Raw genomic sequence first — 57671 nt, forward strand, 5'->3', positions numbered from 1 at the left:
CTCCCCAACCCCTCTCCCGGTGGGAGAGGGGCTTCAAGCGCTAGGAGTCCGCGCCACGGCTATTGGAAGCTGCATCCCGGCGAGGCGGAGTGAGCCGCCCTTCTCCCCTTGGGAGAAGGTGCCCAACGGGCGGATAAGGGTGCGGGCGAAGCGCTTGCATGCTTGATTGCAAGTGACATCACGCCCGACCCTCTCCCCAACCCCTCTCCCGGTGAGAGGGGCTTCAAGCGTTACAGCCCTGCGCCGAAGCGGTATGTCACGCCCAGCATCGGGCCCGACATGGCAAGGTCCAAACGCTTGCCACGGTCGCGGTAATCCACGCGCAAGTGGCGGTAGCCCATCGACAGGAACAGCTGGTCGCTGGCCTGGTAATTGGCCAGCGCCAATACCTGCCAGGTGGCATCAGATCCCACGCCAAAACCGCCGACATCCACATACGCCACGCTGCTCCAGCGCGGCGCAAGGCTCTGCCGCCAACGCACGGCGGCAATCGGGTCAACGAATGACGAATCCGAACGCGCTGACACCACGCCCGCTACATTCACCGCCGCGTTGATGTCCCAGTAACGCAGGCCGCCCATCAAATCGATGCCGGTACGTTCGGTTGTCATCCACGCATAACCGGCAGTGACGGTCGCCGAGGTCTGCCGCACGTTCACGTTGGCTGCGATGCCCATCGGCAGCGGCGTTGAATCCGACGTGGAAGCGTGGCTGACGTCGGCCTGCAACACGAAGTTGCCACGGCGCGCGGTACCGGTGATGAACGCGGCTGCGTCCAAGCTGTCCATCAGCTCGGAGAACGACTTGTCCACGTTAGCCATCGGTGCATTGCGGAACGGCCGCACCTGCCCGTCCATGCCGCTCATCCACACGTACGGCGTAGCCTGAAAACGCCAGCCATCTGCGTCGCCGCCATCGGATGGCTGTGCCTGTGCGAGTGGAACGCTGCCCACAACCAACAGCAACATCGCCAACGACACGCGCTTGGTTTGGAATCGGGTGCTCATTGAAACTCCGGATGACGCGCGCCCGGCGAACCGGGCACGCGATGTGCGCGTTGTGCGCTTAGACGCCAAGGAAACGGAACGGTTTGGTTTCCTTGAACTGCGCGTTGGCTTCACCCGAATAGATGGTGCGCTGGTTCTGGCCAAGGTCCAGCCGTTTGACCTTGCCGCCGCGCTCGCTGAAGTCGATCTTCTGCAGATCCACCCAGAACACATTGGTGCTCAGCGCCGACTCGAAGTAGTAACGCTTGCGCGACTGGTCCGACACCGTGCGCCAGCGCGTGGACGAAATGTTCGGCTCGCCCGGCGTGGTGATGCCGTACGGCACCGACACGTTGCGGATCACGCCGAATACGCTGGCGGTGGACTCGACCGGATCGGTGGATTTCGGAATGGCTTCGATATAGAACGCCGCGCGCGCGAAGCGATCCGCTGCGCGGTTGGTTCCCGGCAACATCACCGTGCCGCCGATCTGCCGCCAGTAACTTTCCAGTGCCAGCTGTTCCTCGAAGATCGGCGAGTTGGTCATCACCTTGTAGTCGCGGCTGTGATGGATGACCTGCTTGCCCTTGATGTACTCGATGATGGCGCTGTCGCCGCTGGCATCGGACAGCGACAAATGCAGCGTTGCCAGCCGTTGCTCGCCCGGAGCGGCATCGGTGACCAGAGTGAAAGGCTCGTCGGTCAAAGCCTTCACCGCTTCATCGACGGTGGCGAAGTTGTCGAGCATGTACTGCGTCCACAGCGAGATGCTCAGGCCGGGTTTTCCGCTGTTGCGATCGGGGTATTCCGATTCGGCCAGCCACAACAGGTTGGCGACCAGGCCGGTTTCATTCATGCCGTCGGTAGTGGCGATGTCGTACGCGCTGGCGATGACGCTGCCGTAGCGCGAGGTCCACGTCAGCGACTCCGGGCCCACTTCACCGGTGCGCTGCATGCCACGCGGGAACATCCACAAATGCGTGCCGGTGTCGATCTTGTAATCCATCGAGCGGCCGGTAAACACGTCATTGCCGGCACCGTGATAAACGAAACGCGTGCAGGCATCTGCGGTGTACGGCAAGCTCAATGCCCCGAACAGGAAGGTGGCACACGCGGCCACGATGGATCGCCGAACTGGTTTCATGGATGAGGCCCCTTTGGATTGATCAGTTGGATCAGCTAAACGGCATGAATCTATCAAGCCGATTGTCCTTCAACAGTGAAATCGAAACAGGCGCCACATCACGCACTGCAATCATCAGTGAGCAAGCAACAGGGAAACAAAAAAAGCCCGCAGTGCTGCGGGCTTCTTCTCTATTCAAACGCTGTGATTACACCGCGACAGGCGTTACCTGCCGGCACCAGCCGAAGTAATGCGACAGTGCAATTTCCAGCAACACCAGCGCCAGTCCAATCAACGCCGGCAGTAACAGCCCCAGATACACGCTGGGCATCATCGCGCTCAGCTGGGTTTTCAACAGTCGGATGGCGCCTTGCGAATGCACCAGCTCGTTCATGCGCATGCCGAGCGCTTCGTTGTAAACCGCCTGGCTCACACCGGTGTAGTTGGCCAATTCTTCAGACAGACTTTCTTCCACCCATTGCGTCATCAGCCGTGCCCGCAGCTGTGCCAGCCCACGGGAGGCCATGCGCGCAGCCCAGTTATCGCCCTGTAACAACGCGGCGCCGGGCAACGGATAGTCCACCAGGTACGCGCCCACCACATTGCGCGTGATTTCATGCACGGAGGCATCGCTGCGCATCAACGCGGCAAGGGATTCATTGTCCAGTGACTTCTCGAAATCCATCTGCCAGGTACTGACCAGCGTCTGCAGATGCGGTTGGAAATGATCCATCTGCTTGTACAAGGCGCGTTGCGCACCGGCCGCCGCACCTACCTGCAGGCCGGAGAACGCAAACAGCAGCGGCAGCACCACCACATGGCAGGCGATCAACGCGTGATGCCAACGGCGCTGGCGGAGCAACCAGTTGCAGCGACGCAACACCATCCACGTCGCGATGCCCAACGCCAAGCCCAGCAACGTGCCCAACAGCGCGCCGCCCAGCAGATCGATCAGGCTCAAGCCTGCCCAGAATTCCTGCATCCAATACTGTGCGTCTTGCACATCCCGCTCCTTGCTCAACGAACGCGGGAGAGTAAGCGCTCCGCAGCGAAAAATGCGGCTTTACTGGCTGCGTAGCATGGACAAAGACGTGGTCAGCCGTGTTTCGATGGCACGGCACGGTCTCCACACAGGGCGACCACTGCCCGCTGCTATGCTTCGCCCAGCCAAACCCGGCCGTAACCTCCGTGTCTTCGCATGCGCACTTCCTTCGCCAACCTCCGCAAATTCTGTGTTCCCGCTGCTGCTGTCATCGTCGCCGCGAGCCTGAGCGGCTGCCTGACCACCCCCGGCCCGACCGTTGCGGGCGACGGCCACTGCGATGCCACAAAATCGCAATGGGCAGTGGGTCAGCCGGGTAACGAAGCGAACATCCGCCGTCTCAAGAGCGAAAGCGGCGCGGGGCTACTGAATCCGATTGGCCCGTCCACCATCGTTTCGATGGACATCCGCCAGGATCGTCTGCGCGTGTTCCTGGATGCGGCCAATGTGATTACCGCGGTGCGTTGTGAGTGATTGATAGGGTTGGGGGCTGTTTTTTCCCCATCCGCAGAAAGAAGGAGCGACCAGATCCCTTCCCCCGTTTACGGGGTGAAGGCATGCGGCTTACGAGCCACCGGCTCGTGCATGACTGAACGCCACGCACGTTGTGCGTGGCCGGGGCGCGGAGCGAGGTGCCCCGTAGGGGCGGATGAGGGCGTTTCTGATTTCGGATACTTCGGATCCGCCAGCGACGGCTTCATTCAAGCTGACCCCGATCTGCCGTCACCCCAACCCCTCTCCCGCCTGCGGGAGAGGGGCTTAAGCGGGGCAATGCGCGGCTCCACTCAGCCAGTCTTGTCCTTGATGGTGGTGCTCGGGCCGTTGGCCTTGACGCTGGTGATGCCGGCTTCGCGAGCGGCTTGTGACGAGTACAACTGGCTGGTGCCGATCACCTGGTGATTGGCCGCTTTCAGATTGAAGTGCTCACGCCCATCACTGCTGGTCTTGCGCTCGTAGCGTGCTTCGTCCGGGCTGTTTTTCTGTACCGAAGCGATGCCGTTTTCCGCGGCTGCGCGTGTGCTGTAACGCTCACTGGTGAGGATCACCTCGGCATTGCCTGCCTTGAGCACAAAATAAAACTGGCCATCACTGCTGTTGTCCAACTCGTACCAACCCGCCATCACGATTCCCCTTGTGAGGATGATGCCGGCATGCGGCCATGCTGGTAGCACAACCACATGCAAGGCTGTGAGCCCGGATACCCGGACAGTTGAGGCCACATGGGCGCGGCCACGAGTGGGACTTTACCTCAATCTTCCTGCCGTTCCAGCCAGGCCAGCTTGCGGCCACGCGGCAGCTGTTTCAGCTCCCATTCGGCGCGCGAGGCACCGGAACGGTCGGCATAGGCCCGCTGGGCCAGGATGCGCAATGGCGGGTGCGCCCGCGTGTAGCGCGCACCCTTGCCACTGAGGTGAACCCGGAACCGCGCTTCCACATCGGTGCTGATGCCTGCGTAGTAACTGCCATCACGGCATTCGAGCAGGTACAAGAACCAACGTGCGGCGGTCATGCAGGCTCCGGGTGACCCGTCGTTACAGGCTGGCGGCGTCGGCGATCTTGCACAAGCCCTCGCCCACGGCCTTGTTGGACGTCATCTGCCCGCCCTTGATGCTGAAACGCACTTCGACGCGGACGGCACCGTCGTCCTGGCGACGCACCGTGGTACGCAGCGGAACGGTCGCACCGCCACCGCCGCGCACCGGGTTTTCCGCTGCGATATAGCCGGTCTGCTGATTCGGATAGACCCCGACCATGCCCTCGGCTTCAATCGCCGCCAAGGTCTTGGCGAACGCATCTTCGTAGCTGACGCCTTCGTGGTCGGTCGAAGCCAGGAACTGCTTGCCGCTGGTGAAACCGCCGGCAACGGACAGGTTCTGCAGGCAACCGCTGCCCGAATCCACTACCGGCTTTTTGGCGGCCACTGCCATCGTCGGGGCCAGCATCAGTGCCAACGCCATCGTGCAAATACGGGTACGCATCACTTCCTTCTCCTTGGTACGGTGATTTGATTGGCTTCCTGCCGGGTGAGGCGCGATCCCCTGTCGCCACAGCAGGCGGGGCCTTTGCCCCGCCGCGTAAGCTACTGGCACATGCCTTTTCACGCCAGTGAAACTGTCATGAATTGACTCAGGCAGCGGCTTCCAACTGGGTCCGGCGACGCGCACGCACGGCCTCGGCCAACCGCTCAAGCACCTGCACGGTGCTGTCCCAATCGATGCAGCCGTCGGTGATGCTCTGGCCGTAGACCAGCGGCTGGCCTTCGACCAGTTCCTGACGGCCGGCCACCAGGTGGCTTTCGATCATCACCCCGACCACACGCTGCTCACCGCCACGCAACTGGGCAGCGATGTCGTCGATCACCTTGGGCTGGTTTTCCGGATTCTTGCTGCTGTTGGCGTGGCTGGCGTCGATCATCAAGCGGGCCGGCAGCTGCGACTTGGCCAGCACTTCGCTGGCGGCCTGCACGCTGGCGGCATCGAAGTTCGGGGTCTTGCCGCCGCGCAGGATCACATGGCAATCCGGGTTGCCTTGAGTCGCAACAATGGCGGTGCCGCCTTCCTTGGTCACCGACAGGAAATGATGCGGATGCGACGCGGCGCCCACCGCATCGGCGGCGATCTTCACATCGCCGGTGGTGCCGTTCTTGAAGCCCACCGGGCACGACAGGCCGGATGCGAGTTCGCGGTGCACCTGGCTCTCGGTGGTACGCGCGCCGATGGCGCCCCAGGCAACCAGATCAGCGATGTACTGTGGCGAGATCACATCCAGAAATTCCACACCGGCCGGCAGGCCAAGGCGGTTGATGTCACGCAACAGGCCGCGCGCCACGCGCAGGCCCTTGTTGATGTTGAAGCTGCCGTCCATGTCCGGATCGTTGATCAGGCCCTTCCAGCCAACCGTGGTACGCGGCTTCTCGAAGTACACGCGCATGACGATTTCCAGCTCGCCACCGAGTGCATCACGCAACGGGCGCAGACGCTGGGCGTAATCCATTGCGGCGACCGGATCGTGGATGGAACACGGGCCCACCACGACGGCAAGGCGATCATCCTGACCGTGCAGGATGCGGTGCAATGAAGCGCGGGCATCGGCGACGGTCTGCGAGGTTTCATCATCACAAGGCAGCAGCGACAGCAGCTGTGCGGGCGGGGTCAACGGTTCAAGCTTGCGGATACGAAGATCATCGGTGTGGGGGGGCATTGCGGGGACTCCAGGTCAAAACGTGAAGGGGTTGCCCCAGCGAGGCGGCATAAAAAAAGCCGCCAGGTGTGCTGGCGGCTTTTCGGGAATGCTTCTGAAAGTTTCTTCAGGGTGAACGCAGTCCTTCCTCCGCCAGCGGTTTCGGAAAGTAATACCAAAAGTAAAAGCTGGCGCGGGCTGCGTTCATGGGGAGCATTGATAACACGGTTTTTTGTGCGATGCGACAGTTTCAGAGGCAACAGACACTGCGTGTGGCGCGTTCAGGTTCATTGAGCCGCGCCGGAGCCGGCGCGCTTTCTGTCGTCCACAGCATGCACGTGTCGCCGCACGCAGCGCTATCGCCATGCAGCTGTATTGCGTCGCGCCTTGCACCTTGGTTCCATCATTGAAGGACATACTTCCTTTCCACGAACACCCACGCACGGCCCAGACATGAACACTGCTCTCCACGATCCGCTGCAGATCGCCTGCCCGCATTGCAACGCGATCAACCGCGTACCGGCCGCCCGCCTGACGCAGTCGCCGTCCTGTGGCCGTTGCCACCAGGCCTTGTTCACGGCCGCGCCCATCGCATTGAACGCTGCCAACTTCGACGCACACGCCAGTCGCTCGCAGATTCCGTTGCTGGTGGATTTCTGGGCGTCCTGGTGTGGCCCTTGCCTGCAGATGGCGCCGGAGTTCACCAAGGCCGCCGTGCAACTGGAGCCGCAACTGCGGTTGGGCAAAGTGGACACCGAAGCCGAGCCAGCCTTGGCCTCCCGCTTTGGCATCCGCAGCATTCCCACGCTGGTGTTGATCCAGGATGGACGCGAGATCGCTCGCCAGTCCGGCGCGATGCCGGCCAGCAGCATCGTGCAATGGGCGCGGCGCTGAGCCGACACTTGCAGTGCCGAGCCATGCTCGGCAGTGGCATCGCTACTGAAGCGCAGCCTGGCGGCGCTCTCCAACGTTTCCATCATGTCGGGTGGCACGCAGCGATCAACGAATCGCGCACGCCATCCATGCACATCCCGGATGTGCCAACGCTTACCTGGGCTACCGGACACACGCGTACCCGCGCGACTGTGCCCATGAATCGTGTTTCCGCTGACGGATACGTTGTGCGCGTTGCCTGTTTCATTCCGGAACACAACCTCGATTCGCGCTCATCGGTGCCTCGGTGAAAACGCGCGTAACTGCAGGTTCTTGCCACACGTCTGCGAATCACCGCGATACGTCATCACAAAAAAAACGCTGCGGCATGCGCGCGAGCCAAGCTGTTTCATTCGATAACCCAGCGCTATCGCCGCGCAATTCCCGATCATACTGACCTCGCCACTTCGGGCAGCATTGCCCACCCCCACCAAGTGAGCGTGCGCCATGCGTACCGATTCCCGCCTCATCCAGATGTTCGTCGCGGTCGCCGACAGCCTGTCTTTTACCCGCGCAGCCGAGACGTTGCACGTTGCGCAACCGTGGCTGTCCTCGCAGATCCGCAAGCTGGAATCCCAACTGGGCTTTGATCTATTCATCCGCGACAGCCGCCGCGTGGCCTTGAGCGAACAAGGCAAAGCCTTGCGCGGCCCGGCGCGCGCGGTGATGCGGTCGCTGGATGAATTCAGCATCTGCGCCAGCATGCTGCGCATCCGCGAAGAGCGGCCACTGCTGCGTATCGGCTTGCCGCCCTACTCTCACCTGTTCGCAAAGCGCGTCGCACTGCTTGAACGCTTTGCGCAGTTGCAACCAAAAATCCAGATTGAAATCGTACTCGGCTGGAGCCCGGAGCTGGTGGAACGCGTGACCGCCGGCAGCCTGGACATGGCCTTCGTGGTGGGCGACGTCATCGATCCCGCGCTGGAATACCAGCTCATCAGTCACGCGCCCTGCACGCTTTGCTTCCGCAGCGATGATCCGCTGGCCGCGCTGGACATCGTACGCAGCAGTGACCTGCGTGGCAGAACCATCCTGGCGTTTGAGCGCGGGCTGAATCCGCCCGTGCATGAGCAGCTGTTCGGTGCCGCGCAGCGAGCCGGCGCGGTGCTGCAGGTAGATCACGAAATGATGAGCGACGTCTGGTTGCAACACATTCTTTCCGGCGATGTGATCGGCCTCAACTTCGTCCGCAAGCCGCCCGCGCAACTGCGTGACCGCCTGTGCTCGCGTCCATTCGCCGATGCCACCGACATTGCATTGCGATTGGTGCGCCGGCGCAGCGCGCAGCAACCGGCGGCTGAATTGTGCTGGCAAGTCGCTCGCGGTGCGGGCGCGGCCAACGATTCGGCGAAATCCGCAAGCTGAGGCCGTCAACATTCAGACGAATTTGCTATGGATATTCAGCGTTTTCGTATTGGACGCCACAGGCACTGCTTCGGATAGTGCATCGCACGGATCGCGCCGCCTTCAACCTGTTCACGCCCCACCGCCATGCTGCATTCCGAACAACGGGCCGGATGCGGTATAGCCCGCGGGGCGTGAGCAGGTTCAAGCAGACGCAGGATGCACGTCCGCTGGATTGCAGGCAGCTGCATGCCGCCATCACCGCCGACGTACCCGCATCCACGCACCACGGAATGAAGGTGCAACCGGACCCACCCGCAGCGACCCCACATCACATGCGCACGCTCTTCAATTCCCTGCTTGCCACCCCCGGCAATGCCACCGCATGTGCGCGGGCCGTTCACCGGTAACGGACAGCAAGAGACACTTCTGATGAATGCACAATTGAAGGCGCAGGCCGGCCCCCATGCCCGTCTCGATGGACTGCTGCGCGCACGCTCCATCGCGCTGGTTGGCGCGACCGAGCGCTCGACGTGGTCCAACGGCGCGTTCGCCAACTTCGGCCGGCTCGGCTATGAAGGCAACATCCACGTCGTCAACCACAACGGTGGACGTGTACACGGCATCAACGCAGCCACGTCCTGCCGCGCACTCGGCGAGCAGGTGGATGCCGCCTTGCTGATGGTGCCGATACGTGCCATTGAAGCGAGCCTGCAGGACTTGCATGAAGCCGGTATCGACCATGCCGTGATCCTCACCTCAGGCTTCGCCGAAATGGGTGGCGAGGGCGTTGCACGCCAGGCGTCACTGGCCGCATTGGCTCACGAAAAAGGCATTCATCTGCTCGGCCCGAACTGCCTCGGCTTCATCAACTTCATCGACCGCGTGCCGATCTGGACAATCAACCTGCCCACGCGCTTGACCGGCAATGTGGCATTGATCTCGCAGAGCGGTGCCACCGCCAGCTATATCGCCGAATTCGCCGGGCGCCAGGGCGTTGGCTTGAGCTACATCGTCTCCACCGGCAACGAGGCCGACCTCAATGTGGCGCGCATCGTTGAGTACATGGTCGATGACGAAGCGACGCGAGTGATCTGTTTGTTCCTGGAAACCTCGCGCGATGCGCAGACGTTGGCCGCCGCCGCGCAGCGCGCGTTGAGCGCCGGCAAGCCGATCATCGCCTTGAAAATCGGCACCAGCGAAATCACCGCCAACTCCGCGCTGGCGCATACCGGTTCACTGGTGGGTGACGACCATGTGTTTGAAGCGGCGTGCCGGCAACTGGGCATCATCCGCGTGCATTCGGTGGACGATCTGGTCGCCACCGCCGGCTTGTTGTCGCAGGTGCAGCCGCGCAGTGGCGGCGTCGGCATGTTGGCCATCTCCGGCGGCATCTGCGAGGTGGCTGCTGATCGTGCGGAAGTGATCGGGCTGCAGCTGGCCGAGTTGTCGCCGCCCACCCACGAAGCCTTGAAGTACCTGATGCCCGATTTCGGTACACCGCACAATCCGCTGGATGTGACCGGCGCGGCGGTGCTTGAGCCGTCGCTGTTCGCCACCAGCATCCGCGCTTTGGCCGACGACCCCGCCGTGGAGTTGGTGGCGTGCCTGTACGACGTGCCCTCGGCACCGCTGCAAAGCTATTCCGAGCAGGTCATCACCGAAGTGGGCGCCGGTTTCGCGGCCATCGGCAAACAAGGCGTGCTGCTGAGTGTGACCCCACGCCCGGTGGTGGATTACAGCCGCCTGCTCGCCGAACACCACGGCATTCCGTATATCGCCGCCGGCATTGATCGCGGCCTGTCGGCGATTGCTGGCGCGCAATGGTGGGCGCGAAAGCGTGCCGAGCAACGTGTGCCGCTTGCCGCCAATGACGCCCTGCAAAGCGACGCCCGGCCTTCCACCGAACGGGAAACGCTGGACTATCTCGCCAGCCAGGGCATACCGGTGATTCCCGCCGGCATCGCTGCCGATGCCGTGCAGGCGCGCGTCATCGCCCATGAAATCGGCGGGCCCGTCGCCTTGAAGATCGCCTCACCGGATATCGCCCACAAAAGCGACGTCGGTGGCGTTCAACTGAATATCTCACCGGCCAACGCGGCCGATGCGTACCGGCAGATTCGTGTCGCGGTGGCCGCCTCGCGCCCGGAAGCACGCATTGATGGCGTGCTCGTTTCGCCGATGCGCCGCAAGGGCATCGAGCTGCTGGTCGGCGCGTTCCGCGATCCGCAATGGGGCTTGGTGCTTGCGGTCGGCCTGGGTGGCGTCTGGGTGGAACTGATCAAGGACACCAGCCTGCGCCTGTTACCGGTGACCCCCGATGACGTGCTGGCGATGCTCAGTGAACTGCGCGCTTCGCCGTTGCTGGACGGCTACCGCGGCGGTCCGCGCGTGGACCGCAACGAAGTGGCCGATGTCATCACCCGCATCGGCAATGCTGCGTTGGCGCTGGGTCCACAATTGCAGTCATTGGAAGTCAATCCGCTGCTGGCCACACCCGGTCACGTCGAAGCACTGGATGGATTGACGCGGTGGATCGAGGAGGCCGCGCCATGATGCTGCCTTCCAATATTCCGGTGATTGTCGGCGTCGGCGAATCGGTTGATCGCCCGTTGAATCCCGCCCACGGGCTGGAGCCGATGGACTTGATGCTGCGCGCCGCGCACGCCGCCGAAACCGACGCGAATGCAGCGCTGCTGTCGCAGGTGGATTCGATGGCGGTGGTCAACATCAGCAGTTGGCCCTACCTCGACGCGCCCGGCCATCTTGCACAGTGTCTTGATATCCATCCCCGTCACACGACCTACGGTTCGGCTGGTGGACAGACTCCGCTGGGGTTTCTGCAGGATGCCGCGCTACGCATCGCCAGCGGACAAAGCCAGGTTGCATTGATCTGTGGTGCCGAGGCGCAGCACACCGTCACCCGTGCGTTGCGGCAAGGGTTGGAGCTGCCGTGGACGGCACCCCGCACCGCTCCGCACGCACCCCAACGCGGGGCAGATACCGTGCATCCGCTGGCCGCGCGCTTGGGCTGCAACCAGCCGCTATCGGTCTACCCGTTCTACGAAACCGCCAGCGCCGCGCATTGGCGACAATCGCCGAGCATGGCGCAGCGCGAATCCGGCGAGCTGTGGAACCGCTACTCGCAGCACGCCGCCAACAACAGCAACGCGTGGCTGCGCGAGCCGCACAGCAGCGCCGACATCGTCACCGCATCTGCCGACAACCGGATGATCGCGTGGCCGTATACCAAGCTGATGGTCGCCAACCCGCAGGTCAATCAAGGTGCTGCGGTGCTGCTGACCAGCCTGGAATATGCACGCCGTGCGGGCATTCCGGAGCACCAGTTGGTGTATCCGTGGGGTGGCACGCAGGCGCAGGAGCCACGTGACTTTCTGGCGCGCGATCACTATTGGGAAAGCCATGCACAGAACGCGGTGCTGGCCACCTGCGTCAATCTGGCCGGCGGTGCCTTTGAAGCCTTGGAGCTGTACAGCTGCTTCCCCTGTGTGCCAAAGATGGCGCGCCGCATGCTGGGTCTTCCGGAAAAATTCGAACCCACCGTCACCGGCGGCCTGACCTTCTTCGGCGCGCCGTTAAGCAACTACATGACGCATGCGATCTGCGCGATGGTGCGACGACTGCGCAACTCGCTGTCCGTATCGCGCGGCCTGCTTTACGGGCAGGGCGAGTTCGTCACCCAACATCGCGGTCTAGTGCTCGGGCGACGCCCGTACCCCGGGCATCCCGCGCTGGCGTACAGCAACGTGCAACAGATTGCCGACAGCCACCGCCGCGCCGTACCGAGCATCGAGACCGAACCGCTCGGCGCAGGCAAACTCGAAGCCTTCACCCTGCTCTACCAGCGCAACGGCGACCTGCAGCATGGCGTGGCAATGGTGCGCACACCGCACAACACCCGCACGCTCGCGCGGGTTGCACCGGATGACAAATGGACGCTGCTCGCGCTCACCGACCGCGACATCTCGCCGGTCGGCCGCAGCGGTGTACTGCGACCGACACAGCACGGCTACTCGGAGTGGAGCCTGGTGATATGAACCATCGCAACCTGCCATGCAACGTCGCAGCGGATCCGTGCGCATGCGCTGTGGATCGCGGCCAACCGCAACCATTTCAAGAACGGCACGCGTGCGCTTATGGAAAAGCGTGCGCCGTACTGGAGCGGAATTAACCGCTTCCGCACGCTGAGCGCAGTGCATCCGGGGCAACGTTCCTGTCGTCTTATTCGCCGCTGCGTATGGCGTCCCCCCACCACGCAGTTGGCCCAGAGAGGCGATCAGGGCCCCCCGACGGTGTTCCCGGATGCACTGCGCTGAGCGTGTCGCCACGCGGGCAAGCACAGCCGTGCAGGGCTGCGTTTACCCGGCCACGTCCCTCTGCCGAACGTGGCCCGGCACTGCGGCTGGCGACCTCTGGCAACGACAGCAGCCGCGTATCCGGCGCTGCTGCAGTTCGTCCCCGGCCAGACCGGGGCACCCTGGAGATGGGAATACGGCGACAAGGCGTTCGTGTATTGATCGCCAACGGATGACGCACCGCTTTACATGACACCGCCATAAAAAAACCCCGCCTTTCGGCGGGGTTCTTCAATGCAATTGCACGACAGGTGCCGTGCGGCGGACTTAGAAGTCCATGCCGCCCATGCCACCCATACCGCCCATGCCACCTGCGCCGCCCATGGCCGGCTCGTCCTTCTTCGGAGCTTCGGCGACCATGGCTTCGGTGGTGATCATCAGGCCAGCGATCGAGGCTGCGTTCTGCAGCGCCGAACGGGTCACCTTGGTCGGGTCCAGGATGCCGAACTGCAGCATGTCGCCGAACTCGCCAGTCGCAGCGTTGTAGCCGAAGCTGCCGGTGCCTTCCTTGACCTTGTTGATGATGACCGACGGCTCTTCACCGGCGTTGGCAACGATTTCGCGCAGCGGGGCTTCCATCGCGCGCAGGGCGATCTGGATGCCGTGGTTCTGGTCTTCGTTGTTGCCCTTCAGGCCAGACAGTGCGGTGATCGCGCGCACCAGGGCGACGCCGCCGCCCGGGACAACGCCTTCTTCCACTGCAGCGCGGGTTGCGTGCAGGGCGTCATCGACGCGGTCCTTCTTTTCCTTCATTTCGATTTCGGTCGATGCACCGACCTTGATCACGGCAACGCCGCCGGCCAGCTTGGCCACGCGTTCCTGCAGCTTCTCGCGGTCGTAGTCCGAAGAGGTCTCTTCGATCTGCGTCTTGATCTGCTTGACGCGCGATTCGATGGCAGCGGTATCGCCGGCGCCGTCGATCACGGTGGTGTTTTCCTTGGAAACCTGCACCTTCTTGGCGCGGCCCAGATCCTTGATGGTGGCCTTTTCCAGCGACAGGCCCACTTCTTCGGAAATCACGGTGCCGCCGGTCAGCACGGCCATGTCTTCCAGCATTGCCTTGCGACGGTCGCCGAAGCCCGGTGCCTTGACGGCCACGACCTTGACGATGCCACGGATGGTGTTGACCACCAGGGTCGCCAGCGCTTCGCCTTCGATGTCTTCAGCGATGATCAGCAGCGGCTTGCCTGCCTTGGCGACGCCTTCCAGCACCGGCAGCAGCTCACGCACGTTGGAGATCTTCTTGTCGTGCAGCAGGATGAACGGGTCATCCAGATCAGCGGTCTGCGACTGCTGGTTGTTGATGAAGTACGGGGACAGGTAGCCGCGGTCGAACTGCATGCCTTCGACGACGTCCAGCTCGTTTTCCAGGCCCGAGCCTTCCTCAACGGTGATCACGCCTTCCTTGCCGACCTTCTGCATCGCTTCGGCAATGATGTTGCCGATCGACTCGTCCGAGTTGGCCGAGATGGTGCCGACCTGGGCGATTGCCTTGTCGTCGGTGGTGGGCTTGGAGATGTTCTTCAGCTCGGCGACGGCGGCAACCACGGCCTTGTCGATACCGCGCTTCAGGTCCATCGGGTTCATGCCGGCGGCCACAGCCTTGGCGCCTTCGCGGATCAGGGCCTGGGCCAGCACGGTGGCGGTGGTGGTGCCGTCGCCTGCGTCGTCATTGGTACGCGAGGCAACTTCCTTCACCATCTGCGCGCCCATGTTCTCGAACTTGTCAGCCAGTTCGATTTCCTTGGCGACGGAGACGCCGTCCTTGGTGATGGTCGGCGCGCCGAAGCTCTTCTCGAGCACGACGTTGCGGCCCTTCGGGCCCAGAGTAGCCTTGACGGCATTGGCGAGAACGTTGACGCCGCGCACCATGCGCGAACGGGCGTCTTCACCGAAACGAATATCCTTGGCAGCCATTGCTTGAAACCTCGGGAAAGGGGAAATAGGGGATTGGAATAGGGGTGAATCAACAGCGGGGCCGTTGTGGACCGTGGAGAGATGGCGGCGGCTCAGCCGCTGCGACCATGTCCTGCTCCCCGGTCCCGGTTCCCGCTGTCAGAGGCAATCAGCCGATGATGGCGAGGACGTCGTCTTCGCGCAGCACCTTGTACTCGACGCCTTCGGCCTTGTAGGACGAACCGGCGTACTGACCGTAGATGACCTTGTCACCGACCTTCAGCGACGGCGCACGCACCGAACCATTGTCCAGCGGCTTGCCCGGGCCCACGGCCACGACTTCGCCCTTGGTCGACTTTTCCTTGGCCGAATCAGGGATCAGGATGCCGCCGGCGGAGATTTCGTCGGCTTCGATCGGCTTGACTACAACGCGGTCGTGAAGCGGCTTGATGCTCATGAAGGACCTCTTAAGTATTTGAATGGTCTGAAGTTCCGGCAGTTTCCCCCAGCCAGGGCAGACGCTGGAGGCACCGCGCGTAAAAACGCCCGTCGAACGGGCTTGAAAGGGAGATGGGGCCCGAGCAGGGGCTTTCAAGGGCCCGGCGAAAAAAGGTTCCCCCGGAAGCCTGCGGCGGGGCGGAACCCCGCTCTGTTGCGGCTCAGCGGGAAAAGCCCCTGCCGAGCATGGCTCGGCACTATAGGCATAGCCGAAGCCCCCTCCCCTGTAGAGCGGAGCCATGCTCCGCTGAGGCCATACCGGAGAGCCCCTGCCGTGCAGGTATCAGCACTGCGCCCCTTCTTGTTCAAACCGGCACGCGCCACAGGCAAAAAAATGGCGCGCCGGGGGGACAACCGGACGCGCCATGCAGAGAGAGCCGCCCGAGCTGCGGGCTGAAGTGCTGTTTTTATGAAATCTCAGAGATAACGCGACCACAGCACCGAGGCGCTGGCCGGGGCCGAGGGGATGGCGCTGCTGCCGCCACCGCAGACCGGCAGCAGATTCAGACCGCTGCCATTGGGCACTTCCAACGAGATGCCGCCGGCCGTGATCGTGGTGTCGGCGCGCTGATTGCTGCCTACGGTGAGGCTGCCGTGGATGGTGACGATGGCGCCGCTGGTGGCCAGCTGCTTGCCCAGCATGACGCTGCCGCGAATGGTCCAACCGGCCATCGTTGCGCCTTCTTCGGCAATGATCGCGGTGTTGCCGATCGGCAAGCCGGTGTAGGTGACCGGCTTGCCCTGGCTGTCGCTGCCTTCCCAGGTGACGAACTCGGAACGGCTGGCGCACAGATTGGACGGATAGAACGCGCCGCCGCAGACCTTGCTCGCACCGGCAAAATTCGGCGCCACCAGATCACGGTGACCGGAGCTGTCCAGCGCCACATCGCCGCCCTTGTTCACGATGGTATTGAGCAGGTCCATCGTGGTGCCTCGGACGGCTACCGCCGCATCAAACCAGAGCACGCCCGCCGGCATCTTCTGGACGCCATCCAGCACCCAATTGCCGTTGCCCTGGCGGATGTTCAAGCAGCCCTGGTCGTTGCCGTTGGTGCAGGTCATCAGCTCCTGCAACACGCCGAGCTGGACGGCCGAAGGATTCCGCAACGGATACACGCCGTCGATGGACGAGCCATCGGCGCGTTTGACGTGCTGGACGGTCAGCTGCGGCAGGCCATTGACCGACTCGAAAATGTAGTTGGCCACACCCTTGTAATTACCGGCGTCCACCGCCTTGACCCGCGCGTCGCACCACGGCAGACCGGGCAGGCCCGGACTCGTCCCCGCCTGCTCGCTCAGCACATTGGCCAGCGGCGTACTCAGGCTGCCCGCCAAACGACCGCTACCGGTCACCCGCGCCTCCCGAACCGTCATGTTGCCGCCGCCGACCAGGTTTCCGATGGTGCCGGACACCATATCGATATGGCCACCGGCCCACAGCGTGTTGTAGCCACCGTTCCAGCCCAGCACCGACACCTTCTGCCCCCACAGCTGGCCGGCGATCACCGTATGGACGCTGGCGTCGCCACCCGCGACCGACAGCGAGGTGAACAGCAACGCATCCGGCAACACCGCATTGTCCGGGCCCTTGTCCCTGTCATCCCGCAGGCGCTCGGACGCCGCAGCGCCCGTCACCGCGCCACTGCTGGCATCAATGGTCACCTTGCTCAGATCAAGCAGGAAACGGCTCTGGTCGCTCAAGGTGATGACCAAGCGACCACTGTTGAACGGCACCACGTTGCCCTGGGTCCACGGAATGCCGCCGGTGACGGTAGTGGCGACCAGCTTGCCGCCCACTTCGGCGGTACCGATGGCACGGCCGCCGCTGTAAACCACCGCGCTGTACGTGCCGGCCTTGATCGCGGTGTAGTTGCCGCCGCTGACACCATTGCCAACCGACACGTTCCTACCCCACAGCGTGGTGCCGCTGGGGTTGCCCATCTGATTGATGGTGATGTCGCCTTCGGAATGAAGGTGGCCGTTGTTGGTAATGCCACCGCCACTGAGCGACACATTGCCTTTCACGCAGCCGGAGATGCGCGCCGACGAGCCGCCACCGATGGTCAGGTCGCCGGCCACCACCACGTTTTCGTAATCGACCGGATTGACCACCTCCAGCGAGCCGCCGCTGTAGTTGAGGTTGCCGTTGAACACCATCGGCGCGTTGGGCAGCGAGTGGCAGACTTCCGGCGTCCCCGGCGTGCCGCTGCCGGGCACCACGTCGTACACCACTTCCACGGTGGCGGTGGTCAGCGCCGAACCGACGCCGGCTTCACCGGTGACACGCGCGGTCACTTTGTACAGATCGGTGCCGGCGGTCTGCACCGACGACACCACCGCCGACCGCACGCCCAGCGCACCCAGTCCCGACACCAGCTTGGCGTCGTCACCCACCCAACCTGGCCACACGGTCTTTTCGACCTGCAGCAGATACAGCCGCAGCGCTTCCACACCGCGCCATGCCGCAGCCTGCGCGGCCGTGGCCGAATGCGTGGTCAGCTGCTGTGACTGAGTACCGCGCAAGGAATAAATCGTCGCGGCAACAGTGACCGATACCGCCAGGCCCACCATCAGCACGATCAGGATAGTGGTGATGCCACGCTGCTTCCGTGGCGAGGAAAAGCGACTCTTGTCCATGCGCGTACGCTCCTGGTCCATCAGCTTGAAACCGCAAGATTGGGCAGGCAGGCCTGAAACAGATGGCTGGCACCGTCGGCCTGTTCCATCACCACCTGCTGCCCCGGCAACACCATCGGCGAGGTGCTGAAATCCTGCTGCATGAAAGGCAGACATTGGCGTTCGGCCTTCAGCGCGAACACATAACCGGCGGCCAGGCTCATCGCGCCAACTTCACCTTCACCGCTGGCGTAAGCGCTGCCGTCTTTCTGCGCAGGTGTGAAAAATGCAGCACTGCCGGCCAACAGCTCGCGCTCGTTGGCCGACCAGTCAACGGCCGCCACATCGCTGCAGGCTTTGGGCGTGAAACGGTACAGGCCTTCGTTGTCCACCAAGCGCAGCCCGGAGCAGACAAAGCCGGTATCGGTGAGTTGTGCCTTGTAGCGCCACACCACTTCTTTGCCGGATGCACGCACGCCGAGCTTGCTGCTCAAGGCGTCCGCCGCCGGCACGCCGAAACCGGCTGATTGCATGTCCATCTGTGCGGCCAGCAACGCCGCCGATACCTGGCCGTCACGCAATGCCGAACGCGAGGCATTGGCGGACACTTCAATCATGGTTTTGTAGAGCACCAGCATCGCTGAGATGGTGATCAGCGAAATCACCAGGCCGATCATCATGCTGATCAGGCTCTGCCCGGTTTGATGACGGCGAACGCGAACAACGCGACGACGGCTGTGCATGGTCATTGCCTCGTGGATACGAGCAGGTCGGGATCGTCCTTGCTGCCACGGCGACCGCCCAAGTCAGCCGCCGACACGGTCAGATCCACCCGCTGCGGTGCAACGACCGTACGGGTGACGCCGGCCATGGACACGTTGGCCGATGCCGCTTCGCAGCTGATGTTGGCGTTCTTGTTGCCGGTGGGCAGCGCGATCTCGACCGTGCTGCCGCTGCACAGGCCAACGCCTTTGCTGTGCAGGTTGTCGCGCAGGCGCTCGACCACCAGGTTTTCCACCTTGGCGTCGCGCTGGTTGTTCATCATGTTGGCCGCGACATGCGCCAAGCCCGCACCAATCAAGCTGGTGATCAGCACGCCGACCAGGGCTTCGAGCATCATGTCGCCGCGCTGGCGACGGGGCGAATCAAAGCAGATCGACATAAAGCGGGTCCTGATTGTTCAGGCCAATGGCCAGACGCTGATGCGTACCGCCGCTGAGGCAGCTGCTGGCCGCCGGCAGACGCTGGCCACGATTGCCAAACGCGACGCAGGCCAGGTCGTCGGCAGCGGCGCTCAAGGCATCGGCATCGGCGAAGTCCGCTGCACCGGTCAACTTGATCTCCACGTTGCGCGGGAGCTCCCCACTCCACAGCACCTCGGTGCTATCGGCACGCAGCACCTGCAGTGCGCGGCCGTCACGCTGCAGCCGCGACGAGGTGCCTTGGCTGGTGGCCTGCGACGGGTTACGCAGCGCCAGCGAGCGCGCCTGCGACACCGCTTCCCACATCACATTGCGCGCCTGCATCTGGCGATTGCTGTCGATCCACTCCAGCGCGAATGGCGTGCCGGCGGCGGCCAATACCGCCATCACCGCCAACGTCACCATCAATTCGACCAGCGAAAATCCGGCAGCCCGCCGGCTCACGGCCAATCACTCACGCCGACGCAGTTGCCGCTGACCGCGCGGGTATTGCCCGCATCCACGCTCAAGGTGCAGCCGCTGGCCTTGCCCATCGAAGCGCTGGCAACGGCCTTGAGCTGGTAGCCGCCGCTGCTTGCTGAATAGGTGTAGGTGAAGTTGCCGGCCTTGGTCCCCGCGCTCCAGCCCTTCTTGGCGGCGCTGTCGCTGGCCGGGTAGCCCAGCGTGCGTTGGCGGAAATTCTCGACATTGCTCGACAGGGCGAGCAGGTCGCTCTGGGCCACGCGGATTTTGCTGCGCAGTGCGTAATCGGCGTAGGCCGGCAATGCGATGGCCGCGAGGATGGCAATGATGGCCACCACGATCATCAGTTCGATCAGCGTGAAACCACGAGTAGTGCGTCGTTCCATCAGGGCCTCCCTGCGGGCGCTGCGCGCCTCGTCCCCGTGTGTCTTGAGCTCTGGACGCTGCGTCCAGCACTCCCCCGTCAAGCAAACAGCTCACAAAAACAGTGACGAGCGGCAATATACATTTGATGACAACGATGTCAATACTTCCACCTGAAAGCGCCGCATTCGCATCTGCGACAATCCCCCGGATGGACGTAAGACTTGTCTTCTGCACCTGCCCGGATTCGGACAGCGCCCAGGTACTGGCCCACTTGTTGGTGGAGCGGCGCCTGGCGGCGTGTGTGAACTTGTTGCCGCCAATGCGGTCTGTGTACCGCTGGCAAGGCCAAGTTGAACAGGCACAGGAAGTGCAGTTGTTGATCAAGACCTGCGCTGATCGGCTGGATGCGCTCACCAGCGCCATCCAGCAGGAACATCCCTACGAATTACCGGAGATCATTGCGATCTCCCCCAGCGCTGGCTTGCCGGCGTATCTGGAATGGATCCGGGCACAGACCCGGGAGGAAACCTGAGTCGATGATGCTGTTGCGACGTTTCACCGCCCTTTGCCTGCTGTCGTTGTGCGCCCTGCCTGCCTGGGCCGTCAGCGAAAAAGACCTGCTCCCGGTAGACCAGGCCTTTGCCCTGCAAGCCACCGCGCCAAGCCGCGACCGCATTGAGCTGCGCTGGGCCATCGCCCCCGGCTATTACCTCTACCGCCACCGCACCAGCGTCAAGGCTGGCCCCGGCTTCAATGCGGGCGCCATCCAGTTCCCGCGCGGCGAGCAGAAAACCGACGAGTTCTTCGGCGATGTGGAGACGTACCACAGCCAACTGCGCGCCACCTTGCCCGGCAGTGCCGAGGCCGGCGTGGAAACGGTGAGCCTGGAAGTCCGCTATCAGGGCTGTGCCGATGCCGGCGTGTGTTACCCGCCGCAGAAGCGCACCATCGAAGTCCGCTTGCCCGGTGCCGGTACTGCCGCCGCATCGGCACCGTCACCGGCTCCGTCCGCCGCACCGATGTTCAACCCGCTGGCGGCGGCCAATGGCGGTGGTCTGAAGCTGCCGGGCGCCAATGCCGGCGCCGTGGCGGTGCAGAACCTGCCGCTGCCGCCGGACAAGGCATTTGGCTTCGAGGCCATCGTTGACGACGGCAACCGCCTGTTGCTGCGTTTCTCGCCGGCGCCGGGCTATTACCTGTACCGCGACCGCACCTCGCTGGCATTGGAAGGGGCCGCCGGCATCCGTACCGGTCGCCCGCAGTGGCCGGCAGGTCAGCCCTACCGCGATGAGCATTTCGGCAACGTGGTGGTGTACTTCGACCAGGTTGAAGTGCCGGTGCCGTTGCGCCGTGACCGTGCCGAAGCCACGCCGGCCACCTTGGTCGCCACGTTCCAGGGCTGCCAGACCGACGGCATCTGCTACCCGCCGATGACCCGCCGGGTGAAGCTGTCGCTGCCGGCCGGCAAGGTGTCGCCCAGCGAAGAAGCCATCGTCGCGCCGCTGGTGATCCCGCCGCTGCCCAGCGGCAAGAAGGATGACGTGCGCGTGTTGCCGGCGATCAACCCGAGCAACCTGCCGGCACCGCAGCCGCTGGTGGTTCGCCCCGATCCGGGCGCCCCCGATCTCACCCAGGCCGCGCCCGATGCGTCGGCCGAAAACAGCCAGCGCAGTCAGCCGCCCGCCACGCCCGTCGAGAAAAAGACCAACCGCTCGTTGTTCTGGGCGCTGCTGCTGGCGCTGGCCGGCGGTCTGATTCTGAATCTGATGCCGTGCGTGTTGCCGGTGTTGTCACTGAAGGTGCTGGGTCTGGCGCAAAGCGGTGAAAGCCGCCAGCACGCCCGTCGTCATGCGCTGTGGTACACGGCCGGTGTGCTGGTCGCGTTCTCGGTGATCGGCGGTCTGGTGTTGGCGTTGCGTGCCGCCGGGCAGGCCGCAGGCTGGGGCTTCCAGCTGCAGCATCCGTGGTTCATCGCGGCGCTTATCTATTTGATGTTCGTGGTCGGCCTGAGCCTGACCGGCGTACTGACACTGGGCAGCAATCTTGGCGGTGTCGGCCAGTCGCTGGCCCGTCGCAATGGCCCGATGGGCGACTTCTTCACCGGCGTGTTGGCTTGCGTGGTGGCCAGCCCGTGCATCGCACCGTTCATGGGCCCGGCCTTGGCCTACGCCTTTACCGCGCCGCCGGTGCTGGCCTTCCTGGTATTCCTGTTCCTTGGCGTGGGCTTGGCACTGCCGTTCCTGTTGATCGGCTTCGTGCCGGCACTGGCGCGCCGCCTGCCCAAACCGGGCGCGTGGATGGAAACCTTCAAGCAGGTGATGGCGTTCCCGATGTACCTCACCGCTATCTGGCTGCTGTGGGTGCTGGGCAAGCAGCGCGGCATCGACGCGATGGCATTGCTGCTGGCGGGCATGACGCTGCTGGCGCTGGGCCTGTGGTGGTTTGAACGCAGCCGCTGGCACAGCCGCAAGACCGGCATGGTGCTGGGCCTGGTGATCGCGGTGCTGGCGCTTGTGCCGGTGTGGGGCGTGACCCAGCTGGAAGCGCCGTCTGCAAATCGCCATGAAGAAGGCACCGTTGCCTACTCACCGGAAATGCTCGACCGCCTGCGCGCCAGCAACCGCGTGGTGTTCGTCAACATGACCGCCGACTGGTGCGTGACCTGCAAGGCCAACGAGCGTGGCGTGCTCAGCCGCGATGCCTTCCGCGACACGCTCAAGCGCGTGGATGCGGTGTACATGCGCGGCGACTGGACCAATGTTGATCCGCAGATCAGCGCATTCCTCGACCAGCACCAAGCGGTCGGCGTGCCGCTGTATGTGGTGTACGGCCCGGGCGCGCCGCCGCGCGTGCTGCCGACCGTGCTCACCCAGACCATCGTCGAAGACGCGCTGCTGCGCGCGGCGCGCTGAGATGCGCAGCGCGTTGTGGTGGGTGGTGGGTATTGCCGCAGCGGCCGGGTTGTCGGCCGGTGCCTGGTTGAGCCGCCCCACCACAGCGCCGCTGCCGTCGATGAGCACACCCTCGGCACCATTGAAATCGGCGACGCCGGTGCAGGGTGTGCGTGTTGGTGAGCTGATGCCTTCGTTCACCCTGCCCGACCTGGATGGCATGCCGGTGAGGTTCCCGGATCAGTTCAAGGGCAAGCCGCTGTTGATCAATGTGTGGGCGAGCTGGTGTGCACCGTGCATCGAGGAGATGCCGGAGCTGGCGCGGTTCGCCGCGCGTCATGCTGACACCGGACCGCAGGTGGTTGGTTTGGCGCTGGATACACCCGAAGCGGTACTGAACTTCCTCGGCAACGTGCCGGTGTATTACCCGATCGTGATCGAGACGCCGGGGCCAAACGATGCCAGCGTCAAGCTTGGGAACGCGCAGGGGCTACTGCCTTACAGCGTGTTGATTGACGCGCAGGGGCGCGTGCTCAAGCAGAAGCTTGGGCCGTTCAAGGCGGGTGAGATTGATGCTTGGGTTGCGGGTGTTGAGCCTGCAGCTACGCAGTGACCCTGCAAGTATTGGATTGATGGTTGCAGTTTTGATTGATGGCACGGGTAAGTACTGCGCAGCCGGGGTGTGGTCGGCGCCAAGAGCCAAGAGCTCCCCTCATCCGCCCCTTTGGGGCACCTTCTCCCGCTTGCGGGAGAAGGGAATGCACTCCGCTCGTGGTCAACTGCAACTGACGCATTTCCAGCTCGGCCCTGCTTTGCTTTGCCCTGCTTTGCTTTGCTTTGCTTTGCCCTGCTTTGCCCTGCTTTGCCCTGCTCTGCTTTGCCCTGCTTTGCCCTGCTCTGCTTTGCTTTTCATCCCTTCTCCCGCCTGCGGGAGAAGGTGCCCCGAAGGGGCGGATGAGGGGAAGCTTTGCTTTGAGCTTTTGCCTTTGAGCTTTTGCCTCTGGTTTCTGCTTGCTTCTGGCTTCTACAAGGTGCTTCGCACCTCACCCTCTCCCAACCCCTCTCCCGGAGGGAGAGGGGCTCAAGCTCAGATCACCAGAACACCGCATACAGCGCGATCAGGATGGCGATAACCGCCACCGCGCCGACGTTGAACACACCACCCGTGCGGTAATCCACATCGCGGGTAGTGATGATGTCCTTCTCCGGTGCCGCCGGTGTCAACAGTGAAACACCCACGGCCAAAGCCAGCGCCAGCAGGAACACCAATCCAACACGGTCGATGAAGGGCAACGCCGGCCAAGCCAGCTTCAACACGATCGACAACACGAACGAACCAATCGCCGCCGACAAGGCACCAGCCTCGTTGGCACGTTTCCAGAACAGGCCCAGCATGAAGATCACCACGATGCCCGGGGTGAAAAAGCCGGTGTATTCCTGGATGTACTGGAACGCTTGGTCGAAGCTGCCCAGCAAGGGCTTGGCGGTGAGAATACCCAGCACCACCGCCACTACCGCAGCGATGCGACCAACACGCACCAGCTTGGTCTGATCCGCTTCGGGGTTGCGCTTGGCGTAGAAATCCAAGGTGAAAATCGTCGCCACCGAATTGATCTTCGATGCCAGCGAGGCAACGATGGCCGCCACCAGCGCGGCAAACACCAGGCCAAGCGCACCGGTCGGCAGCATCCGCATCATCGTCGGATATGCCTGATCGGGTTTGTCCAGGTTCGGTGCCAGCATCACCGCGGCGATACCCGGCAATACCACGATCACCGGCATCAACAGTTTCAGGAACGCAGCAAACAACACGCCCTTCTGTGCTTCACCGATGCTCTTGGCCGCCAGCGCACGCTGGATGATGTACTGGTTGAAGCCCCAGTAGCTGATGTTCATGATCCACAGGCCGCCGAGCAGCACGCTCAGGCCGGGCAGGTCCTTGTAGAAGGGATTGTCCTTGCTGAGGATCATTTCGAAATGACCCGGCTGCGCCTGCCAAAGTTTGTTGAAGCCGGCGATGATTCCGGCGCCATCGCCGAGCTGGTTCAAGGTCAGCCCGGCAACGAACAGGCCGCCCAGCACCAGCAGGGTGACCTGTACGATGTCGGTCAGTGCCACTGCCTTGAGCCCGCCGTACAGCTGGTACAGCAGCGCGAACACGCCGATCAGCACCACCGCGGTCATCTGGTCGATGCCGGTGACCTGGTTGACCGCTACTGCACCCAGCCACAGGATCGAGGTGACGTTGACGAACACGTACAGGCCCAGCCAGAACACCGCCATCACCGTGCGGATGCGCGCGCCGTAACGCTGCTCCAGGAACTGCGGCATGGTGTAGATGCCGTTGCGTAGGAACACCGGCAGGAACCACTTGCCGACGATCAACAAGGTCAGTGCGGCCATCCACTCATACGAGGCCACCGCCAGACCGATCGCATAACCCGAACCGGACATGCCGATGATCTGCTCGGCGGAAATATTCGCCGCGATCAACGAGGCACCAATCGCCCACCACGGCAATGACTTGCTGGCCAGGAAGTAGTCCTTGGCGTCCTTGCTGTGCCCGGCTTTCTCCCGCGACACCCATTGCGCAAGGACGAAGATACCGGCCAGGTAGACCAGTACGATCGCGATATCCAACGTACCCAAACCCATCTCATCACTCCCTGTTGTGCACCGACCGGGCTGTCATCCCTGCGCCCTTTCGCTACCGACCCATCACAGGCCAAATCATCAGGTGCGCCGGTACCCTCCCGTACCGGCGCTTTCGCTGTTTCAGCGTGTTGCGCAGTCTACGTTTACCTCAGCCTCACCAGCAGCGCCAAGAGCGATCCGTGATACCGAGATATCCGCAACGGCAGCGGTTTCCAGTTCGGTCGTACGTTGGATCCTGGATAGATCCGCACCCGCGGCGGCGAAGCATTTGAGGGGCACGCCAACGCTGACCCACTTGCCGGCCGGAATGGCCGACAAGGTGGCTTGCAGGTCGACCTTGGCCGCACAACCCGCACCGCAACCCACGCCCACCGTCAACGGTGCCGATACCGCGCTGTCGCGACGTAACGTCAACTGCAACTGCACGTCGCCATTGCTCTCGCGGGTGACATCGATCGGTGTGGCTGCAATCAGCGCGAACTTTGCCAGCGCCGTGCCCGACCACTGCAGGCGGCGTGCATCTTCCTGCGCCTTGTGATCAACCGCGGTCATCTTCAAGGTGCCGTCGGCCAGCACGGTCGGCACGGTGGTGGCCGGCATGTCCGGCTGCGATGCACTGGACAGCTGCAGCGACAGGCCCAGCGACGGGCGGCCCTTCACGAAGTACACGCCGCTGCCGGCCTGCTCACCGGTCACGCCGGAGTCTTCCGGCAGCGCTGCCACATCTCCCTTGTCGGCGTAGCTCAGGCCGTGGCCGAACTTGTACAGCGGGTTGTGACCCGGCTTGTTGACCGCCGAGTCGATCGCGGTGCGCGGCCAGGAGAAGCTGAGCTTGCCCTTGAAGTCGTGGTTGACGCTGCCATCGGCCTTGCGCAGCAGCACATCGGCGATACCCGCGCCTTCCGAACCCGGCAACCAGGCCGCGACGAAGGCGTCGGAGGCATTGATCTCGCGGTTCATCCACAGCGGACGACCGCTGATGAACACCGCCACCACCGGAATGCCTTCGCTCTTCAGGCGTTTGAGCAGTTCCAGGTCGGCATCGTTGCCCGGCTTGTACAGCAGGTTGGGGATGTCACCCTGGAATTCGGCATAAGGCTCTTCGCCGAACACCACCACCGCGACATCCGGCTTGGCCTTGTACTTGCCATCGACCGCCAGCTCGGCGCTGCCACCAGCAGCACTGACTTCACGCTGCAGGCCTTCCCAGATGGTGTCGGCGTTGGGGAAGTCGGCACGAGTGGTGCCGGTGCCCTGCCAGTTCAAGGTCCAGCCACCGGCCTGCTTGCCGATGTTGTTGGCACCGTCACCGGCCACCAGCACCTTCTGATCGGCGCGCAGCGGCAGGATGCCGTTGTTGTTCTTCAGCAGCACCAGCGATTCGCGCACGGCCTGACGGGCGACCTCACGGTGCTCGGGGGCGCCCAGCAATTCAAACTTGCCGCCCAACGCACGCGCCGAAGGCTTGGGTGCATCGAACAGGTTCATGCGGAACTTCACCCGCAGCACGCGACGCACGGCATCATCCAGGCGCTCGGTCGAGAGCTTGCCCGACTTAACCGCGGCAACGGTGGACTCGTACATGCCCTTCCAGCTGTCGGTGGCCATCGCCATGTCCAGGCCAGCGTCATAGGTGGCCGGGCAATCCGTGGTGCTGCAACCGGGAATCTGGCCGTGGCCATTCCAGTCGCCGACCACGAAACCGCCGTAGTTCATGCGGCCCTTCAGCACGTCGGTCAGCAGCGGCTTGTGGCCGTGCATCTTGACCCCGTGGAAGCTGTTGAACGAAGCCATCACCGATTGTGCGCCGGCCTTGATGGCGGTGACGTAACCGGCGCTGTGGACATCGCGCAGCTCGGCCTCGCTGACCGCGGTATCGCCCTGGTCCTTGCCATCGGTGGTGCCGCCGTCGCCGACGAAGTGCTTGACCGACACCATCACATGCTTGTCGTCGAGGAAGTCCGGCGCGCCGACCTTGCCCTGCAGGCCTTCGACCATCGCTGCGGCGAACTCGGCCACCAGCTGCGGGTTCTCCGAATAGCCTTCGTAGGCGCGGCCCCAGCGCACGTCCTGCGGTACCGCCACGGTCGGCGCGAACGCCCACTCCATGCCGGTGGCGCGGGTTTCGGCGGCGGTGATCTGACCGATCCGGCGCTGCAGTTCAACGTTGCGCGTCGCACCCAGGCCAACGTTGTGCGGGAACAGCGTCGCGCCCACCACATTGCTCTGGCCGTGCATCGCATCGATACCGAACAGCAGCGGAATCGCCTTGCCGCCGGTCGAGGTATCCATCGACGCGGCCCAGAAATCATCGGCCACCTGCAGCCAATCCTTTGCCGGTGCGTTGTACTTGCCTCCCGGGTCGGAGCTGCCACCGGCCAGGATCGAGCCCAGCCGGTACTTGCGCACGTCATCCGGGGTGATGCTGGCCAGGTCGCCCTGCACCAGCTGGCCAACCTTCTCCTCCAGCGTCATCGTCGCCAGCAGATCATTGACGCGCTTTTCCAGCGCCGGATCTTCCGCCAGCGGCCATTCCACCGCCGGCCACTGTTCCGGATGGATCGTGCCGTCATACGCGGCATCGGCCGTAGCCGCCTGCGGTGCAGCCTTGTCGCCGCTGTTGCAGCCGGCCAGCACCGCGATACCCACTGCCAGCGCGCCAACCAGGGCAGCGCGGCGTGTCGAAAACGTCATCATCCTCAACCCTCCATCTGCTCGAGCGAACGACCCTTGGTCTCACGCACGAACTTGATAACAAAGAACACCGAGATCACCGCCGACACCAGATAGATGCTGTACGTCGATGCCAGACCAATGCCGGCCAGCAGCATCGGGAAGGTCACCGTGACGATGAAGTTCGCCGTCCACTGCGCCGCACCGGCAACCGCCAGCGCCGAGCCACGGATCTGGTTGGGGAACATCTCGCCCAGCATCACCCACATCACCGGACCCCAGGACACATTGAAGAACACCACGTAGGCATTGGCTGCGACCAGCGCCAGCGTGCCCATGCCGCCGGACAGCTGCAGGTGACCGTCCACCATCGAACCACTGGCGAAGGCGTAGACCACCAGTCCCAGCGATACCGCCATGCCGCTGGAGCCGATCCACAGCAGCGGCTTGCGGCCGATCTTGTCGATCAACAGCACGGTGACGATGCAGGCACCGATGCTGAGCGCGCCGGACAACACATTGATCAGCAGCGCATCGCTCTCGGAGAAGCCCACCGCCTGCCACAGCACCGCGCCGTAATAGAAAACCACGTTGATGCCGACCAGCTGCTGGAACACCGCAAGGCCAATGCCCACCCAGACGATCGGGCGGATCTTGCGGGTGGCCTTGTCGACCAGATCCGACAGCTGCGGGCGGTGGTGGTCCTGCGACAACGACGCGTCGATCTCGCCCAGCGTGGCCTGCGCCTGCTCGGCACCGAACAGGCGGGTCAGCACGGCCAGTGCTTCGTCCTTGCGACGCTTGACCACCAGGAAGCGCGGGCTCTCCGGGATGAACAGCAACAGCAGCAGGAACAGCAGCGACGGGATCGCCTGCATCCAGAACATCCAGCGCCATGCGGCCTGACCAGCCCACAGCGGCTCGGTCGAGGCGCCAGCGGCCTTGGCCAGCAGGTAGTTGCTGAGGAAGGCGATGAACAGGCCGGAGATGATCGCGATCTGCTGCACCGTGGCCAGACGACCGCGGTAACGCGGCGGTGCAACCTCTGCGATATAGGCCGGCGACATCACGCTGGCCGCACCCACCGCGAAACCACCGACCACGCGCGCGGCGATGAACACCAGCGAGCTGTGCGCACCACCGGCACCCAAGGCCGACAGCAGGAACAGCACCGCCGAGATGATCAACACCGAGCGCCGCCCCAGCCGATCGGCCAGGCGGCCGGCAAAGAACGCGCCGATCGCACAGCCCAGCAGCATCGAGGCTACTTCAAAACCCAGCTGCGCCTCGGTGGAACCAAAGGCCTGTTTCAGGCCATCGACGGTGCCGTTGATCACGCCACTGTCGAAGCCGAACAGGAACCCGCCTATCGTCGCCACCACGCTGATCAATACGATCAGCGCGGTGTTTTCCTTGTTTGCTGCTGACTGCCCCATCCCCTTACCCTCTCTGTCTGGTTATGTCGTCGGCCTGGTGCTCAGCGCAGCAGGTATTGATTGAGCAGGTTCTCGTAGCGCTCCTGCTTGCCGCTGGCCTGCACCGGTTCGCCGTTGCCGGCCGCAAGCTTGGCCAGCTCGGCCAAGCCCAGCTTGCCGCTGGCGAAGTCCTTGCCGGCACCGGCATCGAAGCTGGCGTAACGCTGTGCGCGCCACTGTTCCCACGGCGAGTCATTGAGCAGGCCGTGGGCCACTTCCAGACCGCGTGCGAACGCATCCATGCCACCGATGTGGGCAATGAACAGGTCTTCCATGTCGGTGGATTCGCGGCGCGGCTTGGCGTCGAAGTTCAGGCCGCCAACCAAGCCGCCCTGGCGCAGCACCACCAGCATCGCGCCGACGGTGTCGTACAGGTCGGTCGGGAACTGATCGGTATCCCAGCCATTCTGCGCATTGCCGCGGTTGGCATCGATGCTGCCGAGCAGGCCGTGATCGGAGGCGACCTGCAGGTCGTGCTCGAAGGTGTGGCCGGACAGCGTGGCGTGGTTGGCCTCGATGTTGAGCATGAAGTCGTCCTGCAGGCCATTGGCCTTGAGGAAGCCGGCGACGGTTGTCGAGTCGAAATCGTACTGGTGCTTCATCGGCTCCATTGGCTTCGGTTCGATGAAGAACTTGCCGGTGAAGCCGATGCTGCGACCGTAGTCGCGCGCAGCGCTGAGGAAGCGTGCGAAGTGCTCGAGCTCGCGCTTCATGTTGGTGTTGTGCAGGCTGGCATACCCTTCGCGGCCACCCCAGAACACGAAGTGCTCGCCGCCCAGTTCAACCGTGGCTTCCAGCGCGGCCTTGACCTGCACCGCGGCGCGGCTGACCACGTTGAAATCCGGGTTGGTCGCCGCGCCGTTCATGTAACGCGGGTGCGAGAACAGGTTGGCGGTGCCCCACAGCAGCTTGGTGCCGGTGGCCTGCTGGCGTTGCTTGGCCAGCGCCACCACATGCTTGAGATTCTTTTCGTAGGTGCCGATGTCATCGGCGTCCGGCGCCATGTCGACATCGTGGAAGCAGTAGTAAGGCACACCGAGCTTGGTGAAGAACTCGAACGCCGCATCGACCTTGGCCTCGGCGGTCGCCATGGCATCGCCCTTCTCCCACGGGAAGCGGCGCGTGCCCGGGCCGAACGGATCGGCACCGGCGTTGCAGAAGGTGTGCCAGTAGCAGGCGGCGAAGCGCAGGTGCTCGCGCATGCTCTTGCCACCGACCAGCTTGTCCGCGTCATAGACCTTGAACGCCAAGGGGTTGTCCGAGTCGCGACCCTCGAACGGGATCTGGCCGATGCCGGGGAAATACTCGGTGGCGCCTATGAAGGGCTGCTTGCTCATGGTGCGAATTCCTGTGTCGACAAACTACGGGGAAAGAATCAACCGCGGTACAGCGGCATGACGGCGTGCAGGTGCTGCAGGTAGCGCTGGTAGGCCAGCGCATAGGCCGCGCTGCGCGCGCCGTCGGGCGTGGCAGTGGCTGCGGCATCGGGGGTTACATGGGTGGCCGCGAGTGTGGCCAAGGATGCGTCGTTGCCGGCGCTGCGCTGTAATGCCCACAGCGCCTGCAGGGCGGCACCGAATGCCGCGCCTTCGGACTGCTGCGGCACTTCCACCGGCAGGCCGAATACATCGGCAACCATCTGCCGCCAGGCAGCGCTATTGCTGCCGCCACCGGTCAGCACGATGCGGTCGAAGCGCATGCCGGCGCCGACGAAGGCGTCAAAGCCGTACTTCAGTGCATAGGTCGCCCCCTCCATCGCCGCGCGGTAGAAGTGCGAGGGGGCCATGGTGGTGGTATCCAGGCCAGCCAGCACACCCTTGCCCAGCGGCAGGTCGGGGGTGCGCTCGCCATTGAGGAAGGGCAGCATCACCAGCCCATCGGCGCCCGGCGTGGTCGCATTGATATGCGCATCGCCGTCGCGGCTGCTGAAGCCGAACATGCGCGCCACCTGCTCGGTGACCACGGTGCAGTTCATCGTGCAGATCAGCGGCAACCAACCGCCGCTGGACGAACAGAACGCCGCCCATGCGCCACCGGCATCCACCACCGGCACATCGGAACTGGCGAACAAGGTGCCCGAAGTACCCAGGCTCATCGCCAGCTTGCCCGGCGCAACGCAGCCGGTGCCGATCGCGGCCATCATGTTGTCACCGCCGCCCGCGCCAATCTTCACCGCGGTCGGCAAGCCCAGGCGTGCTGCAGCCCCGGGCGCGATATCGAACAGGGCATCAGCGTCCACCAGTGGTGGCAGGCAGGCAGCGAGATCGCGGTTGGCATCGGTCGCCTTCAGCAGACCCGGCGACCACTGGCGCGTGCGTACATCCAGCCAGCCTGTGCCCGAGGCATCGCCGTGCTCGCAGTAGTACTGGCCGGTCAGCACGAAGTTCAGGTAGTCGTGCGGCAGCAGGATATGCGCCAGCTTTGCGTAGGCCTCCGGCCGGTGTTTGGCCGTCCAGGGCAGCTTGGAGGCGGTGTAGCCGGCAAGGATGGGATTGCCGGCCAGTTCGATGCAGCGTTGCGCGCCGCCGGCCGCGTCCATGATCTGTGCGCATTCGGCGCTGCTGCTGGTGTCGCACCACAGCTTGGCCGGCGCCAGCACCATGCCGTCCGCATCCAACGCGACGAAGCCATGCTGCTGGCCCGACACCGCCAGCGCCTGCACCTGCTGACGCAGCTGCGGGTCGATGCGGGCGAAGCAATCCTCCATCGCCGCGACCCACGCTGCCGGATCCTGCTCGCGGCTGCCGTCATCGGCACTGTGCAGCTGCAGCGGTGCGCTGGCCGTGGTCAGCAACTGCCGCTGCGCGGCGTCGTAGACCACGACTTTCAGGCTCTGCGTGCCCGCGTCGATACCGGCGACGATGCTCATGCCGCGCACCAACGGGAAGCAAGTTGACTCACGCAAGACTCCATTGACCGTCGTGCAGCTGCGCGGTGATGCGCTGGCCGGCACGCAGGTCCAGTTTCAGTTCGTGGGTTTGGTAAACGAGGTTGAAGGCGCCGCCGCGTTCGGCCAGCAGGCTGACCTGCTGCAGGCGGCCTGCGCTCCACTGCAGATCGAGCACGCCGGCATTGCGCACACGCACGCCCTGCAAGCTTCCCTGCGCCAGTTCGGCCGGCAGCGCAGGCAGCAGGAACACCGCCCCGCCCCAGCTCTGCACCAGCATCTCGACGATGCCGGCGGCGCCACCGAAATTGCCGTCGATCTGGAACGGCGGATGTGCGTCGAACAGGTTTGGATAGCTGCGCTGCGGTGCCAGCAGCAGGCGCAGGATCTGCAGGCAACGCTGGCCTTCGCCCAGCCGCGCCCACAGGTTCAGGCGCCAGGCGATGCCCCAGCCGGTCGCTTCGTCACCGCGCAGTTCCAGGGTGCGGCGTGCGGCGGCGCTGAGCTCGGGTGTGTCGCGGCGGTTGATCTGGCTGGACGGGTGCAGGCCGTACAGATGCGAGACGTGACGATGGTGCAGTTCCGGCGCCTGCATGTCCCAATCCTGCTGCCATTCCATCAGCTGGCCGGCGCGACCGACCCGGTTCGGCGGCAGCTGCGCACGCAGCGTGTCCAGTTGTGCGGCGAAGGCGTGATCGGTATCGAGCAGGCGAGCGGCTTCGATGCATTGGCCGAACAGGTCGCGTAGCAGCTGCGCATCCATGGTCGGCCCGGCGCAGATCGCCGCGCCGTGCGGATGCTGGTTCTCCGGCGAGATCGACGGCACCGTGACCTGGTGGCCGGTGTTCGGATCGCGCTGCAGGCTGTTGACGAAGAACAGCGCCGCGCCCTTGAACAGCGGCCAGACCTGGCGCAGGTAAGCCGGGTCGCGGCCATAGTCCCAGCGGTCCCACAGCTGCTGCAGCAGCCACGCGCCGCCAGTCGGCCACAGTGCCCACTGCGCGCCATCGGGCGGCGTGCTGACGCGCCACAGGTCGGTGTTGTTGTGCACCACCCAGCCATCGACGCCGTACATTTGCTGCGCGGTGAGCGCGCCGCTGCGGGCCAGTTCGCCGATCATCCGCTGCAAGGGCTCCACGCATTCGGGCAAGGCCGCCGCTTCGGCCGGCCAGTAGTTCATCTGCGTGTTGATGTTGAGCGTGTACTTGCTCTCCCACGGCGGGTCCATCAGATCGTTCCAGATGCCCTGCAGGTTGGCCGGCTGGGTGCCGGGACGCGAGCTGCAGATCAACAGGTAACGGGCATAGGCGTGGTACAGCGCGACCAGTGCCGGATCATCACCGCTGGCAAAGGCCGCGATGCGTTCGTCGGTAGGCTTGTCGGCGGCAACAGTGCGGCCCAGGTCCAGGCGCATGCGCCGGTACAGGCGCTGGTGTTCGGCCAGGTGATCGGCGCGCAGCTGCGCGGCGCTTCTGCCTGCGGCCTTGGACAACTGTGCGGCGGTGATCGCTTCCGGATCGCCGCCGACGTCATCGAAGGCGCGGTAGCTGGTGGCGGCGACCAGTCGCAGTTCCAGCTCACGCACGCCGTCGAAGGCGATGTGATCGGTGTTGATATGCAGCTTGCCGCCAACGTGGCGTACCTGCACACGGAACGCAAAACGCAGCTTGCCGGGCACACCGTCGCGCGACACGTTGTGGCCGCTGACCAGCCAACCATCGTCGGTGGCCGTCGTACTGGTTGCGTGCTCGTTGGCGGTGCGGAAGAAACCGCCCATCGGCTCGCCGTCTTCCACGGTGTAGCGCAACACCAGGCATTGATCGACCGGCGAGATGAATACCTCGCGGCGATGCAGGCCGGCACCGGCGCGGAAGCTGGTGCGGGCAATGGCCTCATCCAGATCCAGCTCACGGCGGTAATCGCTGATGCCTTCCAGGCGATGGAACTCCAGCCACAGGTTGCCCAGCGGCTGGTACGGCATCTGTTTGACCGGCCGCGAGATCAGCGTCTCGTTGGCCAGCGCCTCGGCGGCGGCATAGTCGCCGGCGAAGACCAGCTCACGCACGCGCTGCACGCTGTCGCGCGCACGCGGGTTGACCGCGCTGTATGGGCCACCGGCATAGAGCGTGTCTTCATTGAGTTGCAGGCGCTCGTTGGCGACGCCACCGAACACCATCGCGCCAAGCCGGCCATTGCCCAGCGGCAAGGCCTCCACCCAGCTGCGCGCCGGCTGCCGGTACCACAGCAGGTCAGCGGCCGACGCCGCGACTTTCGGCGTCGCGGCCTGCAGCATGCCGGCCAGCGGCAGGTTGCCGACGGCCAGCGCGGCCGCCGCGCCCTTGAACAGCGCACGGCGGCCGGGCTGTGCCAGCCCGGCGCTTTCAGTGGTCATCCCGACGACCGGGGCAGGACCGTTTGCAGCGTTCATTCCGGCCCTCCCAGACTCAAATGTCCACCGGTTTCCATAATGCCGAACTCGGCTGCCGCTGTCAGGGGGCAGCCGGACGGGTGATGGCCTGTGCCTTGCCGTCGTAACGCACCACCACGTCGGCCTTGGGCTCCAGCGTGCCGATGCCGTCACGCGGGCCATCGACCCAGCGCACGCGCAGCTCGCGCTTGTCCTGCATGCCCGGGTAACTGCCCTCGCGCGCACCAATGCTCAGCACGCCCTTGGCCTGGTCCCACTGCAGCGCGATGCGGCTGGACTGGCCACGCTCGTAGCCATAGTTGCGGCCGTTGTCCTCGTACAGCGAGAAGCTGCCGTCGGCGCCGGTATAGACCTCGATGGTGACCGGTGCGTTGGGCTGCTCGTCGACGTACTGCTGGACCACGGTGCGCGGGACGATGGAGCCGGCACGCACGAACAGCGGGCTGCGCTCCAGCGGTGCGGCAGCGGTGATGGTCTGGCCACCGGCATGACGCTCGCCGGTGTTGAAGTCGATCCAGCTGGTGTCGGCCGGCAGGTAGACCTGGCGGCTGGTGGCCTTGAACTCGGTCACCGGCGCGACCAGGAAGGCCGGGCCGAACAGGTACTGGTCGGCGATGTCACGCACCTTGGGGTCGGCCGGGAAGTCCATCGCCATCGCGCGCAGGATGGTGCCGTCCTTCTGCCAGGTATCACCGGCCAGGGTGTAGATGTAGGGCAGCAGCGTGTAACGCAGCTTCAGGTAGTGGACGAAGCTGTTGTAGTGCGCCGAGCCTTCCGGGGCGATTTCCCAGATCTCGCGGTACGGGAACTGGCCGTGCAGGCGGAACACCGGCACGAAGGCGCCGTACTGGAACCAGCGCAGGCTCATCTCGCGCCACTCCGGCAGGTGCGCCGGGTCCTTGTCGATGAAGCGCTGCTCCGGCGAGAAGCCACCGATGTCGAAACTGACGTTCGGCGCACCGGCCATCGAGGCATTGACCAGGCCGGAGATCTGCTCACGCATGTCGTCCCAGCGCGGCACGATGTCACCGCTCCAGAACGCCGCACCGGCGCGCTGCTGGCCGGCGAAGTAGGCCCGCGAGAGGATGAACACGCGCTTGTCCGGATCGACCTCGCGCGAGCCTTCGTACACGCCTTCGGAATGCACCAGCGGATAGGAGTTGAAGTACTCCACCGAGGAACCGATCGCAGTCGGCGTGGTGCGCGCCTTGCGCTCACCGATGTCGATGTTGCTGTGCAGGTCCGGCTCGGAGGCGTCCAGCCACCAGGCGTCGATGCCACGGCTGTTGAGCTTCTCGTTGACCTGCCGCCAGAAGATGTCGCGGCCCTTCTGCGAGTACGGATCGTAGAAGGAACTCAGGTAGCCTTTGCCGATCCAGTCCAGCTCGCCGACTTCGACGTTGCGGTGGTACATGGCACCAGCGGCGTCGAGTTCCTTGTAGTTGGCGGTGGTCGGGTAGAACTTCGGCCACACCGAAATCATGATCTGCGCGTTCTGGTCGTGCACGTGCTTGATCATGCCGGTCGGGTCCGGGAAGTTCCTGCTGTCGAAGTCGTGCGAGCCCCAGGCGTCTTCCGGCCAGTACGACCAGTCGAGCACGATGGCGTCGATCGGCAGCTTGCGGCGGCGGTACTCGTCCAGCGCACCGGTCAGCTCGTCCTGGGTCTTGTAGCGCTCGCGGCTTTGCCAGAAGCCATACGACCACTTCGGCAGCAGCACGGCCTTGCCGGTCAGTTCGCGGTAGCCAGCGATCAGTTCGTCGGCATTGCTACCGGCGACCACGTAGTAGTCGATCATCTGCCCGGCTTCGGACCAGATCGAAAGATCATTGGCTTCGGCGGCCGGCAGCGGATCGCGATGCAGCAGCGCGATATAGGCCGGATCGATCGCATCCCATTCCACCTTCACCTGGTGCTTCTGGCCCGGCTGCAGGTCCAGCGCGAACTCGTGGTGCCACGGGTTCCAGTTCTGGCGCCAACGGTCGATCACCAGCTTGCCGTCGATGTAGACCTTGGCGTACTCGCTGTTGTACATCGAGAACGTGTGGCGGCCGCCCTGCTTGGCTTCGATTGCGCCTTCCCACACCACCTGGGTACGGCCGCCCTGGGCCTTGTTCCAACCGTCGGCGGGCAGCGCCTTCAGGTCCTTGATGTACTGGTAGTTGATCTCGTTCTCGCGACGCACCACACGCTGCTGGCCATCGAACGAATAGGTCGCGGTGAATGCACCCGGCTTGCCCTGCGCGTCATAGACCACCAGGTCTTCCTGCAGCGGTCGCAGGCCCTTGGGATCGCCGTAACGGGTGATCGAGTTGTTGTCCCAGAGGATGCCGTAGTTGCGGCTGGAGATCAGGTAGGGAATGGCGTTGTCGATGTTGTGCTGGAGCAGTTCTACATCGCGGCCCTTGAGGTTCATCCAGCCTTGCTGGTGCAGGCCTGTGCCGTACAGGGCTTCGCCTTCGACCGAATCAAAGCGCTGGCGCACGCTGTACATCGGCTTGCCTTCCACCTGCCCGGCACTGAAGTCGCGGGTTGCGCTGGACTCGGCCAGCAGCGGCTTGCCGGCAGCGTCGAAGAAGCTGACGCGGCCATCGGCCAGTGCTACCTGCGCGGAGATACCCGCGGCCTTCAGGGTCACTGCGCTGGCGTCCTGGCTGACCTCGAATGCCGGCACCGGCGCGCTGTTGGCCACGCGCATCAGGCTGGGGCTGCGCTGGAAATCACCATCCACGTCCGCGCTGACGCGCACGATGCGGTCGTCCACCAACTGCAGGCGCACATCGGCGGCCTTGGCATCGGCCGGGCGCACGATCACACCATCGGCCTGGCGCTCCACGGTCTGTGCCGATGCGGCCAGCGGCGCCATCGCGGCGGCCACGGCCAGTGCCAGCAGGCTGGTGCGCAGCCGCGCGTGCTTGTTCTGCAACATCATTGGATCTCCCTCCGTTGGGGCGCCTGGTTGGCGCCTTGCTGTATGCGACTGCTCAGTACGTGGCCAGCTTCACCCGCAGCAACTGCGGTGCGCTGGAGAAATTGAGGCCGTAATCGGTCTGGTCACCGTTCCAGCGGCGGCGGAACTTCCACTCGCCGTCGACATAGGTGCCTTCATCCACCGAGTGATAGATCTGCCGCTCGGCCACCGCCGGATCGGCCGCCACCAGGCTGATGCGCGCGTGCGCACCGGTGACCAGGAATTCATCCGCTGCCAGCTGCACCACCAGCGCCCGGCCAATCGGCTCGGGGTTGCCCGGCGGCTCGCCCTGGAACCAAAACTGCGGCACGCCATAGGTGATCACCGCGTTCCACTTGTCGTCGATCTTCAGGGTCTGCACGGCCTGCCCTGGCTGCTCGGCGGTGGCGCGCACCTTGCCCTCGAAACTGGCCTTGGCGATCACCCGGGCAGCCGGCGCCACCAGGCGATAGTTGAGTGCGAACGGCTCCAGCGTCTCCGGGTTCATGGCCCGTGCGCCGAGTGGATAGTTGGAGTACTTGGAGTAGTCGATGCCGAACGGCGACCAGCCGATGGCCTGGTGTCCCAACGCGGAGAAGAAATAACGCGCGTACTCCTCGCGGTTGCCGGTCTCGGCGACGAACAGCGGATTGTCGGCGCGCGAATAGCGCTCCAGCACCGTGGTGTACATCGTGTACTCGGGCATGTAGATGTCCGGTGCCAGCAGGTCGATGTTCGGCGCTGCTGCCTTGTACACGTCCAGCACGTTGTCGGTGGGGCCACCGCTGGCGTACTGCCCGGGCTGGCCCGGGTTGAACGGGCCGCGCAATGCTGCATTGACCAGCATCGGCAGGTTGTACTCGGCCTTGCCGGCAGCAGCCACTTGATCAATGAAGTGGGCGATATGCCAGGCATGGAAGAACTCGTCGGCATCAGCCCCGAACACGTCACGCCACGTCCCCGGCTGCTTGCCCAGCTTCTTCAGCAAGGCCTCGGGCACGGCCGTATCGAAATCCTTCTGCGCAAGCGGCGAGAAGTCACGCACGCTGCCATAGGTACCCGGCTCGTTCTGCGGCTGCACCATGATCACGGTGTGCTGCGGGTCCTTGGCCTTCAGGTGACGCATCAGCTGCACGAAGGCCTTGCGGTCGGCCTCCAGGGTTGCCGGTGCATGCGGCGACAACGAGTTGAGGGTGCGGCCGTCGGCGGTGATCACGCGCGGGAAGCGCTGGTTGTCCAGCTTCACCCACTCCGGCGCGTAGTTCGGGCCGTTGTTCTTCCAGGTGGCGAACCACAGCAGGATCAACCGCACGTTCTTTTCGCGGGCCTGCTCCAGCAGGGTATCGACGAAGGCGAAATCGAACTCGCCCTCCTTGGCTTCCACCTGTTCCCAGCCTACCGGCACCATCACCGTATTCGGCTTGACGATGTCGATGGCTGGCCATACGTCGTCCAGCGCCTGCGGGTAGTTGCTGGAGTTGTTGACCTGCGCGCCAAGGATCAGGAACGGCTTGCCATCGACGAACAAGGCATGGCGACCATTCTCGGTGACCACGCGCGGCAGGTCCGCTGCAGTGGCCGAGATCGCGGCTGCAGTCTTGGCTTCACCACCTTGCGCAGCGGGTGCGTCCGGGTTGGCGCTGCCACAGGCAGCCAACAGCAATGCCATCGCGGTTGCGAGCAGGCCACCGGTGACCGGCGCGGAACGTTGGGAAGTCAGCTTCATGGTCGTTTCCTTTTGCTTCATGCAGGTATTCCGCACGGTCATGGCCCGGTGCGGAAAGGCGACGCCGGCAAGCCGGTGGCACCTGTCAGGTTGGCGCCCTGCGCGGTATCGCTCCAGCCATAGCGCGCGGCCACCGGCGCCTGCACTGCCCTGCTCTGCAGGATCACCCGGTTGCTATCGATGCGGGCCTGCGCACGATGGAAATGCCCATCACTGCCGGCAACCTCAAAGCCCTTCAGTTCACCACCACCGCCTACCTGCAACGGCGCAGCGCCCGCGTCGAAACGCAGCACCACGCTGCTGCCCTGCACGTCATGGCCGACATAGCTCGGGCCGGATGCAATGACCGTGCTGTCGCCATAAACCAGCTTCCCTGCGGCGAGCGCCAGACGATCACCAACGGTGCGCTTGTTGCGCGGGTGGATATCGTGCACATCGCCAACGTCGGTGATCACTACCTGGGCGGTGGCCGGCAATGCCAGCGTCGTGCCCTGCGATTCGCGCAGCAGCGCCCACGGACTTTCGACCGCTACATCATCCGCATCGCGCTTGTCCGCACCGGACGAGAACGGCGCCAGCTGGACCCACAGGAACGGCAGCGCAGGTGCCTTCCACTGTGCGCGCCATTGCGTGATCAATGCCGGGAACTGCTGCCGGTACTTCTGTGCCTGCGGCAAGGTGTTGGCGTTGGATTCGCCCTGGTACCAGAGCACGCCACGCACGCCGTAATCCTGCAGTGGATGGATCATCGCGTTGTAGAGAAGGGTTGGGTGCTGGTTCTTGTCATCGACCAGCGCGACCTGTGCGCTCTCGACGCGGAAGCTCCAGCCATCCAGCGCACGCGCGGCCGCGCCCTGCGGCTGCACGAACACTTCGCTGGCTTCGCCGTGGATGCCACCGCCGCCGCCGAAGTCCTGCACACGCACGGCGACATGGTTGAGCCCTGCATGCAATGCGGACGCAGGCACGCTGTAGCGACGCGCCAGGTTGTACTGCAGCTTGGTTTCGCCGACCTGCTGGCCGTTGACCCAAGTGGTATCGCTGTCGTCGATGCGGCCCACGCCCAGAATCACGCCCCTGGCGGCTTCATCGGCACTGAGGCGGAAGCTGGCGCGGTACCAGGCAACGCCGTCCATGCCATTCCAGCCCTGGCTTTCCCACAGGCCGGGCACGGTGATGGTGGTCCACTGCGCCGCATCGGCATCGGCCTCATGCCAGTGGCTGGCATCGGCCAGCAGCTGCGGCCAGCGCGCAAGGTTGGCGTGGGTAACCTGCAATGCGTTGGCATCGGCGTCGCGCAGTGCAGCCGCCTGCGCGGCCAGCGCGGCGCCGTCCAGACCCTGCGTTGCTGCGTCGGTCCATGCTTCGATGGTGCTGCCGCCCCAGGTGCTGTCGATGATGCCGACCGCTACACCGGTGCGCGCGCGCAGCTGCTGTGCGAAGTAATACGCCACTGCCGAGAAATCACCAGCAGTGCGGGGATTTGCCTGCCGCCAGTCGCCGCCATTGAGCTGCCACTGCGATGCGCCGGCCCACGACTTGGGAATCTTGAAATGGCGGATCAGCGGATCATTGGCAGCGGCTATCGCTGCCTCGGCGCCATCGGTCTGGGCCAGTGGCCATTCCATGTTGGACTGGCCCGAGGCCAGCCACACTTCACCGACGTAGACGTCATGCAACTGCTTTGGCGCAGCCTTGTCGTCGATGCTCAGCACATACGGGCCGCCAGCTCGTAGCGCGGCCAACTGCGCACGCCAGTTGCCGTCGGCAGCGGCCTTCACCGTCACCTGCCTGCCCGCGAAATCGATGCGTACCTGTGCACCCGGTGCAGCCTTGCCCCATACAGGCACGGGCTGGTCACGCTGCAGCACCATGCCGTCGGCGAATACGCGCGGCAGCTCAACTGCCTGTGCACTGCTGGCAAGCGCTGCCAGGCCAATCACTGCGAACAACGGTTTCAATTCGATTCTCCGTACCAGATGCCACGGCCTTCGGTGCCGAAATAGACGCGGCCGGGAATACGCGTATCACCGGTGACGTGACGGATCACGCCGCCAATGCGCTGCGCGTCGTTATCGATGCGGATCCAGCGGCGGCCACCGTTGTCGGAACGGTACAGGCCGCGCTTGCCGGCCATCTCGCCGAATACGAACAGCACCGGCGTGTCACCGTCCTTGAGCGGCTTGCCCAGCCCGACCGAGAACACGTTGTCCAGGCCTTCCACACGACGCAGCTTGCCCGGCGACCAGTGCAACAGGCCTCGCCAACCAGCGGCAACCCAGGCCTCACCGGCCTGCCACGGATTCGGTCGGATCTCGGCACGGAACCAATCACCCACCGCGCCGACGCCGGCCTCGGCCTGACGGAATTCCACGCCGCCGTCGCCACTGACATACAGCGCGCCACTGACCGGATCGAAGCCGTAGTACACGCCGGCCTCCAGCTTGTCCGCTTCCACCACCGCATTCTTCGGCAGGCCTTTCACCGCCTGCCAGCGGCCGCCGAAGTCGGCACTGAGCCAATGGCCGCCATTGCGGGTCTGCCAGATCACCCGCTTGCCATCGGCGGCCAGGGTGATGCGCCCTGCACCTTCGCCATCTGGCGGCTCGTGCGCGAATGCCATCCAGCTGCGGCCGCCATCCTTCGACCAGGCCGCGCGCACCGCGCCTTCAGGGCGGTCATGGAAATAGCCGGTACGCACCATCAGCTGTGGTGCCTGCCCGGCATAGGCAAGGCTTTCGGTATTGGAGAAGCGCACGCCGGAAAACCGCTGCTGTGGCGTGTCCAGATCGTCATGTACGAAACCGTCGATGTCGCCCAGACCACTGACCAGGTGCGCGCCCTGCGGCGGGCTGACCAGCGCCAGCGGAACGGTCTCCTCGAAGCCGGCCAGGGGGAAACGCCAGGTCAGGCGCTTGCCTTCGTCGAAGCTGCGCAGGTCGCGCGTATCCCAGATGCCGTAGCCGGTGACGAACTGCAGGTGGCCGGGGTCGTGCGGATCGATCGCCAGCACGCCGATCCAATGCGGCCGCGCTTCCTCGGTCCACGGTGCATAGGAGTGGTCGAAGTCGGCGCGCGTGGACAGCGCAGTCCAGCTACGGCCGCCATCGATGCTGCGGAAGATGTCGTCATGCGGCGCGAAGCGGTTGAAGGTGCTGGCGACGATACGCTGCGGGTCGTGCGGATCCACCGCCACCGCGCCCCAGCCGAAGCCGTCGCCCTGCAGGTCGGTGGACTGCGGTACCGGGGTGATGTCGGTCCATGCACCGTCGCGCGGATCAAAGCGCCACAGCGCACCGTTGTTCATGGTGTCGGGGCCGGGCTGGTCGCCGTAGCTCAGCAACCAGCGGCCCAGGCTGTCGCGCACCATGTGGTTGGGGCGCAAGCCGGTCGGCTGGCCCGGCACTGCCTGCCAGCTGCTGCCGGCATCATCGGAACGGTACAGCGCGGTCTGCTGGGTCGAGACGCCGGCGTACACCGTGCGCGATGCACCGTCGCCACCCTTGCTGTCTGGTTCGAAATTGATGAAGGCCACGCCGATGGCCTGCGCACCGTCCCAGCTCTGCGCGGTGGCTGCGGTGGATTTGGCGATTGCCGGGAACGACGTCAACTCGCTCCAGCTGACACCACCGTCGGCACTGCGCCACACGCCGTTGGCGCGGGTACCGAACAACAGCACCTTGCCGTCGTTCGGATCCACCGCCAGGCGCTCACCATTGGCGCGGCCCAGTTCGTTGCCGCCCATCTTGAACGGCAGTTCGGTGCGTTGAAAACTCTGCCCGCGGTCGCTCGAACGCAGGATCACGCCGTTGCTGCCACGCTCGTGCAGATAAGTGCCCACCGCCATGTACAGGCGCTCGGGGTCGGCCGGATCGACGGCCATGCTTTCCACGCCGAAACGGCCCTGGTCGCTGGCGTCCATCCAGTCCAGCAAGGGTTGCCAGCGCTGCTGCGCCGGCTCCCAGCGGTACGCGCCACCGATATCGGTGCGCGCGTACTGCAGCCCCTGTTGCTGCGGGTGGAAGAGCAGCCCGGTGACGAAACCACCGCCGCCGATGGCGACGTTGTGCCACTGGTAGTCCACTGGCGCCGCCGGTGCGGACAGCGCGACCGTCGCTGGCAGCAGCATCGCCGCCGCCAGCATCCACCGCCGCAGAAGCCCGGCGCCCGTAGCCGCGTGTTGCTGCGTACCACCCGGGTTGAAGCGCCCGACAACTGCCATCACCGCACCTCCGTTCAAAGATCCAGGTTGGCCCGGATGCTCAATCCATAACGACGATCATTGACGTACCAGCCGTTGGGGCGACTGCTGCTGCCGTAGTAATCCGAGCGCACCTCATCCAGCAGGTTGGTGCCGTCCAGCGTCAGCGACCAGATCTTGTTGAGGTTGATCCGCAGCGACGCATCCAGCTGCCCGGTGGCGTCGTGGTACTGCGGCACGTGGCCCGCATTCGGCGGCCGCGTGGTGACCAGCCAGGTATCACGCCAGTTGTAGGCGGCACGGAAGGACACACGTTCCTTTTCGTACATCAACACCAGGTTGTAGCTCTTCTTCGACAGGCCTTCCAACGGCAGGTAGGAAATCTCGATGCCGTCGGTGCTGGCGGCGTCCGGTGCCGGTGCCTTGCTGTCCACGTAGGTGTAGTTGGCCTCGAAGCCCAGGCCGTCCAGCGCGCCCGGCAGGAAGGTGAAGAACTGGCGGTAACCGAGTTCGAAGCCCTTGATCTTGCCGTCCTGGCCGTTGGTACGGGTCTGCAGCTGGAACTCGCGCACGCACTCCATGCTCACGCATGGACGGGTCTCACCGGTGGTGGAACCTTCCAGCGGCATGTCGAAGTTCGGGTCGAAGTAATTGGCGGCGATCGTGTCGTAGTAGTAGAAGCCGTCAACCTGCTTGTAGAACGCGGTGCCGTAGATCATCGAGCCCAGGCCGAAGTACCACTCCAGCGAGGTATCGAACTGGTTGGAATACATCGGCTCCAGGTTTGGATTGCCGCGGCTGGCGTAGGAAACGCCACCGGTGTTGAAGTCGAAGAACGTGTCGTTGAGATAGACGTAGGGGTCCATCAGGTTGAAGTCCGGGCGCGACATCGCCCGCGAGGCAGCCACGCGCCACTGCAGGTTGTCGGTCAGGAACATGCGGAAATTCAGGCTCGGCAACACATCGGTGTACGAGTGCTTGGCGTTGACCTGGTTGGTGTCATTGGTGGCTGAATTCTGCGCCAGCTCATAACCGTTGACCGTGGTCTCGGTGCGCACCACGCGCGCGCCGACGTTGACGTCCCACGGAAAGCGCGCCGAGTCGTTGCCCAGGCGCAGCATCGCGTATGCGGCGTAGGTCTTCTCGGTGTACTCGCGGATGTCGGTGATCGGGTTGTAGGCGATCGGCTCGTGACCGAACATGCGCACGGTGTTCTCGTAGTCGGCGACCATCTCGTCGCAAGCAACGTAGCCGGTCGGCAGGCCGCTGTTGCCACGGAAGTGGTCACTGAACGGGAACAACCGGTAGCAGGCATTGGGGTAGTCGGCGAACGGCGCCGGAGTGAAGCTGCCCCAGGCATTGTCGGTACCGGCCGGTGCGATCTTCTGCCAGTTCCAGCCCGAGCTGCGGGTGATGGCGCTGCGGTCGGTGTAACGCACGCCCATGCGCAGGTCGTTGAGCAGGTCGCTGTCGAGGAAATCCCAGCGCAGGTCGGCGCGCCAGGAGAACTGGTCGGCGTCGTTGTTGTCGCGCTTGTCCAGGTGCGAGTACCAGCCACCGTAGTTGCTGATGTCGCTCATGTAGCCGTTGATCGGCTGACCGGTCTCGCGGTCGAGGACGGTCACCGACGGATAGCGGCCGCTCATGTCCACGCGTACCGGCGGCACGCCGTACAGGCCGGACCAGCCACGCCAGTCATCCGGATCCACCTGGCCGGCGAGCAGGTCAACCCAGTAGTTGACGCTCTCGGTGGTGGCATCGATGTACTGGAAGTCGGTCGACAGGTGCAGGTTGTCGTTGACCTGCCACTTGCCACCCAGGGCGTAGTCGGTGGTCACCGAGTTGCGCCAGTCCATGCGCGCGGTGGTGGTGATCAGCGCGTTGTTGAAAGTGCCGTACTGGAACTCGCCGTTGCCGTCGAAGCCGAACGGGTCATTGAACGCTTCGTAGCCCGGGATGCTCGGCGAAACGAAGCCCCAGCCGTTGTTGGACCAGTTCACCAGGTCCTGGGTGTTGTTGTTGAGGTTGCCCACGCGCACGCTGTATTCGCGGTTGCGGAACTTGTAGTCCGAGCGCAGCACGGTGCCGTAGATCTCGACGTCGTCGTTCGGCTTCCACTGCAGCGCCACGTACTGACCGTCACGCTCGCGATCACCGAAGTGGCTGTACATGCCGACTTCGCTGGGGATGACGACGCTCTGGCCTTCGTAGCCGGGCACATCGTCATAGGACAGGTAGCTGCCCATGTTGATGCGGTCTTCGCGGTACTGGCCTTCCTGGTGGGCGACGTTGAACAGCACGCCAAATTCACCGGCGTCGGTGTTCCAGCGGTTGGAGAACAGGATGGATGCCGAGGGCTGCAGCGAGTCGCGCAGGTCCCACTTGTTGAGGGTGAAGCTGCCGGAGACCTTCATGCCGTCCTGGTCGAAGGGCATGCGCGTGCGCAGATTGACCAGGCCACCGAGGCCGCCCTCGATCATCTCCGCGCTGGGGTTCTTGTAGACGTCCACGCCACCGAGCAGTTCGGCCGGCACGTCTTCCCAGCTCAATGCACGGCCGGCGTTGGCGGTGAAGATATCGCGGCCATTGAGCTCGCTGCGCACCTGGGTGAGGCCGCGCACCATGATGCCGCTGCCTTCGCCCTTGTTGCGGGTGATCTGCACGCCGGTGATGCGCTGCAGCGCTTCGGCGACGTTGTTGTCGGGCAGCTTGCCGATGTCCTCGGCCACGATCGAATCAACGATCTGGTCGGACTGTTCCTTGATGATCTGGGCCTTGGTCAGGCTGCCGCGGGTACCGGTGACCTCGACCGTGTCCAGCTCGGTGGCATTCGGGGTGGTGGCGGCATCCTGTGCTTGAGCGGCGGCCGACAGCAGCAGCGCCACGCTCAGGGCAAGGACGGTCGGTTGCAGACCGCTACAAGCGCGGCGACGCGCGCTATTGGCCACCGTGAGGCGGCGCTGGAACGTTGACATGAGTGTTCCCTCCCAGGACACATGACGACGATTGAGTTGTCCCCAGCACCGACGTCATTGCGCCTTTGGCACCAGGTGAAGCTGATTGAAAACCGCGTACCTGCGCACCCCGCCATGGCCGGGCGCCCGACTTACCGCTCTCCACATCACGCTGCCGGTGGATCCGCATGCCCCCCTGGCGCACGCGGGCCATGGCCCTGATACCAATGACCTGAAACAGCCACGGCGGCGAGCATAGGCGGGGGTACTCATTCCCGACCAATGAAAAAATGCGCAGGATCTATATCAGAAGCGAATACCCAAGGATCAGCCCGCCGGCGGATACAAGCGCCGCGCGGTCGCCCGCAGTGCCTCCAGGACCCGCTCCGCGCCTGGCGAGAGCAGTTGATCGCGGCGGCGGATGATGCCGAAGAACTCCATGCGTACGTCCAGGGCGATCGGCAGCACCAGCATCTGCCCGGTCTGCAGGTAGGGTGCGACCGACTCGGCCGGCAGCGCGGTCAGCAGGTCGCTGTGCCGCAGCAGGTGGATGGTGACCGGCAGCGAGGTGGTCTCGACGATGTTCTGCGGCGGTACCAGGCCATGCTCGAGGAATACCGCGTCCAGCCGTGAGCGCAGCACGCTGCCCTCCGGCGGCATGATCCAGCCGTGGTCGACCAGGTCGCCGTAGCTGACCCGCTGGCGCCCGGCCAGCGGATGCCCGGCACGCACGATCACCGAGTGAGGCTCGTCGGCCAGCGGCTCGAATTCCAGCTCGCTGCTGCCCTCGGCGCCCATGATGCGGCCGACCACGATGTCCAGTTGGCCATCCAGCAGCTTGGCCACCAGCGGGCGGCTGTAGTCCATCTCGATCTTGATCAGGATGTCGGGGAAGTCGCGCTTGAGCGCGGCCACCGCCTGCGGCACCAGGTTGGTACCGGGGTTGACCACGGTACCGATCGCGGCCTGGCCGGTACGGCCGCTACGCAGCGCCGCGATCTCGTCCTGGGCGCGGCCGATCTCCGACAGCGCCGAGCGTGCGCGGCGGATCATCACCTGCCCGTACCACGTGGGCTCGACCCCACGCGCATGCCGCTCGAACAGCGGCACACCCAGCAGGTCCTCCATTTCGGCCAGCAGCTTGGATGCCGCCGGCTGGGTCATGTTGGCGGCCTCGGCCGCGCGCAGCACCGAGCGCTGCTCGTACAGATGCAGCAGCAGCAACAGGTGACGGGTCTTCAAACGGGTGGCGCTGAACCATCCGGTAGTAGGCTGAACCATGCGCGCCGATCCCCTCGACTGAGTAGCTATTCGCCCAGCGAATACATTACGACAAAAATTTCATTTGTCGCACATAGGTTCTCACGCAAGGCTATGCCACGCTTCCGTCAGCACCGCTGCCGCCCTGCCGGGCAGGCGCGGCCAGTACCGACAGCAGGCTTCAGGGAGAAAGGGATGAGGATTTCACGATCAGCCGGCGCCAACAGCGCTGGCGGATGCTGCGTCTGCCGGGCCGGAGGCCGCCGATGAGCGGGCGCCTGGCCGGCAAGGTGGCCGTGGTGACCGGCGCCGCCAGCGGCATAGGCGCGGCCATCGCCCGCCTGTTCCATGCCGAAGGCGCGCAGGTGATCGGCATCGACCTGACTCCCGGCGATGCCGATGGCTTCAGCCTGCTGCAGGGCGACATCACCGATACCGCCGCGATGCGCCGCCTGGTCGACGGCATCCTTGGCCAGCACGGCCGTATCGATGTACTGGTCAACAATGCCGGTGCCGACGTGTTCTCCGACCCGCTCGCGCTGGACGACGCGCAGTGGCAGCGTTGTTTCGCCCTGAACCTGGAGGGCGCCTGGCAGCTGTGCAAGGCCGTGCTGCCGGGCATGGTCGCGCAACAGGCTGGCGCCATCGTCAACATCGCCTCGGTGCATGGCCACAAGATCATCCCCGGCGCGTTCCCGTACCCGGTGGCCAAGCACGCCTTGATCGGCATGACCCGCTCGCTCGGCATCGAATACGCCGCGCATGGCATCCGCGTGAACTCGATTTCGCCGGGGCTGATCCTGGTGCCGCGCATCGAGGCCTGGTTCGAGCGTGAACCCGGCGCCCGCGAACGCCAGACCGCCTTGCTGCCGCCGCGCCGCATCGGCACACCGGAGGAAGTCGCCTACACCGCGTTGTTCCTGGCCGGCGACGAAGCGCACTTCATCAATGCCACCGATATCCTGATCGATGGCGGCCGCTCACAGGTGTACCACGACTGACATGACCACCCTGCCCTTCCAGCTGCCTTTGATCGCCATCCTGCGCGGCATCACGCCAAGCGAGGTGGACGCGCATGTCGATGCGCTGGTCGAGGAAGGTTTCGACGCGATCGAGATCCCGACCAATTCACCAGGCTGGCTGGAAAGCGTGCAACGCAGCGTACAACGCTATGGCCAGCACGCCTGCATCGGTGCCGGCACGGTCGTGCAGCCCGCGCACATCGACGGGTTGTTGCAGGCCGGCGGCCGCTTGATGGTCACGCCCAATACCGACCCGCAGCTGATCCAGCGCGCGGTCGCCGAAGGACTGCTGGTGGCGGCGGGATTCGCCACTGCCAGCGAAGCATTCCAGGCACTGCGGGCAGGCGCGCAGATGCTCAAGCTGTTCCCGGCTTCCATCCACGGCCCGGCACTGGTGCGCGCGTTGCGCAGCGTGCTGCCGCCGGTTCCCCTTTTCGCCGTCGGTGGCGTCTCCCCCGACACCCTTGCCAGCTATCTTTCCGCTGGTTGCGTGGGTGCGGGCATCGGCGGTGACCTTTATCAACCCGGCCAGGCGGTGCAGACCACGCGTGAACACGCGCGGCGCTTCCGCCAGGCCTACTTGGACCACTCCGCATGAAGATCGTGCGTCTGACCACCTACCAGGCAGCACCACGCTGGCTGTTCCTCAAGATCGAGACCGACGAAGGCATCAGCGGTTGGGGCGAGCCGGTAATCGAAGGGCGTGCCGCCACGGTGGAAGCGGCCGTGCACGAACTCGGCGACTACCTGATCGGCAAGGACCCGGCACGCATCAACGACCTCTGGCAGGTGTTGTACCGCGGCGGTTTCTACCGCGGTGGCGCGATCCTGATGAGTGCCGTCGCCGGCATCGACCAGGCCCTGTGGGACATCAAGGGCAAGGCATTGGGTGTACCGGTCTACCAGTTGCTTGGCGGCCTGGTGCGTGATCGCATGAAGACCTACCGCTGGGTCGGCGGTGACCGCCCCGCCGAGATCGTCGCCCAGATGCGGCATTACCAGTCGCTCGGCTTCGACACCTTCAAGTTCAACGGCACCGAGGAACTGAAGCTGATCGACAGCCCGCGCGCGGTGGATGGCGCGATTGAAAAGGTCGCCGCGATCCGCGAGGCACTCGGCAACAGCGTCGATTTCGGCATCGATTTCCATGGCCGCGTGAGCGCACCGATGGCGCGCGTGCTGCTGCGCGAACTGGCACCGTACCGGCCATTGTTCGTCGAAGAACCGGTGCTGCCGGAACAGTGGGAGTACTACCGGCCGTTGTCGGAGATCAGCAGCATTCCGTTGGCCGCTGGCGAGCGCATGTATTCGCGCAGCGAGTTCAAGCCGGTGCTGGCTGCCGGCGGCCTGTCCATCCTGCAACCGGACCTGTCGCACGCCGGTGGCATCAGTGAATGCCACAAGATCGCCGCGATGGCCGAAGCGCATGACGTCGCGCTGGCCCCGCATTGCCCGCTCGGCCCGGTGGCACTGGCCGCCTGCCTGCAGCTGGATTTCGTCAGCCACAACGCGATGCTGCAGGAACAGAGCATCGGCATCCATTACAACGAAGGCGCGGACCTGCTGGACTACGTCATCAACAAGGACGACTTCGCCTGCGACGCGCAGGGCTGCATCGCAGCGCTTCCCAAACCGGGCCTGGGCGTGGAGATCGACGAAGCACGCCTGATCGAAGCCAACCGCAATCCACCGCGCTGGCGTAACCCGTTGTGGCGTCACGCCGACGGCAGCGTCGCCGAATGGTGAGTGCGCCGAGCGCGACAGCGGCGCAGCTGCTGGTCGACAGCCGCTGCGAACTGGGCGAAGGCATCCTCTGGTGCGACCGCAACAAGGTGCTGTACTGGACCGACATCCTCGCCGGCCGCCTGTGGCGCTTCGATCCCGCACACGGGCACAGCCAGTACTGGCAGCTGCATGAAGCACTTGGGTGCCTTGCGCTGGGTGCCGATGGCCGCCTGCTGCTGGGTCTGGCCAACGGCCTGTACACGGCCGACCCGGAAGCCCACCTGCACAGCGCGCAGCTGCCACTGCAACTGCTGGTCGCCGTGGAGGCCGATGATGCCAATACCTGCATCAACGATGGCCGTGCCGACCGCGATGGCAACTTCGTGTTCGGCACCAAGAGCGACCACCCGGATGGCCGTCGCGGCGGGCGCCATTATCAGTGGAGTGCCGCACACGGACTGCGCCCGCTGCCGCTGCCCTTGGCCACCATTCCCAATGCCATCTGCTTCAGCCCGGACGGCAAGCGCATCTACTTCTGTGACTCGCTCGATGGCCGCCTGCTCACCGCGCGCTACGACGCCGCCTCGGCGCACGCCGAGCAGATCGAGGTCTTCGTCGCGCTGGCTGAAACCGGCGTGGAGCCCGACGGTGCCGTTGTCGATGACGATAGCTGTCTGTGGAACGCACAGTGGGGCGCCGGCCGCGTGGTGCGCTATTCGCCGACCGGTGAAGCCACCCGACTGGTGACGCTGCCGGCACGGCACAGCTCCTGCTGCGTGATCGGTGAGGATGCGCTGTACATCACCAGCGCACGCATCGGCCTGGATGCGCACGCGCTTGAACATGAGCCGCTGTCCGGCGGCGTGTTCGTGCTGCCGCTGCACGGCACCCGTGCGCGCGTGGACCGGGTGCTGCTGCCATGATCGCGGTTGACTGGGGCACCAGCAGCCTGCGCCTGTACCGCCTGGATGTCGAAGGCCATGTGGTCGAGCGTCGTCGCAGCGAACAGGGCCTGCAGGCCAGCGCCGGTCAGTTTGAAAGCGTGCTGGCCGCACAGATCGCCGGCTGGGACGATCCGCTGATCCTGCTGTCGGGCATGGTCGGCAGCCGTGGTGGTTGGCGCGAAGTGCCCTATCTGCCCTGTCCGGTTGGTGTGGAGGAACTCGCCACCGCCCTGGTGCGCCTGGAGTCTGCGGCTTTCAACGAGCGCCAGTTGTGGATCGTGCCCGGGGTCAGCAACACCGGCAGCGGCGTGAGCAGCGATGCCGTGCCCGACGTCATGCGTGGCGAGGAAACCCAACTGGCCGCCCTGCTGGCCGTCCTGCCGCGCGGCAACCACGTGGCCTGCCTGCCCGGCACGCACAGCAAGTGGGTGACGATCACCGACGGCCGCGTGCATCGCCTGGCCACGGCGATGACCGGCGAGCTGTACGCGGTGCTGCGCAACCACAGCCTGCTCGGCAAGCTGATGCCGGCCGATGACAGCCGCGTCGATGCATGGGCCTTCGAGAGCGGACTCAAGCGCAGCCGCCAAACAGGCGGCCTGCTGCATCACCTGTTTGGCGTACGCACGCTGGGCTTGTTCAACCAGATGGAAAGCAGCGCCTTGCCGTCCTACCTGTCGGGCCTGTTGATCGGCCACGAGATCCTCGCCTCCGGCGTACTCCAGCACAGCCCGCGCCTGTCACAGGTACACCTGATCGGCAACGACCGCCTGCTCGCGTTGTATGCCCAGGCCTTGATCGCCTGGGGCGTTGGCGTGCAGCGCCACCCCGAAGACCTCGCCGCGCGTGGCATGCATGCGCTGTGGCAGCACCGCACATAGTCCCTCTCTCTACGGGAAAGGGTTCGGGGTGAAGGCCGGCAAAACATCTCCCCACCCATCCCAGGCAACAAGAAGCACTGCATGCGTTCAACCCATTCCTGGCACCTGCTGCTCCTGCTCTCATTGGCCTGCGCGTTTTCCGCGCCCTACAGGGCAGAAGTGCTGATCCAATCGATCAGCTACCAGGGCAACGACAAGCAGCCACCGCTGCAGGCAGGCAACTACCGCAACCCGATCGTACCGGGCTTCCATCCCGATCCATCGATCGTGCGGGAAGGCGATGACTTCTACCTGGTCAACTCCACCTTCGGCTATTTCCCGAGCCTGCCGGTGCATCACAGCCGCGACCTGGTGAACTGGACGCAGATCGGCAATGCCATCGACCGCCCCGGCCAGATCAACTACGGCAAGGACGAACTGACCCGCGGCCTGTTCGCTGCGTCGATCAGCCACAACGATGGCAGGTTCTAGATCGTCAACACCTGCTTCTACTGCGACGGTGGCAATTTCCTGATCCACGCCGACAATCCGGCCGGCCCGTGGTCGGACCCGATCTGGCTGGACGTGCGTGGCATCGATCCTTCGTTGTTCTTCGACGCCGATGGCAGCACCTGGGTAGTGCACAACGACGTACCCGATGGTGTGCTGCGTTACGACGGCCACGGCGCGATCTGGCTGCAGCAGATCGAACTGTCTACCCGCAAGGCCATCGGCGCTCGGCGCCTGCTGGTGGATGGCGGCGCCGACCCTGCCAGCAAGCCCGAGTACATCGAAGGCCCGCATATCTTCAAGCACGACGGCTGGTATTACCTGACCGCAGCCGAAGGCGGCACCGGTGAGCAGCACGCGCAGATGATCTGGCGCAGCCGCACCATTGCCGGCCCGTACCAGCCCGGCCCGGACAATCCGGTATTGACCCAGCGCGATCTTGATCCGGCACGCCCGCAGCCGGTGACGTCAGCCGGACATGCACAGTTCGTGCAGCTTGCAGACGGCAGCTGGTGGACGGTATTCCTCGCCGCCCTCCTCGGAAAGCGGCGTTCGAGCCAGGCGGAGCATCGACGGCCTGCAAAGAGGCCTTCGCTCCGCGTCATGTCATTGCTGACGCTTGTGCGACCGGGCCTTGTCGGCCTGGCTCACGGTTGCGGCGGACGTCTTGCCGCTGCTGGCAGCCGGTTTTTCGGGAGTCGGCTTGGTGCGGAACGGCGTGTTGCCGAGCACCTCGATCTGACCGCCTGCGCTGTTGAACGCCGCCAGGTCTTCGGCCATGCGCTCGCGGCTCAAGTTACGCTGTTGAACGTGGGAGCCGGTGACAGCGCTGGTCGTTCCTGCAGAGGCCGGGCCCGTCTTGCGTGGTGGTATCGCCATGTTTTTTTCCTCAGGTAAGGTGCAGCGCGATGTTGCGATCGCCCTGCCGTGCATGTTCGTCGCGTTCGGCGCGGCAATACGGGCCGCCCATGACGAAGGATCTGCAGACGATGGGTCTGCTCTCGTAAATGCGGCACTTCATCTGTTGCCCATCCAGGGCGACGCACCAGCCATCCTCGTCCTTGGCCATGACCTGCAGGCCACTGGGCAATCGAGCTGTCAGGTGCGCCGGCACCGCGTCTCTTGCTTCCAGCACCACGGTGAGCTGGCAGCAAAGTGCGTCACAGCTGCTGCAGCTGATCTTGGCCTGCTTCTCGCGCTCCATGCGGTTTATTCGGCCCCCCCCGGCGCGTCGCGCGAGTAGTGCAGCAACTGGCCGCGAAATGGCTCAACGTCTTCATCATTCATGCGGCACCGCGTGGATTTGAACTCAAATCCCTGCAGGCCCAGCATGCGACTGAAACGTGCGCTGTTGCCGCGACCGGGATCGGTGATCACCACTTCGGTCTTCGGCTTCGCATGGCGGCGTATGACATCGGCCATCAACGCGGCATGACCTTGTTCGTAAAGAACGTCGCTGGCGATGATCAAATCGAACATGCCGAGCGAAGGCAGTTCGCGATCCCAGCGCATATGCCGGTAATGCACGGCCGGCAACGCATTCAGTGCGGCGTTGTAGGCGAGGAAGGGTTCGGCCAGCGGATGGATGTCGGAAGCGACGACATCGCCGCCCCGCTGCAACAACACAAGACTGGCCAGACCAATGCCGCAACCCAGTTCAAGGATGCGTTTGCCTTCGATATCAAAGCGGCACATCGCCTGGGCAAGCAGACGGCCTGATGGCCACAGCTGTCCGAACAGGCTCCATTGCGCCGACGAAATCCCAAGACGCTCTCCGTGACCATCCGGATCGCTGAACTGTTGTTTGTCACTGAGGATGCGCAACAGGTAAAGCTGGCCACCTATGGTGACCTTCTCGTTGCGTGTCGAATAACCGGGCATAGCGCACTCCCGTCGAGCGACCACCCGTGTAGACGGGCGGCTGACGCATGAAAGGGAGCGGAGTGGGCAACTATCAAGGCAGCTGCGCAGCGCGCGCGAAACAGGCAAGGCCTGCGGCTCAGCCTAACACTAAGCGCGTGCCCGCCTTCACATCTGGCTGAAGCGGAGCCATCGGCGTGTGACCGGGTCAGGCTGCTGAACCGGGCGAATGGCGTTGCGGTTGGCGATGCCGGTGGCTTGCGAGCGGCTGTTTGGCGTTGTTTCGATTGAGGTCAGCTGCGTGGCCGGCGCCTTCCTACAGCGCGCGTATCAGCAACCGGTTGAACGTTGCATCGTCAGCTCCATCCACAGGAATCTCAAACGTCATTCCCATCTTCGGCAGGTTTCGACGCCAGAAGTCGTGGGCGCGAAGATCGTCGCGGAAGGTAGCCAACAGCCATTGCCCCGTTTCCGGCGTCACCAACGCGGTGACCACAGCGGCCGCAATTCCCTTCCCTCTGAATTTGGGAAGAACGAAGAGATCCGCCAGTTCCTGGATGCGACGGCCCTGGAAATCGACGTCATCCACCAACACGAACCCGCACAGTTTTCCATCAAGCCACAGCAGCCTGGCCCAGTGCGACTGCTCACGCAGCGTGCTCTCCACATCGGCGTAATCGCTGTCGTAGAGTCCTTCTGGAAGAATGTCCTCGTCACTCCACGCGGACGCCTCGAAGTAGTACAGCTGCATCAACCGGAACAGCACGGTCGCGTCCTGCAACGTCGCGGGAATGATCCTCAAGGCTTCCATACAGCGCTCTCCATCGTGCATCCCAGTCTGCCGACCTGCAGTTTGCTGGTCGGCGGTTCCATGTGAATCCGTGCTGCTGTCACGGTGGATTCTCTCGCCGCACAACGCAGGGACGCGCAGATCATCCGCCATACGGTGCCAATGAGCTATTGAATTCGCTTGCGGTAGCGAAGATGAAATGCATTCCATGCATTCAGCGGCTTGGCGTATCGACGCGCACATGATCGAGCATCATGAACGCTGTATCGCTTCTACCCTCAGCGCTGAATCACCGGCCCCTCCGGCGAAATGATCAGCTGGTTGATACGGCGCAGTGCGCTTTCCAGTTGTCGGCGGCTGGTTGCCAGGCCCAGCGACAAGCGAAAGCCACTTTGCTGTGGTGCGTCGTCGGGGCGAAACGCGGACGACGGCGATATCGCCAAGCCCTGCAATTGCGCGGCACGTACGAAGGTGGCGTCGGTCCACGGCTCGGGTACGCGGCACCATGCGTGCAGGCCAGTCGCCCTCGCCTTCAATGATGGCGCCAGCAGATGCTCGGCCAGCGCGGTGCGCTCGCTGGCTTCGGCCAGCACCTGCTTGAGCAATGCGCGGGCCGAGCCGTCCAACAACAACTGGCTGACCAACGCCATCACCAGCGGATGGCCCATCAAGCAGATGGAGCGCAGCGCGGCCGCGATTGCTTCGGCATGGGACGCAGACGGGCATTGCACGAAGGCCGTGCGCAGGCCGGGGCTGATCGCTTTGGACAGCGTGGAGACGTAGTAGACACAGTCCGGCGCGAGTGCGGCGATGGGCGTTGGCTTGCTGGTGTCGTGATGCCAATACGGATCGTCTTCGATGGCGAGCAGTTGGCAGCGTTGCAGCACGCGCGCGAGGTCGGCGCGGCGCTGCGGTGGCACGGTCAACGCGGTCGGGTTGTTGCAGGTTGGATTGAAGTACACCACGCGCGCGCCGCTTCCTTTGGCAGCACGGGCAAGTGCATCCGGGCACATGCCCTGCTTGTCACCGCTCACCGGCACCAAGCGACGGCCAAGTGATCTGGCGACCTGCAACAGACCGGGATACACGAGTTGATCGCACAGAATCGCATCGCCCTCATGCGTCTGGCTGATGAGGATGGAGGTCAGCGCGAACTGTGCGCCTTCGGCCACTACCAAGCGCGTTTCGTTGACGTTGCCGAGCATCGGCTGCAACCAACTGGTGGCGGCATGGCGATCGGTCGGACTGCCGCCGCTGAGATGGTAGGTCATCAGATTAAGTGCATTGCTGCGTGCGAGCACCGCCGCCGCGCCACGCCGCAAGACGTCATTCAATGCGGCGGCATCGGGCACGGGCGGCACGTTCATGCTCAAGTCCACCGGCTGGCCGAACGCGGCTTTTGGCGGCGCGATGAAACTGCCTTGCGGGCCGCGTGCTTCGATCAATCCGCGTCGGCGTGCTTCATCAAACGCGCGCGTCACCGTGGTCAAGTCGATGCCGAGTTGCTTGGCCAACGCACGCTGCGATGGCAGGCGATGGCCGGGCACCAACTCGCCGGTGTTCATGGTGCGCTCGATGCTGTTGACGATGCGCAGGTAGATCGGGCCGTTGCTGGCCAGTGCGTTTTCTATCCAGCTCACTGCGCACCTTGGCGTTGACCGTGGAAGGCTGCGACAAACGGTCGCGCCATGTATGGATGATGTCGCGCTTTATTGTTTGCATCAGCGGCGGGTACCTGCTCACAACCATCGGTCGGTTGGAGCGGGTGCCCGCTGTTTTTCATGCGCGTGCAGAACGCCAAGGCACGACGACGTGCGTGCGGATTCATCGGTGGCG

General features: G+C 64.4%; 43 protein-coding genes and 1 pseudogene. 14 read left to right on the top strand and 30 right to left on the bottom strand.

The annotated features are described in order from the left end of the window. Nucleotides 1–230: 230 nt before the first annotated feature. The 3 genes from ACREP4_RS13455 to ACREP4_RS13465 all read right to left on the bottom strand — a co-directional run bounded on the left by ACREP4_RS13455 (nt 231) and on the right by ACREP4_RS13465 (nt 3112). The gene (locus tag ACREP4_RS13455) at nt 231–1007 is read right to left on the bottom strand and encodes a hypothetical protein (RefSeq protein ID WP_431596703.1); all 777 of its coding nucleotides are present in this window, start codon (nt 1005–1007) and stop codon (nt 231–233) included. Between the two features lie 58 nt (nt 1008–1065). Then, nucleotides 1066–2130, bottom strand: coding sequence for a linear amide C-N hydrolase (locus ACREP4_RS13460; protein ID WP_431596704.1), 1065 nt, complete (start codon nt 2128–2130; stop codon nt 1066–1068). 187 nt (nt 2131–2317) lie between these two features. Further along, nucleotides 2318–3112: a hypothetical protein gene (locus tag ACREP4_RS13465; RefSeq protein WP_431596705.1), complete on the bottom strand. Its 795-nt coding sequence runs from the start codon at nt 3110–3112 to the stop codon at nt 2318–2320. Nucleotides 3113–3307: 195 nt separating this feature from the next. Here ACREP4_RS13465 and ACREP4_RS13470 point away from each other — a divergent pair, with 195 nt between their 5' ends. Further along, nucleotides 3308–3625, top strand: coding sequence for an I78 family peptidase inhibitor (locus tag ACREP4_RS13470; RefSeq protein WP_431596706.1), 318 nt, complete (start codon nt 3308–3310; stop codon nt 3623–3625). Nucleotides 3626–3936: 311 nt separating this feature from the next. Here the strand turns inward: ACREP4_RS13470 and ACREP4_RS13475 are convergent, their stop codons facing one another. The 4 genes from ACREP4_RS13475 to ACREP4_RS13490 all read right to left on the bottom strand — a co-directional run bounded on the left by ACREP4_RS13475 (nt 3937) and on the right by ACREP4_RS13490 (nt 6352). Then, complete coding sequence (locus ACREP4_RS13475; protein ID WP_431596707.1) at nt 3937–4272, bottom strand: YegP family protein; 336 nt, start codon at nt 4270–4272, stop codon at nt 3937–3939. Nucleotides 4273–4400: 128 nt separating this feature from the next. Continuing rightward, nucleotides 4401–4661 (bottom strand): GIY-YIG nuclease family protein, encoded by a 261-nt coding sequence (locus ACREP4_RS13480; protein ID WP_431596708.1) that lies wholly within the window; start codon nt 4659–4661, stop codon nt 4401–4403. Nucleotides 4662–4683: 22 nt separating this feature from the next. Then, a complete protein-coding gene (locus tag ACREP4_RS13485; protein WP_431596709.1) occupies nt 4684–5130 on the bottom strand; it encodes a hypothetical protein in 447 nt (148 codons plus the stop codon). A gap of 148 nt (nt 5131–5278) precedes the next feature. Beyond that, nucleotides 5279–6352, bottom strand: a complete 1074-nt coding sequence (locus tag ACREP4_RS13490) for a 3-deoxy-7-phosphoheptulonate synthase (RefSeq protein ID WP_431596710.1) — start codon at nt 6350–6352, stop codon at nt 5279–5281. Between the two features lie 432 nt (nt 6353–6784). On the opposite strand from ACREP4_RS13490, the gene trxC reads away from it, so the two are divergent. The 4 genes from trxC to ACREP4_RS13510 all read left to right on the top strand — a co-directional run bounded on the left by trxC (nt 6785) and on the right by ACREP4_RS13510 (nt 12666). After that, the gene (gene trxC, locus ACREP4_RS13495; protein ID WP_431596711.1) at nt 6785–7225 is read left to right on the top strand and encodes a thioredoxin TrxC; all 441 of its coding nucleotides are present in this window, start codon (nt 6785–6787) and stop codon (nt 7223–7225) included. 486 nt (nt 7226–7711) lie between these two features. Beyond that, nucleotides 7712–8629, top strand: coding sequence for a LysR family transcriptional regulator (locus ACREP4_RS13500; RefSeq protein WP_431596712.1), 918 nt, complete (start codon nt 7712–7714; stop codon nt 8627–8629). A 411-nt stretch (nt 8630–9040) separates the two neighbouring features. Next, entirely contained in the window at nt 9041–11164 is a 2124-nt protein-coding gene (locus tag ACREP4_RS13505) for an acetate--CoA ligase family protein (RefSeq protein ID WP_431596713.1), read from the top strand. Continuing rightward, nucleotides 11161–12666 carry an acetyl-CoA acetyltransferase gene (locus ACREP4_RS13510; protein ID WP_431596714.1) on the top strand — a complete coding sequence of 502 codons (1506 nt, stop codon included), beginning with the start codon at nt 11161–11163 and terminating at the stop codon, nt 12664–12666. Before ACREP4_RS13505 ends, ACREP4_RS13510 begins: the two co-directional genes overlap by 4 nt. 585 nt (nt 12667–13251) lie before the next feature. On the opposite strand, the gene groL is transcribed toward ACREP4_RS13510, so the two are convergent. The 7 genes from groL to ACREP4_RS13545 form a co-directional block, all read right to left on the bottom strand. Further along, the gene (groL, locus tag ACREP4_RS13515; RefSeq protein ID WP_431596715.1) at nt 13252–14901 is read right to left on the bottom strand and encodes a chaperonin GroEL; all 1650 of its coding nucleotides are present in this window, start codon (nt 14899–14901) and stop codon (nt 13252–13254) included. Between the two features lie 148 nt (nt 14902–15049). Continuing rightward, on the bottom strand, nt 15050–15337 hold the full coding sequence (locus ACREP4_RS13520) for a co-chaperone GroES (RefSeq protein WP_057631623.1): 288 nt from the start codon (nt 15335–15337) through the stop codon (nt 15050–15052). A 458-nt stretch (nt 15338–15795) separates the two neighbouring features. Continuing rightward, nucleotides 15796–18015 carry a hypothetical protein gene (locus ACREP4_RS13525; protein WP_431596716.1) on the bottom strand — a complete coding sequence of 740 codons (2220 nt, stop codon included), beginning with the start codon at nt 18013–18015 and terminating at the stop codon, nt 15796–15798. Between the two features lie 20 nt (nt 18016–18035). After that, complete coding sequence (locus ACREP4_RS13530) at nt 18036–18743, bottom strand: PilW family protein (protein WP_431596717.1); 708 nt, start codon at nt 18741–18743, stop codon at nt 18036–18038. Then, a complete protein-coding gene (locus tag ACREP4_RS13535) occupies nt 18740–19156 on the bottom strand; it encodes a hypothetical protein (RefSeq protein ID WP_431596718.1) in 417 nt (138 codons plus the stop codon). Before ACREP4_RS13535 ends, ACREP4_RS13530 begins: the two co-directional genes overlap by 4 nt. Next, the gene (locus tag ACREP4_RS13540) at nt 19140–19640 is read right to left on the bottom strand and encodes a pilus assembly FimT family protein (protein WP_431596719.1); all 501 of its coding nucleotides are present in this window, start codon (nt 19638–19640) and stop codon (nt 19140–19142) included. Before ACREP4_RS13540 ends, ACREP4_RS13535 begins: the two co-directional genes overlap by 17 nt. Then, nucleotides 19637–20044, bottom strand: coding sequence for a type IV pilin protein (locus ACREP4_RS13545; protein WP_431596720.1), 408 nt, complete (start codon nt 20042–20044; stop codon nt 19637–19639). Before ACREP4_RS13545 ends, ACREP4_RS13540 begins: the two co-directional genes overlap by 4 nt. Nucleotides 20045–20223: 179 nt before the next feature. Here ACREP4_RS13545 and cutA point away from each other — a divergent pair, with 179 nt between their 5' ends. Genes cutA through ACREP4_RS13560 form a run of 3 tightly spaced genes read left to right on the top strand, consistent with a single transcriptional unit; the run spans nt 20224 to nt 23528 of the window. Then, nucleotides 20224–20556 (top strand): divalent-cation tolerance protein CutA, encoded by a 333-nt coding sequence (gene cutA, locus ACREP4_RS13550; protein ID WP_431596908.1) that lies wholly within the window; start codon nt 20224–20226, stop codon nt 20554–20556. Nucleotides 20557–20560: 4 nt separating this feature from the next. Beyond that, nucleotides 20561–22936: a protein-disulfide reductase DsbD family protein gene (locus ACREP4_RS13555; RefSeq protein ID WP_431596721.1), complete on the top strand. Its 2376-nt coding sequence runs from the start codon at nt 20561–20563 to the stop codon at nt 22934–22936. A 1-nt stretch (nt 22937) separates the two neighbouring features. Continuing rightward, complete coding sequence (locus tag ACREP4_RS13560; protein WP_431596722.1) at nt 22938–23528, top strand: TlpA family protein disulfide reductase; 591 nt, start codon at nt 22938–22940, stop codon at nt 23526–23528. Nucleotides 23529–24007: 479 nt separating this feature from the next. Here the strand turns inward: ACREP4_RS13560 and ACREP4_RS13565 are convergent, their stop codons facing one another. From ACREP4_RS13565 to ACREP4_RS13620, 12 genes are all read right to left on the bottom strand, one after another. Beyond that, nucleotides 24008–25570: a sodium/sugar symporter gene (locus ACREP4_RS13565; protein WP_431596723.1), complete on the bottom strand. Its 1563-nt coding sequence runs from the start codon at nt 25568–25570 to the stop codon at nt 24008–24010. A gap of 120 nt (nt 25571–25690) precedes the next feature. Beyond that, on the bottom strand, nt 25691–28267 hold the full coding sequence (locus tag ACREP4_RS13570; protein WP_431596724.1) for a glycoside hydrolase family 3 protein: 2577 nt from the start codon (nt 28265–28267) through the stop codon (nt 25691–25693). Between the two features lie 2 nt (nt 28268–28269). Continuing rightward, nucleotides 28270–29679 (bottom strand): sugar porter family MFS transporter, encoded by a 1410-nt coding sequence (locus ACREP4_RS13575; protein ID WP_431596725.1) that lies wholly within the window; start codon nt 29677–29679, stop codon nt 28270–28272. A 41-nt stretch (nt 29680–29720) separates the two neighbouring features. Then, a complete protein-coding gene (xylA, locus tag ACREP4_RS13580; protein WP_431596726.1) occupies nt 29721–31055 on the bottom strand; it encodes a xylose isomerase in 1335 nt (444 codons plus the stop codon). Nucleotides 31056–31093: 38 nt separating this feature from the next. Then, on the bottom strand, nt 31094–32587 hold the full coding sequence (gene xylB, locus ACREP4_RS13585; RefSeq protein ID WP_431596727.1) for a xylulokinase: 1494 nt from the start codon (nt 32585–32587) through the stop codon (nt 31094–31096). Nucleotides 32588–32615: 28 nt separating this feature from the next. After that, nucleotides 32616–34997 (bottom strand): glycoside hydrolase family 95 protein, encoded by a 2382-nt coding sequence (locus ACREP4_RS13590; RefSeq protein ID WP_431596728.1) that lies wholly within the window; start codon nt 34995–34997, stop codon nt 32616–32618. A 97-nt stretch (nt 34998–35094) separates the two neighbouring features. Next, the gene (locus ACREP4_RS13595) at nt 35095–37962 is read right to left on the bottom strand and encodes a TIM-barrel domain-containing protein (RefSeq protein ID WP_431596729.1); all 2868 of its coding nucleotides are present in this window, start codon (nt 37960–37962) and stop codon (nt 35095–35097) included. A 55-nt stretch (nt 37963–38017) separates the two neighbouring features. Next, nucleotides 38018–39709: a DUF5597 domain-containing protein gene (locus ACREP4_RS13600; RefSeq protein ID WP_431596730.1), complete on the bottom strand. Its 1692-nt coding sequence runs from the start codon at nt 39707–39709 to the stop codon at nt 38018–38020. 38 nt (nt 39710–39747) lie between these two features. After that, nucleotides 39748–41583, bottom strand: a complete 1836-nt coding sequence (locus ACREP4_RS13605) for a sialate O-acetylesterase (RefSeq protein ID WP_431596909.1) — start codon at nt 41581–41583, stop codon at nt 39748–39750. Nucleotides 41584–41666: 83 nt separating this feature from the next. Further along, complete coding sequence (locus ACREP4_RS13610; protein ID WP_431596731.1) at nt 41667–43931, bottom strand: cellulase; 2265 nt, start codon at nt 43929–43931, stop codon at nt 41667–41669. 14 nt (nt 43932–43945) lie between these two features. Beyond that, nucleotides 43946–46885, bottom strand: coding sequence for a TonB-dependent receptor (locus tag ACREP4_RS13615; protein ID WP_431596732.1), 2940 nt, complete (start codon nt 46883–46885; stop codon nt 43946–43948). 306 nt (nt 46886–47191) lie between these two features. Next, nucleotides 47192–48145 carry a LysR substrate-binding domain-containing protein gene (locus tag ACREP4_RS13620; protein ID WP_431596733.1) on the bottom strand — a complete coding sequence of 318 codons (954 nt, stop codon included), beginning with the start codon at nt 48143–48145 and terminating at the stop codon, nt 47192–47194. 245 nt (nt 48146–48390) lie between these two features. Here ACREP4_RS13620 and ACREP4_RS13625 point away from each other — a divergent pair, with 245 nt between their 5' ends. The 6 genes and pseudogenes from ACREP4_RS13625 to ACREP4_RS13650 form a co-directional block, all read left to right on the top strand. After that, nucleotides 48391–49125 (top strand): SDR family oxidoreductase, encoded by a 735-nt coding sequence (locus tag ACREP4_RS13625; RefSeq protein ID WP_431596734.1) that lies wholly within the window; start codon nt 48391–48393, stop codon nt 49123–49125. Beyond that, nucleotides 49094–49744 (top strand): 2-dehydro-3-deoxy-6-phosphogalactonate aldolase, encoded by a 651-nt coding sequence (locus ACREP4_RS13630; protein WP_431596735.1) that lies wholly within the window; start codon nt 49094–49096, stop codon nt 49742–49744. Before ACREP4_RS13625 ends, ACREP4_RS13630 begins: the two co-directional genes overlap by 32 nt. Beyond that, nucleotides 49741–50892, top strand: a complete 1152-nt coding sequence (gene dgoD / locus ACREP4_RS13635; RefSeq protein WP_431596736.1) for a galactonate dehydratase — start codon at nt 49741–49743, stop codon at nt 50890–50892. The genes ACREP4_RS13630 and dgoD overlap by 4 nt, the downstream gene beginning before the upstream one ends. Next, nucleotides 50886–51794: an SMP-30/gluconolactonase/LRE family protein gene (locus tag ACREP4_RS13640; protein WP_431596737.1), complete on the top strand. Its 909-nt coding sequence runs from the start codon at nt 50886–50888 to the stop codon at nt 51792–51794. Before dgoD ends, ACREP4_RS13640 begins: the two co-directional genes overlap by 7 nt. Next, on the top strand, nt 51791–52696 hold the full coding sequence (locus tag ACREP4_RS13645; protein WP_431596738.1) for a 2-dehydro-3-deoxygalactonokinase: 906 nt from the start codon (nt 51791–51793) through the stop codon (nt 52694–52696). Before ACREP4_RS13640 ends, ACREP4_RS13645 begins: the two co-directional genes overlap by 4 nt. Nucleotides 52697–52777: 81 nt before the next feature. Then, nucleotides 52778–53716 (top strand): annotated as a pseudogene (locus ACREP4_RS13650) (glycoside hydrolase family 43 protein); the annotation flags it as partial. 358 nt (nt 53717–54074) lie between these two features. Here ACREP4_RS13650 and ACREP4_RS13655 read toward each other — a convergent pair. From ACREP4_RS13655 to ACREP4_RS13670, 4 genes are all read right to left on the bottom strand, one after another. Beyond that, nucleotides 54075–54389, bottom strand: a complete 315-nt coding sequence (locus ACREP4_RS13655) for a YkgJ family cysteine cluster protein (RefSeq protein WP_431596739.1) — start codon at nt 54387–54389, stop codon at nt 54075–54077. Nucleotides 54390–54394: 5 nt separating this feature from the next. After that, entirely contained in the window at nt 54395–55066 is a 672-nt protein-coding gene (locus ACREP4_RS13660) for a class I SAM-dependent methyltransferase (RefSeq protein ID WP_431596740.1), read from the bottom strand. Between the two features lie 295 nt (nt 55067–55361). Further along, nucleotides 55362–55988 carry a GNAT family N-acetyltransferase gene (locus ACREP4_RS13665; RefSeq protein WP_431596741.1) on the bottom strand — a complete coding sequence of 209 codons (627 nt, stop codon included), beginning with the start codon at nt 55986–55988 and terminating at the stop codon, nt 55362–55364. A 125-nt stretch (nt 55989–56113) separates the two neighbouring features. Further along, nucleotides 56114–57475: a PLP-dependent aminotransferase family protein gene (locus ACREP4_RS13670; protein ID WP_431596742.1), complete on the bottom strand. Its 1362-nt coding sequence runs from the start codon at nt 57473–57475 to the stop codon at nt 56114–56116. Nucleotides 57476–57671 lie beyond the last annotated feature (196 nt).

The organism is Stenotrophomonas sp., assembly GCF_050737575.1.
Lineage (GTDB): Bacteria > Pseudomonadota > Gammaproteobacteria > Xanthomonadales > Xanthomonadaceae > Stenotrophomonas.

Excerpts from the sequence above, each read along its gene's own strand:
- ACREP4_RS13455 (WP_431596703.1), bottom strand. The coding sequence starts at position 1,007 with ATGAGCACCCGATTCCAAACCAAGCGCGTGTCGTTGGCGATGTTGCTG.
- ACREP4_RS13460 (WP_431596704.1), bottom strand. The coding sequence starts at position 2,130 with ATGAAACCAGTTCGGCGATCCATCGTGGCCGCGTGTGCCACCTTCCTG.
- ACREP4_RS13470 (WP_431596706.1), top strand. The coding sequence starts at position 3,308 with ATGCGCACTTCCTTCGCCAACCTCCGCAAATTCTGTGTTCCCGCTGCT.
- ACREP4_RS13475 (WP_431596707.1), bottom strand. The coding sequence starts at position 4,272 with ATGGCGGGTTGGTACGAGTTGGACAACAGCAGTGATGGCCAGTTTTAT.
- ACREP4_RS13480 (WP_431596708.1), bottom strand. The coding sequence starts at position 4,661 with ATGACCGCCGCACGTTGGTTCTTGTACCTGCTCGAATGCCGTGATGGC.
- ACREP4_RS13485 (WP_431596709.1), bottom strand. The coding sequence starts at position 5,130 with ATGCGTACCCGTATTTGCACGATGGCGTTGGCACTGATGCTGGCCCCG.
- ACREP4_RS13490 (WP_431596710.1), bottom strand. The coding sequence starts at position 6,352 with ATGCCCCCCCACACCGATGATCTTCGTATCCGCAAGCTTGAACCGTTG.
- trxC (WP_431596711.1), top strand. The coding sequence starts at position 6,785 with ATGAACACTGCTCTCCACGATCCGCTGCAGATCGCCTGCCCGCATTGC.
- ACREP4_RS13500 (WP_431596712.1), top strand. The coding sequence starts at position 7,712 with ATGCGTACCGATTCCCGCCTCATCCAGATGTTCGTCGCGGTCGCCGAC.
- ACREP4_RS13505 (WP_431596713.1), top strand. The coding sequence starts at position 9,041 with ATGAATGCACAATTGAAGGCGCAGGCCGGCCCCCATGCCCGTCTCGAT.
- ACREP4_RS13510 (WP_431596714.1), top strand. The coding sequence starts at position 11,161 with ATGATGCTGCCTTCCAATATTCCGGTGATTGTCGGCGTCGGCGAATCG.
- groL (WP_431596715.1), bottom strand. The coding sequence starts at position 14,901 with ATGGCTGCCAAGGATATTCGTTTCGGTGAAGACGCCCGTTCGCGCATG.
- ACREP4_RS13520 (WP_057631623.1), bottom strand. The coding sequence starts at position 15,337 with ATGAGCATCAAGCCGCTTCACGACCGCGTTGTAGTCAAGCCGATCGAA.
- ACREP4_RS13525 (WP_431596716.1), bottom strand. The coding sequence starts at position 18,015 with ATGGACAAGAGTCGCTTTTCCTCGCCACGGAAGCAGCGTGGCATCACC.
- ACREP4_RS13530 (WP_431596717.1), bottom strand. The coding sequence starts at position 18,743 with ATGACCATGCACAGCCGTCGTCGCGTTGTTCGCGTTCGCCGTCATCAA.
- ACREP4_RS13535 (WP_431596718.1), bottom strand. The coding sequence starts at position 19,156 with ATGTCGATCTGCTTTGATTCGCCCCGTCGCCAGCGCGGCGACATGATG.
- ACREP4_RS13545 (WP_431596720.1), bottom strand. The coding sequence starts at position 20,044 with ATGGAACGACGCACTACTCGTGGTTTCACGCTGATCGAACTGATGATC.
- ACREP4_RS13555 (WP_431596721.1), top strand. The coding sequence starts at position 20,561 with ATGATGCTGTTGCGACGTTTCACCGCCCTTTGCCTGCTGTCGTTGTGC.
- ACREP4_RS13560 (WP_431596722.1), top strand. The coding sequence starts at position 22,938 with ATGCGCAGCGCGTTGTGGTGGGTGGTGGGTATTGCCGCAGCGGCCGGG.
- ACREP4_RS13565 (WP_431596723.1), bottom strand. The coding sequence starts at position 25,570 with ATGGGTTTGGGTACGTTGGATATCGCGATCGTACTGGTCTACCTGGCC.
- ACREP4_RS13570 (WP_431596724.1), bottom strand. The coding sequence starts at position 28,267 with ATGATGACGTTTTCGACACGCCGCGCTGCCCTGGTTGGCGCGCTGGCA.
- ACREP4_RS13575 (WP_431596725.1), bottom strand. The coding sequence starts at position 29,679 with ATGGGGCAGTCAGCAGCAAACAAGGAAAACACCGCGCTGATCGTATTG.
- xylA (WP_431596726.1), bottom strand. The coding sequence starts at position 31,055 with ATGAGCAAGCAGCCCTTCATAGGCGCCACCGAGTATTTCCCCGGCATC.
- xylB (WP_431596727.1), bottom strand. The coding sequence starts at position 32,587 with ATGAGCATCGTCGCCGGTATCGACGCGGGCACGCAGAGCCTGAAAGTC.
- ACREP4_RS13590 (WP_431596728.1), bottom strand. The coding sequence starts at position 34,997 with ATGACCACTGAAAGCGCCGGGCTGGCACAGCCCGGCCGCCGTGCGCTG.
- ACREP4_RS13595 (WP_431596729.1), bottom strand. The coding sequence starts at position 37,962 with ATGTTGCAGAACAAGCACGCGCGGCTGCGCACCAGCCTGCTGGCACTG.
- ACREP4_RS13600 (WP_431596730.1), bottom strand. The coding sequence starts at position 39,709 with ATGAAGCTGACTTCCCAACGTTCCGCGCCGGTCACCGGTGGCCTGCTC.
- ACREP4_RS13605 (WP_431596909.1), bottom strand. The coding sequence starts at position 41,583 with ATGGTGCTGCAGCGTGACCAGCCCGTGCCTGTATGGGGCAAGGCTGCA.
- ACREP4_RS13610 (WP_431596731.1), bottom strand. The coding sequence starts at position 43,931 with ATGGCAGTTGTCGGGCGCTTCAACCCGGGTGGTACGCAGCAACACGCG.
- ACREP4_RS13615 (WP_431596732.1), bottom strand. The coding sequence starts at position 46,885 with ATGTCAACGTTCCAGCGCCGCCTCACGGTGGCCAATAGCGCGCGTCGC.
- ACREP4_RS13620 (WP_431596733.1), bottom strand. The coding sequence starts at position 48,145 with ATGGTTCAGCCTACTACCGGATGGTTCAGCGCCACCCGTTTGAAGACC.
- ACREP4_RS13625 (WP_431596734.1), top strand. The coding sequence starts at position 48,391 with ATGAGCGGGCGCCTGGCCGGCAAGGTGGCCGTGGTGACCGGCGCCGCC.
- ACREP4_RS13630 (WP_431596735.1), top strand. The coding sequence starts at position 49,094 with ATGGCGGCCGCTCACAGGTGTACCACGACTGACATGACCACCCTGCCC.
- dgoD (WP_431596736.1), top strand. The coding sequence starts at position 49,741 with ATGAAGATCGTGCGTCTGACCACCTACCAGGCAGCACCACGCTGGCTG.
- ACREP4_RS13640 (WP_431596737.1), top strand. The coding sequence starts at position 50,886 with ATGGTGAGTGCGCCGAGCGCGACAGCGGCGCAGCTGCTGGTCGACAGC.
- ACREP4_RS13645 (WP_431596738.1), top strand. The coding sequence starts at position 51,791 with ATGATCGCGGTTGACTGGGGCACCAGCAGCCTGCGCCTGTACCGCCTG.
- ACREP4_RS13655 (WP_431596739.1), bottom strand. The coding sequence starts at position 54,389 with ATGGAGCGCGAGAAGCAGGCCAAGATCAGCTGCAGCAGCTGTGACGCA.
- ACREP4_RS13660 (WP_431596740.1), bottom strand. The coding sequence starts at position 55,066 with ATGCCCGGTTATTCGACACGCAACGAGAAGGTCACCATAGGTGGCCAG.
- ACREP4_RS13665 (WP_431596741.1), bottom strand. The coding sequence starts at position 55,988 with ATGGCGGATGATCTGCGCGTCCCTGCGTTGTGCGGCGAGAGAATCCAC.